The following is a 57,249-nucleotide window of genomic DNA, read 5'->3' as shown; positions in this document are numbered from 1 at the left end:
GGAACCGTTCGGCCGGGTGATGCTGACGCCCGGGCGGATGGTGATCGGCGACGGGCCGGTCGCGTCGAAGGACGCCATCCGGCGGGTCGGGGTGGGGGTTCGGCTGTTGTACAGCGCGGACAGGTCGTTCAGAACGAACTCGGTGGTGTCCGAACCCACGATGACGACGTCATCGGCGTCCGGCGTGAACGGGGCGTCGGCCGAGGCCGACAGGGCGGAGGTAGCGACCATCGCGACCGCGGCAGCGGCGACAGCGGTGGCACGGACGGTACGGGTGAAACGCATCTCGGGAATATCCTTCCTCACCTGCGTTTGCGCGGTCTGTTTGAACCGCGGTCACCGTGTCCGACGGTGACGACTCCAATCCATCGCGTCAAAGCCGACATTTCCCGGCTATTTGGTGAACCAGACATGATGCTGCGGATAGCCAGAAACGCCGGAACCGCCGAGTCCGCCACTTTCTTTCCGATCGAATAGCGGTGAAACGTCACTCAGGCTGGCGCGTGCTTATTCGTTTGACCGATCGAGCACTTCGCGTGCGTATTCCGCCGATTGGTTGTACGTCGTGACCGCGGCCCACCAACCCGGTCCGGTCGTCATCGTGATCAGCACCGCGGTCAGCGCCGCGGCCAGAAACAGCCTGCCTCTCACGATGCCCTTCTGTCAGTTCTCAGTTGCAGGGCTTGCTCAGACCCCAGGCGGCGACATTCAGCGTGTCCTGGGTGCCGGTCAGGCCGGTCGCCGGGGCGTAGCTGTCCTTGCCGAAGTCGACATCGACGTCGTCCGCAGTACCGCCGAAGCCGTCCGCGCCCACGCCGTACAGGCCCGGGAAGTTGCCATCGGCATCCATCAGGTTGGCGACCGGGTTGGTCTGGTCGGTGTCGTAGTTGCCGACCAGGTGGCCGATCTCCCGCGACACCAGGTTGCCGAGCGCCTGGCCGACGAACGCGATCCGGTCGCTGTTCGCGGTCAGGTAGGTGTTGACGCTGATGGCGCCACTTGCCGCGCTGACCCGGTCGAGCTGCACCAGCGCGGTCTCCTCGTGGGCGAAGTTGCCCGGGTCGATCGACTGCGCCGTACCGACGCGGCCGAGGCCGGACTCGGCGGTCCTGCCGCCGACGACCACGCGCGACACGTTCGCCGTACCGAAGCTGTCGGCGTCGTCCCGGCTGTTCCGGAACTTCACGTCGACGTAGGGGTTGAGGCCCTTGGACTTGACGTCGTTCTTGACGTTCTCGGTCACCACCGCGACCACCTTGTTGATCACCGCGGACTCGTCGGCGCTGGTGAGGCCCCAGTTGGGCAGGAAGGCAGAGAGACCGGAGAGCTGGCGAACGCCAGTGCCGCCGAGCGGAGCGGTGTCGATCTGGCCGCCGTCGAAGTCGAGGAAGAAGGTCTGCTCGGTCGCGGCGGTCTCGGTGCTCGAGCGGAACGCCCCGAGAGTCAGGTCGTACGGGCCGAATCCGTCGGTCACCGACACGGCGTACCAGCCGGCCGCCTCCGCGACGTACGCGAAGTCGACGGGTCCGCGCGGAAGCGGCGAGGACGCCGGCAGCTTCGCGGTGACGCTGAGGTCGGAGCTGACGGCCTGCGTGCCGTTCGGCCGAAGTACGGTCAGCCGCTTGCCGGTGGCGGCGAGGCTGCCGCCGAGGACGTCGCCCTTGGCGAGCTGAACCGCGTAGAGGTCCTTGTCCAGCGGGGCCGCCGCGATCAGCACCTGGTACGTGCCGGTGTCCGCCGAACCGTGCCCGCTGCCCGAGTTGTTCGGGTCGGCCGAGAAGTCACCGGCAGGACTCTTGCCGGCGACAACAACGTAGTAGTCGCCGGTCGCCGGAACGGTGTAGACCAGCTTGCTCAGCAGGCCGGCGCCGCTGTCGTCGTCCGAGGCCAGCAACTCGCCGGCCGCGTTGTAGACACCGACCACCGTGTTGGTGCTCGCCAGCGAGCCGTCGGTGTTGACCGTCAGGGTGTGCCCGGCGGTGCCTGTCAGCTTGTAGAAGTCGAAGTCACCGGTCTTGTCGCCGAGGGTGCCGTGCGGGCCGTCACCGAGCTGGCCGGTCGTGCTGATCGCGCCACGATCGTCGGTGCCGATACCTGTCGCGGTCGCCAGCGGGATGGCGCCGTTGTCTTCTTCGCCAGCCGCGATGGCCACCGGGCTCGGGGACAGGGTGCCCTGGACCGTCGCGGCTGGGTTCTTCCAGCTGGCGGTGCCGAAGGCGTACAGGCGCTGAGCGGATGAGGCGCTGTCGTTCTGTCCGGCGGCGGTGGCCGGCTCGGACTCGGTGTAGGACAGGGCAGCGCTCGTCGCCGCCGAGGCACCCGGTACGGAGACCGCGGCAGCGATGGCGAGGGCCGAGCCGGCCAGCACCGCGCGCCTGATCATCGGATTCATGCTGAGTTTCCTCCCAGAAAGCTCAACGGCGGCGAGTGGAATTACCCGCAGCCGGCAACCGCCCCCGAGCGAAAGCAATTCCCCGGCGGTGGGGAACCCGGACGTAATCGTAGGGACGGAATCGGAGGAAACGCCTTTTCGGTACTTTTGTTCAGCCGATGGGAATGACCAGTTAACAGAAATTCAGATGAGGTTCGGCAGCAGCCCGGCGATCTGCTCGAAAACCCGCCAGACCACCGCGAGCACGATCGGCGCGCCGACCAGGTACGACTCCCAGCGGCCGATCCGGCTGCGGAACCAGACCACCCCGGCGATGGCCAGGATCAACAGCTCGAGCCACAACACCAGCGGCAGTACGCCCGACAGGTCGACCCCGAACGCCTGCTGACTGGCCGGCACCCGGGAGATCCGCATCGCCGGGTCCGGCTGCACCTGCCCCTCGACCAGGTCGGCGTCGAGGTAGACCGTTGCGGACGGCAACGGACTGCCCTCGGCCGTGACCAGGGTGAGCCGCGACCCGCCCTGCGCCAGGTTGGCCGGCAGCGGATCGCCGGCCCCGCGGACGCCGATCACCTGGTAGGTGTATTGGCCCTGCCCGGTGGCGATCTCGAACTTGGTGCCGGTGATCAGGTTCGGCACGCTCCGGAACGGCGCGCCGAAGGTCAGGCCGCGCCCGTAGATCACCGACACGCCGGCCTGCCCGGGCAGCGGTGTGTCCGCCCGGTGGCCGGGACCGTCGCGCAGGATCGAGCCGGTGGTTCCTTCCTTGATCACCTGGCGCAGACCGAGACCGGGGATGTCGAGGACCGCGACCGGGTCGCCCGCGACCACACCGGGACCGAGCGGGGCGGTCGCCTCGGCGAGTTGCCCCCGGATCTTGTCGTAGGCGACGTCCTGGGCCCGGTTGAACTGCAGCGCACCGATCATCAGCACGTAGACCATGAACCCGATGATCCCGAGGGCGAAGAGCCGCAGCGCATCGGCGGTCAGCTGCGGCCGCAGGTCCAGCTCAGCCTTGACCTTTGCCTTGACCCGCGCCGGCGCGGTTCGGGTGATGGCGCGGGGTGGCGCCGTATCGACAGCGGTCACTTGCCCGCCCGCTTCTGCTGCAGGTACCGCGAGACGAGGGTCGGGACCAGCAGGACCAGGAGCACCTCGACGGCGGTCAACAGGCCGAGGTTTCGCAGCATGTCGCCGCCACCACGATCGCCGTTCAGCTCGGTGACGCTGCCGGTCGGCTGGTAGGCGTTGTTGTTGCCCGAGGCATTGACCACCTGCCCGGTCTCCGGGTCGATGGAGGTGGACGCGGATGGGATCGGCTGACCGGTCTTCGGATCGATGGTGCCCGTGCCGGTCCCGGTCCCGGTGCCTGTGCCGGTCCCCGTGCCGGTTCCGGTGCCAGTACCTGTGCCGGTTCCTGTCCCGGTGCCGGTGCCGTTGTTCTCGCCGGTCCCGGTGCCGGTCCCCGTACCCGTTCCGGTACCGGTGCCCGTGCCGGTGCCATTCCCGTTGCCGTTGCCGTCACCGGGGTTGCTCGGGTTGTTCGGGCTGTTAGGTCCACCGGGGTTGTTAGGGCTGTTCGGACCACCAGGAGGGCAGACCCCGTTGATCGACGGCCCGGCGCCATCGTGGTCACACGCGAGCGGCTGCGGCGCCACGTCGGCCAGCACGTTGCGGTTCAGGTTCTTGCCGTCGAACGTCGGGTTGCCGCACTTGGTGATGTCGGTCGCCGTCGACGGACTGCCGGGCACCCGGGCGACCTGGCTGAACGCGGCCTGCACCAGGTTGAGCGGCAGCGGCGAGTACCCGAGCGGCGCGGCCTTCTGCTGACCCTTGCAGAGGAAGTACGACGCGAAGTCGGCGAGCGTCTGCCCCTTCGACGTACTGAGGTTCGACGTCGGCAGGATCATGTACGAGTACGACGACAGGGGGTACGTCCGGCGGTCCGTGTGGTTGAAGACCCCGGCGAGCTTCTGGGTCAGGTAGAGCGGCGAGCTCGGGTTGGTCTCGATCTGCGCCTTCGTCAGCGCGACCGCGGTGTTGTACGCCGTGGGCAACGTGTAGTACCCGGAGTTGTTGCGCACCTTCGCCACCGGGTAGTCCTTGCCCAGCGCATACGAGTACTCGACATACCCGATCGCGCCGTCGGCGTAGCTCGCCGAGATGTAGCCGGCCATCTGACTCGACCCACCCTGCGACTTCACGGCCGGGAAGTTCTTGGTCGGGTAGTACGACGTCTGCCCGCAGGCCCGGCCCTGGGTGGACTGGCAGAAGCTCTCCCACACGGCCTTGTGCTGGGTGTTCATCCAGATCGTGAACTGAGCCGTGGTCCCGGAGCCGTCCGACCGCACGACCGGGATGATCTTCTTGTTGGGCAGCTTCTTGCCGTTGTTGTCGCGGGTGATCTGCGCGTCGTTCCAGTTGGTGATCTTGCCGGTGAAGATCTTGGTGATCGTGTCGCCGGACAATCGCAGGTCGCGGTACAACTGGCCACCGACCCTGATCTGGTACATGAACGCCGTACCGCCGGCCACGATCGGCATGTAGGCGTACGGCCGGCCGGCCGAGGTGTCGTCCGCACCGGTCAGCGGATCCTTGCCCTGGTAGGGGATCTCGCTGATCGCGAAGTCCACCAGTTTGTTGGCGAAGTCGAGCCGGCCACGGGACGACCCGCCGCCGCCGTACTCGACCCGCATGCCGAGTGGCTCGACGTCGCGGATCCACTGGTCGAGCGCGTTCTGCGACCAGGTCGAACCGGTGCCGTAGATCGGGGCATAGGCGGTGCTCCCGGCGCCCGCCGAAGGCGCGCCGATCATCGCCACCGCACAGGTGAGCAGCAGCGCGAGCACCAGGTTGCGGAGCCGACGCCCTGGGCGGGAGGTCGGTCGTCGCATGATCAATGTCCTCTCGGAGGGTGGGTTTCAGCGCGTACCGGACCGGCCACGACTGGCCATCCAGCGGGAGAAGGCGAACAGCAACAGCACCAGGACGAGCAACAGCGCGGCCGCGCCGAAGGCCCGGCTGATGTAGTTCTCCTCCGGCGACTGCGACATCTTGAAGGTGAACAGCGGCAACGAGACCATCGGTCCCGAGAACGGATTGAGGTTCAGGTACGTCGTGAATCCGGCGGTCAGCAGGACCGGCGAGGTCTCCCCGATCCCCCGGGCGGTGCCGAGCACCAGCGCGGTCGCGAGACCAGGTCGCGCGGTCGGCAGCACCACCGACCAGACCGTCCGCCATTGCGTCGCCCCGAGCGCGAGCGACGCCTCCCGCAGACCGCTCGGTACCAGCCGCAGCACCACTTCGGCGGACCGCGCGATGATCGGCAGCATCATCACCGAGATCGCCATCGCGGCGACGAATCCGGACAGCCGCATCCCGAGGCCGATCAGCAGTACGACGTACGCGAACAGGCCGGCCACGATCGACGGCAACGCGGTCATCGCCTCGACCACCGACCGGACCAGCTTCGACGCCTGGCCGCCCACCTCGGTCAGATAGACGGCGCACAGTACCCCGAGCGGCAGGGTGACCGCGATCGCCATGGAGATCTGGATCAGCGTGCCGGCCAGGGCATGCAGTGCACCACCTGCCGACAGCGGCTCGAGTGGTCCCGCGGTCCGCAGGTCGCTGGTGAAGAAGTTCCAGTGGCCAAGAGCCCGGAGACCGCGGTACAGCGTGTAGCCGATGACACTGGCCAGCGCGATCCCGATCAGGCCGGCCGCACTGTGCGCGAGCAGTACTGCGAACCGGTCGGCGAGCACCACGCGACCACGCCGTAGTCCGGTGATCAGCAGGTAGAAGGCCGTGAACGACAACCACCAGCAGACGATGAAGCCCAGCGTTCCCTCGGTCGGCAGGATCCGGCTGTAGAGCACCCACGTCAGCGACAGCCCGGCGGCGGCCGAGCCGGCCAGGCAGGCCCGGTCCTCGACATCGACGACCCGAAGGCGGCGTCGCTCGGGTTCCGGCGGTATTGGTGCGGCCTGCTCGATCGGCGTCACGTCGTCGGTGGGCGGCAGGAACGGGTTCTCGGTACCGAGTTCCGGTGGGCGGGTGACGGTCATCGGCTCAGATCTCCGTTCCGGCGCCGCTGCGGCTGCGGGACACGACGAATCCCGCGATCAGGTTGACGATCAGCGTGATGATGAACAGCACCAGACCGGCCGCCATCAGTGCGTTCAACTGCGAGCCCGACGCCTCGCCGTACCGGAGGGCGATCATCGACGAGATGGTGATCGAGCCGGACTGCAGCACGTGCCAGTTGATCTCGAACAGCGGCGACACGATCATCACCACCGCGATCGTCTCGCCGAGCGCGCGACCGAGGCCGAGCATCGTGCCGCCGATGATGCCGCCGCGGCCGAACGGCAGCACGACGGCGCGGACCACACCCCAACTGGTGGATCCCAGCGCCAGCGCGGCCTCACGCTCACCCATCGGCGTCTGGTCGAACACCTCGCGCATCACCGCGCAGGCGATCGGCATCACCATCATCGCGACGACCACGCCGGCGATGAAGGCCGAGGAGGCGTACGTCGCGCCGTCGAAGATCGCGGCGTCCGGATCGGAGTCGACCCGGAAGATCGGGATCCAGCCGAAGAAGTCGGTGATCCAGCGGGACAGGTGAATGATCCAAGGCTGCAGCAGGAAGAAGCCCCACAGGCCGTAGACGATCGACGGTACGGCGACCATCAAGTCGACCAGCGCGACCAGGGTCTTCTTCAGCCCGCGCGGCGCCCACTCGGTGATGAACAGGGCGGTCGCCAGTGCGACCGGGAAGGAAAGCGCGATCGCGATCGTGGCGATCACGACGGTGCCGAACAGCACGGCCGCGACACCGATCTGGTTTGCTTCGGGCTGCCAGGCCTGCTCGGTGAAGAACTTCCAGCCGTACGTCTGCAGGGTCGGTTTCGCCTGGTAGGCAAGGAAGACGCCGATGCCACCGGTGATCAGCAGCACCAGGCCGCCGCCACCACGGGCAACCAGCCGGAAGATCAGGTCGGACGGCGCGAGCGAGGCTCGCAGCCGGCGGGGGGTTTGCTGGACAGTGGATTCGCTCACCGCTCCGGCTCTCGTTGGATCATCAGCTCTCGTTGGATCAGCACAGGGGACAGCTGGGCCGAGGTCACTTCGGCCTGTTCGACCGCTTGGGTGAATCGATGGAACGCCCGACGTGCGTCGACCCGGCGCGCGAACACGCCGGGACACTGGACATCAGGACCGCCGTTCGCCGAGATCTCCCAGCGCCACTTGCCATCGGGATCCCGGCGCAGTTTCGGCTCCGCTTCGCGAACCAGCCGACGGACCGCCGCCAGCTCGTCGCGCGGTGCCCGACTGCCGCCGCGGCCCATGGCCAGGGGGCGATTGTTCCCGGACAGGAGCCGCCAGAGTCGTTCACCTCCTCGCGGATCGTCGAGGAACTGCATCCGCACCCCCACCGGTCTCCTCACCAACCTCTCCCCCAGAGCAGTCGGTATGGAGCGTCACCAGTTGGATACAACACGTGGTGAACCGTGCCGAAGCGGTACATGAACACGCACGCGAACCAGTCGCACAAGAACAAACATCCGCCACTTAAGTCCTGACAAATCCACCCCAGCCAAGACTTTTCACACATCCGCCGCCGAATCCGCTACCTGGACACCCGCACGCCTCAACCGTCCTTCTTCCTTCGGCGCTTCGACTTGCGGAACACGAAGACGGCCAGCACAGTCCCGACCAGGACCGCCGGAATCCAGGCCAGCGCCTCCTGAGAGCCGAGCGCCAGACCCCAGAAGCTCTGGAAAACCGTCACACAGCTGCCGGAATCGTCACACTGCTGCTCGCCGGTCACCGGCGCCAACGCCACGACGACAGCTCCCGCGACCAGCACTGCCCTGGAGAACCGGCTCATCTGCCACCCCCGTCAACGACGGTAGGTGCTGAGCCCGCCTGCTGTCAGGTCGAGAGCACGGGAGATATCCAGTGCCTCAGCCGAGCCTGCGCCTACCTTGCCCACCGAGCGCCTGTACCGTGGCGGCCTCCAGGAACCGATCGAGCCGCTCGCGCACCAGCTCACCGAGCTCGTCAAGCCGCCGGCGATCGCCCCCGACCTCGTCTTCGCCATCGAGCGCAGCCCACATCTCATGGGTTGCCTCGATCGCGGCCAGGGCGAGCTGCTCGATGGCCGGGTCTCCGCAAAGCAGCTTCACTTTGTAGAACGCCGACCACGCCTGTGCCCGCATCCGCTGGCTTTCGGCTCGCAGGGCGTCGTAGTCGTCTGCTGCCTTGCCGTCCTCGATGCGTCTCCTCAGCCGGATCGTCTGGGCTCGCCGCCACTCCATCACCTTCTCGGCGAACTCGCTGTACGCGTCGATCCGCCTGGCCCGGAGCTGCTCGCTGCGGGCGAAACCCTCGGTTCGCCGTAGCGTCAGGCGTTGGAATAAGTAGGAGGTGGAAGCGCCGATGATCGTACCGACGATCGCGATCCATGCGGTCGTCATCGGATCACCCACTGAGGGCGGCGACGTACTCCGTGCCGGTGCAGGTCGTGCCGAACCTCGGGAAGACATAGGAGACGGCGAAATCGTGGGCATGGCCGTCCAGCCCGGTCATCGCGTCGGTGAGGTAGAGCGTGTCGTAGCCGTGCTCGTCGGCAACTCGACCAGTGGACTCGACGCCGAAGTTGGTGGCGATACCGGCCAGGGCCACCGTACTGATGTCGCGAGCACGGAGGGCGTCGTCGAGACCCGTCTGATGGAATGCGCCGACCGTGCGCTTGACGATCTCCAGGTCGCCCGGCTGAGGGTCGAGTTCGGGAGCCAACTCGCTGCCTTCGGGCTGGACGCCGACGCCCGGGCGCTCGACCCGGACGTGCACGACGAGCCCACCGACCGTCCGGGTCGCCTGCGCCAGCGCGACGCAACGCTCCAGCACCTCGCGGCCGGTCAGTGGGGCCGTGTCGAGCGCGATGATCCGCGGCATCAGATCGATCAGGATCAGGGCGGTACGCCGGGGATCCAGGCTGAGAGTGCTCACCCGTCAGACCTTAGTTCAAGCCAGGTCAGCCCAAGCCGTCCGCCAGTTGCTCCGCGAAGGCGACATCTCGCTCGGTTGGCGAGAAGCCGAAGCGATAGATGCCGCCCGGATACGCGCCGGGCGGGAGCGGGCGTCCACCGGGTTGCCAGAGCGGTTGCCAGGCGACGGCGCCGTTCGGTGGGTCGTACCAGTGGTTGTCCGCCGACCACGCCGAACCAGCCTTGTACGCCGTGACCACGCTCAACCCCGGACCGGTCGCCATCGACCACGACGGCAGCCCCGCGACATCTCCGCCCCGACCAAAGCCACCGGGATCACCGAGATCCGCCAACGCGGAGTCGACGTTCAACGCGACCTCCCAGACGACTGCCGTCGTCTGACCATTGACGTTCCACCGCAACGACATGTCGAAGGTCCGCAAACCGAAGGCGAACGACCAGTCCGCGGTCACCGGCTCATCGTTGAACGTGATCCCACTCAACATCAACCGATCCCGCCGCGACTCGACCCGCTCGGTCGGACCGGCCGTGTCCGTCGCTCCAAAGTTCCCCACGGCCAGATAGGGCGCGGTAGATCGCGACGACGAGTCGAGCGCCGGCCGATAGCGCCCCTGACCCGACGGATCCACCTCCAGCCGGGTGAGCGCAGTACGAGGCTGGGTCTCGATCGTCGCGCGGTAGTACTGCGTGCTCACGATCCGGCCCATCGTCACCTGGACCCGGTCGAAGTCGAGCGGCGCGATGTACAGCCCACCCTTGCCCCAGCCCGCACCTGTGACCCACCAGTCGGCCCCGTCCTGAACCACCTCGGCCGCATGCGCCGCGATCGTCCCCGCCACCTGGTCGACGCTGAACTTCAATGGATCCTTGCTCTTGTAGACCTTCGTAACCTCATAACCACCGTCGCAGCACACGAAGAGATACCAATCACTCCCGCGTTGTACGACGAACGGCGACTCCGTCGGCCCGCCGAAGGTCCCGGTCGCCGGATGCTGGAACGCGGTCCTCCGGTCGCTCCAGTGCCGCAGATCCGTACTGGTGCGATAGGCAACGATGTGGTTGCCTCCGGCAGGCGTCGAATTCGCCGTGTAATACATGACCCACTGATCGCCCACCCGTCGCACCATCGGGTCGCGCCCGTCGAAGCCGTCGGTGAAGAGTGGATTCGCCGCATTCCGGGTCCAGTGCACCAGATCCGTCGAGGTCGCCAGATGCATCCGGTACGCCGTGTGGTCGGGCGTCCCGGCCGCGTAGTACATGTAGTAGGTGCCCGCCTCGTACAGCACGTAAGGCGCCCAGATATGGCTCTCCCCCGCGGCCGGATCCGCGACCAGCGCAGGCGGCTGCTTGGTCCACGGGCCGTTCGGCGTCGGCGCGGTCGCGTGGCCGAAGCTCTTCTCGTCGAGCGGGTTCGCCGGCTCGGCGTGCGTGATCGCGTAGACATGCCAGGTGCCGGTCTTCTGGTCCTGAACCAACGTGTGGTCGTTGTAGTACCACTGCTCCGTCTCGCCCACGCTCGGGTCGTAGACCTTGGTGAAGTTGCCTGCGGCCACCACCTTGTCGACCCGGACGAGCGGCGTGTTCCGCACCTCGTCGGAGGTCGCTCCGGCCGGCAGACCCGCTGCCGCGCTCATCATCACCACCACCATTCCGACGACGGACCGCAGCCAGCTCATCAGCTGAGCTCCAAATCGAGCAGGTCCACGCCGACCAGGTAGTTGGTCGCGGCGGGATTCTTGCCGGTCACCGTGATCGCCAGCTGATGTTTGCCAGCGGCAAGAGTCGCGGCGCCCAAATCAACCCGCTGTGTGGTAACACCGGAGGCAACATACCCATCGAAAGTCACCTGGTTGCCTCCGTCAACGCTGACCTCCGCGATCCCGTAGTCGGCCGCCTTGGTCAGCACCGAGGACAACTTGTACGTACCCGACGTCGGCACCGCGAACTCGAGGACGACCTTGTCACCAACCTTGGACCCGTGGATCCACAACTGACTCCCACCGGACCAGCTCACCCCGCAGCAGTTGCCTTGCGGATCCACCGGCACCGTGGCGGACACGGCCGGCAACAGCGACTCAGCCTCGACCCTGATCGTGCTCCCCGAGGTCGCCTCGGCCACCGCGGACTTCGCGCTCTCGTGCCCAGCCAGATCGACGGCCGACACCCGATAGTTCCAGGTCTCCGTCAATCCCAACCCCTTGTGCAGGAAGCCCGGGACCGTACTACTCCCGACCAACCGCTCAGCCCCGCCGCTCTTGCTCGCGTAGACGTTGTAGCGCGCGATCCCAGTCTCGTCCGACGCGTCTGACCAGGCCAATGCGATCGCGTTGTCCGGACGACCAGTTGCGGTGACGTTCTCGACGGTCGACGGCGCGCGCCGGTCGGCGTACGGGATGACCAAGGACTGCACGACGTACGAGGATGCGGTCCACGCAGGTCCGGTCGGCCTCAGCTCGATGCTCAGCTTGGACTTGCCGAAGGTCAGCGCTGACGGGACCTGGAAGTTGTCGTCCAGCCAGCGTTGCCGGTCGTTGCCGAGCGGCTGCAACCACGTCCCAGCATCCTTGCCGTTGACAACCACCTTGGCGGACTGCCACGCGACGTCCTGATCGCTGGTACGACGTAACGTCACGCCCCGGTTGACCGGATCGATCCTCACGTCGAACCGGATCGGCCCGGTCGTCGAGCGGACCTGGTCGGTCAGGACGATATCGTCATGGTCGCCCTCATAGACAGATGAGAGGTCAGCCTGCGCACCACCATCGGCATACGCGTGTTGTGCGCGGCTGGCGGCGGAACCAACGTCGATCCGATCGGTCTCGCGCGCACCGAACGTCGCCGCGGAGTACAGGAAGGCCGTGGAACCGTAGACGGCCGCGTGGTCGTTCTGCTGGCCGTGTTCGATCCCGAACCCGAGCTGGTTCTGGTACTCGATCGAGTCGGTGATGTGCAGCCGCCATGCACTGTCGCACTCGACCGTACAGAAACCGGCCTGCACCTCGTGGCCCGAGTTCCCGTGGAACGGCGTGGAGTACGTGCCCCGGTTGAAGTACCAGCCGGACTCGTAGTAGTCCTCGGTCCCGGTGCCGTGGATCGCGGGCGTGCGCTCGCCGTCGACGTACACGCGCTCGTCACCCTCGAGGTAGCCGCGCGTGTTGCCGTCCGGTTGCAGGCCCTCCATGGTCTGCGAGACGCCGACGAACTTGCCCCGGCCGGTGGTGTTCGCGATCGTCCAGTCCTGGCCCATGACCGGCTCGGCCCGATGCGAGATCGCGGTGAAGTAGCCGGTCTTCCCGGTGATCAGGTCGACCGCCTTCTGTGCGTTCTGGGCCGCCGTCACCTCCGCCGTACCGGTGACCTTGTACTGCGAGGTGTTGGTCAGCGTGACGGTCGCGCGACCGGCGTACGGCATCGGCCACCAGGCGGAGTACCAGCCGTCGGGATCCATCGCGAAGAACAGGCTGCGAACCGGGTTCTCGCCCAGGCCGGAGCCGAAGAACTCGCCGATCGGGGCGTCGACTCGTTTGACCCCGTCGATGTTCACCTGCAGGCGGACGCCGGCCAGCATCGAGTCGGAGGGCCGCACGCGTTCGCCGTCCTCGGGAGTCGCGGCGTACGTCATCGCGTGGGTGCCGGACCAGACCTGCTGGCTGATCGAGTACGCGTGCGCCTGCTCGTCGGCGAGATGTTCGGCGCCTAGGTCGAGAGTGTCGGTGCGCTGGGGGGTGCCGCCGACGATCGAGTCGACCCAGTAGGTGAACTCGTTGAAGTCCAGGTCGGAGGAGATGAACTCGTTCCGGACTGTGATCTGCGATTTGCCCGCGGTCGCGCTCGCCGGGAGCTGGACGACCTGGTCGTGCCACTGCGCACCGGCCGCCTTGAGCGGCGCCCACTCGCCGACCTGGACGCCGTCGACGAGGACCTTGGCCCGCTGGTTACCGATCCGCAGATCCATCCGGCGGGTCAGTTTCACCCCCGTGTTGGCCGGGTCGATCTTGACCGTGAACTGGCTGGCGCCGACGAACGCGCGACCGTCGTCGGCGAACGACTTCAGCTCCAGGCCGACGATCTCCGGGAGCTTCAGCCGGATCGCGCTGACCTCGCCGGGACCGCGCTGATCGGCCAGCGTCAGTTGTTTGCCGGGGGCAAGGTTCACGGTCGTGGTGGACGTCTTGGCCGCGGGATTCGCCGGCTTGGGGTCTTTGAACCCGGCGTCGGCGAGCAGCTTGACGACGTCCTCCGCCTTGTCGGTCGGATCGAAGGTGGTGACGCCGTTCGCGTCGGGGAACTCGCGGTAGCCGACGTGGTAGAAGAACGGGTTGCTCTGCACGGTCACCCGCATCGACTCGCGGTACGGCATCGGGACGCGGAGGTAGACGCCGCCGCTGGTCTCGACCGCGTTGGCGACGAGCGGGTAGACGAACGGCGCGCCGAGTTTGCCGTCGACGACGTCCTGGAGGCTGTGGTCGAGGACCAACTTGCCGTCCAGCTCGATGGTGATCTTGCCGGTATTGGTGACGTCGCCGCCGTCCCGGGTGAACCAGATCGTGCCGAGCTCGCCCGGGCCGGCGTCCTCGGCGATCACGCAGCCGGCGGTGCTGGTGCGCAGGCAGGAGTACTTGCCGTCGAAGCCGTCGTTGTTGGTGCCGTCCCGGCCGAAGCTGGAGAACTGCTTGGTCCGGAAGCCGGTCTGCAACTCGGGCAACCGATCGAGGTGCCGATAGACATCCCACCCGACCGGACCCTTGCCGCCCGCGCCGTACGACGTATTGGTGGCTGAGGCCGGCGCGGAGATGAGCGGTAGGACAACAAGAACAGCTGAGGCGAGGAGCGCGAGGCGGCGCAGCAACCTGGTCATGGGCGGACCTTCCAGGGCGATCTCGGGAAATCGATTTCTCAGATGTCTACCATTGGCGCCGGGTGCTTGAGAAGAGCTCGAAGCCGTTTACTTCGTGCACACGCTCTGCTAGATCGCGCGGGCGTGCGCAGTACGTCCGAGAGCCGGAATGGGACCCGTTGTCCACGGGTTGGCTACCCGATGGACCGTCTTGCCGCCCGGAGCGACAGACTGGTCCGGCAGTCAGACTTTCCAGCCCTCATCAGCAGGAGATTCCATGAGCTCAGCTCCAGCCCAGATCGCCGTCACCGGCCTTGCGGTGATGGGCCGCAACCTGGCCCGGAACCTGGCGCGCAACGGCTTCCGCGTCGCCGTCCACAACCGGTCCCAGGCCCGGACGGACGCCCTGGTCGAGGAGTTCGGCCACGAGGGTGAGTTCGTCCCCGCCGCCGACCTGCCCGCGCTGGTCGCGTCGCTCGAGCAGCCGCGCCGGATCATCATCATGGTCAAGGCCGGCGAACCGACCGACGCGGTGATCGACGAACTGGTGCCGTTGCTCGACCAGGGCGACATCGTCGTGGACGCCGGCAACGCGCACTTCGCCGACACCCGGCGGCGGGAGAACGCGCTGCGGGAGAAGGGCCTGCACTTCGTCGGCGCGGGCGTCTCCGGCGGCGAGGAGGGCGCGTTGAACGGCCCGAGCATCATGCCGGGCGGCTCGCCGGAGTCGTACGCCGCGCTCGAGCCGATGCTGACCAAGATCGCCGCGCACGTCGGCGGCGAGTCCTGCTGCGTGCACGTCGGCCCGGACGGCGCCGGCCACTTCGTGAAGATGCTGCACAACGGCATCGAGTACGCCGACATGCAACTGATCGCCGAGGCGTACGACCTGCTCCGGCACGTGCTCGACCTCAGCCCGGCCGAGCTCGCCGACGTGTTCCGCGAGTGGAACACCGGCGACCTGGAGTCGTTCCTGATCGAGATCACCGCGGAGGTGCTGAGCCAGGTCGACGAGTCCACCGGGCAGCCGTTCGTCGACGTGGTCCTGGACCAGGCCGAGCAGAAGGGCACCGGCCGGTGGACCGTGCAGGTCGCGCTCGACCTGGGCATCCCGGTGAGCGGCATGGCCGAGGCCGTGTTCGCCCGTTCGCTGTCGGGTGACGTCGTACGACGCCGCGCCGCGGCCGGCGTACTGCCTGGGCCTTCGGAGGCGAAGGCGGACGTGGATCGGGCCGCGTTCATCGAGGACGTCCGGCACGCGTTGTACTCGTCGAAGCTGGTCGCGTATGCGCAGGGGTTCGACGCGATCCGGGCCGCCAGTGAGCAGTACAGCTGGAACATCGACCTGGGTGCGATGGCAACGATCTGGCGTGGTGGGTGCATCATCCGGGCGCGCTTCCTGGACCGGATCAAGGAGGCGTACGACCGGGACGCGAACCTGCCCTCGCTGCTCGTTGACGACTACTTCAAGGAGGCCGTGGCGAACGGCCAGGAGGCGTGGCGCCGGGTGGTCGCGACGGCCGCGTCGGTCGGCGTACCGGCACCTGGTTTCGCGGCGGCACTGGCGTACTACGACGGGCTGCGCGCGGAACGGCTGCCGGCGTCGCTGATCCAGGGGCTGCGGGATCTGTTCGGCGCGCACACCTACCACCGGGTGGACCGCGAGGGCGCCTACCACCTTGACTGGTCGGGTGACCGCAAGGAGCACACCGCCTGACAGTCCTTGGGAGTGTCGCGGGCGGCGAGTGGCGGGTTTGGCGCTGGGGTCGAACATGTGTTCTAATACAGTCTCAGCGCCAGCCCGCCGCGGCGGGCGATGTCACCGAAGGGAATCGCCGCAACGATGACTGTAGACACTCTGGCAGTAGAACCGCAGACCGAAGCCAACGACACTCCTGAAGGCGTGCTCGTTTCTTCTCCTGCCGTCCCTGAGGTCGAGGCCAAGACCGGGGCCGAGGAGCCGGCCGTCGAGGACGCTGCCGTCGAGAGCTCCGCGGCCAAGCCGAAGAAGGCGCCGGCCAAGAAGGCCGCGGCGAAGAAGACCAAGACCCTCGAGCTGACCCTCACCGTCACCGGCACGGCCGACGGCGAGTGGCACGCCGAGCTCAAGCAGGGCAGTACCTACCTGGCGCGCAACCTCGCCGTGGCCGCCGCGGCCGTCTCCCGAGCGGCCAAGGAGCTGCACGAGGACATCTCCACGCCGATCGACGAGGTCATCGAGGCCGCCCGCGAGCAGCAGGCCGCGAAGGTCGCCGCCCTGGAGGCCGAGCTGGAGGCAGCCCGCAAGGCGCTGGCCGAGCTCGCCGATTAACCCAGTCCCGCAGCCGGCAGCGGCCTTCCCCCGCCACCGGCCGTGGTCCCCTGAGGTGCCCACCAGGCGTCCGGTGAGCCCTCAGGACATGAGGAGCGTGCTGGGCCCGGCCCACGGACCGGGCCCAGCACGTCAAATCCAGCTGGCGTCTGGGTAACGATGTGACTAACTCGGCACGCCGTGTTCCTGGGCGCGGATGGGCCGGACATCGTACGGTGTTGCCTTCCGGGTACTCCGGGCGGGACTGACCGCTCCTTACCGAAGGGGGTCAGATGGGCACATTCCAAGACCTGGGATCACTGCTGCTGGTACGTGGCGCCGACGAACTCGACCACGCCGGCGGGACCCTCTACGTCCACCTCCACCGCGTCGCCAAGCGGCTGACGTCGCTCGGCGCGAGCGAAACCCTGGTGATCGCCGGCCTCGCGCACGCGGCGTACGGGACGGATGGTTTCCCGACCCATCTGTTCGACTGGCAGCAGGAGCGCCCGGTCCTGGAGGCCGTGATCGGCCCGGAGGCGGAGCTCCTCGTCTATCGCTACGGTTCCTGCGAACGCGAGACCAGCTGGCGTGATCTGGCCGAGCACCGCACCGTCACCGATCGCTTCACGGGCACGTCGGAGGAGCTCAGCACCGAAGAACTCCGCGACCTCATCGACCTCACCATCGTCAACGAGCTCGACGTCCTCGACCATGCGCCCGCCGTAGGCTCCAGACTCCGCGCGTACCTCCAAGAGCTCATCCCCCGCTGGCAATCCCTGGCCTCCCCCGCCGTCTACGCCGATGCAAGCCAGGTGCTCCAGCTCTGACAACTATTCGTGGGCAAGGTCCCGAACAGTGGTGAGCAGCAGGCCGAGCAGCAACGCGGTGAGCGCCGTTGCGGTGCAGAGCCAGAGTGGGAGTTCGGTGAGCAGGATGGCCGCGGCGAAGACCGGCGGCCCGGCGTACGCGCCGTCGAGCCGGCGATGACGGCGGACCCACCGCAACAACGGCGGTAGCGGCATCCCGATCGGCGCCAGCAGGACCAACGTGACCAGGGCGAGCACCCAGCCACGCTCCCGGAGCACCAGCGCCACGACCAGGAGCCAGCAGAGCGGGCCGAACACCAGCAGCCACCATGGTGGTTGCCAGGTCTCGACCTGGGCGACTTCTCGCTGCCCCACGGTGCCTGCGCCTCCTTCGGCCTGCTCGCCGCCTTTACGAGTCTGGCAGGTCCGGCGGGCATTTCTGGAAAACACCGGGCGGACAACGCATGATCGAGACATGGCCCAGTACGAAGTCATCGCCCGCGCCCGGCTCGACCACCGGCTCACCTCCGCCGACTACCTAGACCTGGCCCTCAACTCGCACAGCCTGGACAAGGGCATGCGCTTCCAGCGGGTCGAGGACCTGCCGGACGGCCGCATCGCCATCGTCCTGCAGCACAAACTGAGCCCCCGCAAGTCCGACGAAGCCGCCCTGATGGCGAACCGCAGCCTCGCCCAACTCGGCATCCCGGCCACCAAGGTCCAGCAGATCGACCTGATCCGCCTCACCCGCAAAGGCCGCACCCTGGTCCGCTCCTGGGTCGGCCCCGGCCCCACCGACCCCGGCTCAGCCGGCGACCGCGAACCCCGCAAACCCCTCCCCAACCCACCCCACCTCCAGGCCGAACGAGACCTCCCGCGCGGCTGAACGTGCTCAGGGGGTGAAGACCTCGAAGGGAGCGGCGTATTTGGTGTTGAGGCGGGTGCCGGTGGTGCGCGAGAAGCCTTCGAGGAATTCGCCCGCGTCGAAGTCGGGCCAGTTGAGGCCGGTGATGTAGGCGTCGTGGGCGCGGAGGGACTGGACGCCTAGATCGAAGGTGTCCGTGGTGTCGACGGCGTGGCGGCTGTTGGGGGAACCTGAGGCCCAGACCTGGCGTACGCCGTTCCAGCGGTCGCCGGAGTGGGGGAAGATCCAGCGGTTCGCGGCGTCGCGGACGGCGTCCAGGGTGGCGCGGCCGGTGTTGATGTGATCGGCCTGGTTGAGCGCGACGTCGCCGTCCCAGGTGTCACGGAAGTTGTTGGTGATGACGATCTCTGGCCGGTGCCGGCGGATCACCTCGGCGATCAGTTGGCGGAGCGGGACGCCGTACTCGATGGTGCCGTCGGGCTGGCCGAGGAACTCGACCGTGCTGACGCCGACGATCCGGGCCGACTCGATCTGCTCGGCCTCCCGGAGCGGGCCACATTCGGCTGGCGGGATGCCGTCGATACCGGCTTCCCCTGAGGTGAGGAGGCAGTAGACGACCTCCTTGCCCTGCGCGGTCCAGCGCGCGATCGCGGCGGCGGCGCCGAACTCCAGATCGTCCGGGTGCGCGACGACCGCCAGGGCCTTCTGCCAGTCTTCGGGGAGTGCTTCCAACGGCGATGGATTCATGAAAGGCAGGCTAGGGCACCAGACCGACAGTGGTCAGCTGCCGAAGACCTGGCGGGTGTAGGGGTTGGTGAAGGCGCGCTGGGGGTCGACGCGGTCGCGGACGGCGAGGAAGTCGTCGAAGCGCGGGTACCGCGCTTGGAGTTGGTCGGCGGTGAGCCTGTGCATCTTCCCCCAGTGCGGCCGGCCGTTGACCTGGGCCACGATCTGCTCGAAGGCGGCGAAGTACCTGCTGTGATCGAGGCGGTGGTACTGGTGGATGGCGATGTACGCCGTGTCCCGGCCGTGTGCGGTGGACAACCAGATGTCGTCGGCCGCCGCGACCCGGACCTCGACCGGGAACGGGATCCGCTCACCCGACCGGTCGATCCACGCGCGCAGCTCATTCAGTACGTCGACCACGCGCTCCCGCGGTACGGCGTACTCGGTCTCGCGGAAGATCACGTTCCGCTCCGAGCAGAAGACCTTGTACGACGTGTCGACGTACTCGCGTGCGGACAACGCACGGGACGCGATCCGGTTGATCCGCGGGACCAGTGACGGGCGCCGGACCGCCAACCGGTTCGTCAGCTCGAACACCTTGTTCGACAGCAGTTCGTCGTCCACCCAGCCACGCAACCGGCCGACTGGTGACGGGCCGATCCCGGGCGGCACCCGGTTGTTCCGCTTGGTCAGCGCGAGATCGGTGTGCGGGAACCAGTAGAACTCGAAGTGATCGTTGCCATCGGCAAGTTGGTCGAACCCGCTGAGCACCTCGCCCAGCGGCAACGGCATCTCTTGCGCTCGCAACAGGAAGGCGGGCACGCACTGCAAGGTCAGCGACGTGATAACGCCGAGCGCGCCAACCGAGATCCGGGCCGCCGAGAAGACATCCGCGTTCTCCTCGGCGGAACAGGTCAGCACCGACCCGTCGGCGGTGACCAGCGTGAGGCCGGCGACCTGGGTGGCCAGGCCGCCGAGCTTGGCGCCGGTCCCGTGCGTGCCGGTCGAGATCGCGCCGGCGATCGTCTGCTTGTCGATGTCGCCGAGGTTCGGCATCGCCAGGTCGAACGACGCGAGCCCGGCGTTCAGCTTGCCCAGCCCGGTCCCGGCGCCCACGGTCACGCGTCCGGACGCCTTGTCCGCGGAGACGATCGACGACAGACCGTCCAGCCGGATCATCACCCGCTCCGGTACCGAGCAGCCGGTGAACGAGTGCCCGGCGCCGACCGCCTTCACCCGCTTGCCCTGCTCGGTCGCCGCCTTCACCATCGCCGCGACCTCGTCGGTGGACGACGGCCGCAGCACCTCCACCCCGGTCGCCGACTCGGTACCAGCCCAGTTCCGCCAGGTGCTCATCCGAAGTTCTTCCCTTCGCCGCGGTAGCTGAGCAGCTCGGTCAGCTCGGTGCCAGATACCTTCCCCACGCCACCGCCCAGGTCGCCGTCGATCGCGTACAGCCGATCGAATCTTTCCAGCATCTCGCCCGCTTTGGCATAGCGCATCCAGACCCGGTCGCCGATCTTCAGCCCGCGCGCGTTCTCCCCCTGCACCGGAGTCTGTACTTCGCCCGCGCCTTCCGTCCCGAGCAGCTTCAGCCCGAGCGGCCAGGACGGCAACGGCAGCCGCGACTTCTTGGCCGGCCCCGACGCGACGTACCCACCACCGAAGGTCGTCGCGATCCGCGCCGTCGGCCGCCGTACGACGCCGAGTGCGTAGGCGACCGCGTGCTCCGGCTGGAAGATGTCGTACTTGTCGAAGAGGGTCGGCCCGTAGAGCCCCGAGCCGGCGGTGACCTCGGTGACGGCCCGGTCGGCGCTGCTGATCTCGACGCTGCCGGTCCCGCCACTGTTGACCAACCGCAGCGGCGCCACCTGCTTGACCGCGTCGACCACCGCACCACGCCGCTCCGCCAGCTCGGCGGCAGACCGCCGCTTCACCCAGCGCACCGCGGGCGAGGTGTCCGGCAGCCCGGCGATCTGCGCCTCGTAGAACATCACCCCGACCAGTTCGAACGCATCATCGGCGACCACCGTGCGCGCCAGCTCGACCACTTGGGCCGGGGTGCGCAGCGGCGACCGCCGAACGCCGAGGTGCTGCCCGAAGACCCGCAGCGACGCGTCCACGTCCAGGCAGACCCGGATCCGTTCGCCGCCACCGGCAGCCCGCTTCACATAAGCGAGGTGTTCGACATCGTCGACCATCAACGTGATCCGCGCGGCCGCGTCGGCGTCCCGCGCCAGCTCCCGCAGGGCGGCACGGTGGACGGTCGGATACCCCATCAGAATGTCGTCGACGCCGTTGCGCGCCAACCAGAGTGCCTCAGGCAACGAATAGGCCATCACCCCGTGGAACCCGGGCCGCTCGAGCGCTTCCGCGATCAGCGCACGGCATCGCACCGACTTGGACGCCACCCGGATCGGCGTGCCGGCAGCCCGCCGGACCAGGTCGGCCGCGTTCCGCCGGAAAGCGGCCAGATCGACCACGGCGAACGGCGGGTCCAGCTCGGCCGTCAGCCGCTCATACCGGTCGAAGTCACCCATATTCGGAGTCTAGGTCGAACAAAAACTGAAAGGTAGTACATCTTTACGGCGAATCGATCACAGCTTGGAGCTCCGGTACGACGGTCCGCGTCCACCCCACGTCGGGGTCAGCCGATTCGCCCGACGCAGCCGCCAGCAGCGCGACCGTCGTCCCCCGAACCACTGACACCTCCACGAACGACTCGGCCCCGGCGTACCGGCGTACCGCAGCAGCGGCCGTCTCCTCCGACCACAACCCGCGTACGGCGAGCTGGGCGTCCGCGGTGTTCCCACAAGCAGACATGCGGGCCTGGTAGCCGCGGTAGTACGCAGACGCCTTCCCAGCATCAGAGAACCGCAGGAGCAAAGCAGTCGCAGGTCCGTCCGCACCGGTCCGGTAAGAGGCCTGCAGCGCGTACTGCGGGACTGGGAGCGCCCCCTTCGGCAACTGCCCAGCGCAGCCGACCGGGAGAGCCTCAAAGGCGGCCTGATGCGCATCACGCCGACGGGTGAAGCTCTGGTTGCCCAGGAACCCCTCCTCGGCCCCACCTGGATCCACGTACGACTTCCACCCCTTCCCCAACTTGTCCGCGGCCGGAAGGTTCTCCGACGACACCGGACCAGCAGTAACAGGCGGAGGTGCAGTGGCCTGCTCCGGCAAGTCCGGGGCTTGCGCAGCATCTGTGGGTTTCGCGGTGCTGGGCGTGACCGTCGGAACCGGCACAGTCCCGCCCACAGTGCTCGGGATCGGCGTGCTGGTTGGCGCAGCAGCCTTGTCACCCGCGGCGGGGCTACAGCCGACGAGCAGCCCGGCCGCTGCGACGACACCCAGAACGACTCTCATCTGGGCTGGAAGTGCTGGTAGTCGGGCTTGCTCCAGTTCGCGCCCCAGAAGTAGCCCTGGCCTACCAGGGACTTGGTCGGCGTGCTGTTGGTGAACAGCATCCCCGCGCGGATCCAGGAGCGATTCCGGTAGGACAGGCCGTTGCTCGGGTACCAGACGTTGTTCGCGGCGAGGTACGGGTTCTCCACGGTGTTGATGTCGATCGCGTAGCCGTAAGAGTGCGGCGACAACGCGTATGGGTTGCCGGTGACCTGCCGGCAGTTGAAGGCCGAGGTGTTGTCCGCCTCCATCGCCCGGATGTCACTGCCGCCGAACACGTCGACGCGCTGCATCCGCCGGATCGGGAACTTCGCGTTGAAGCTCGCGGTCCAGACGGTGATCATCTTCTGCACGGCTGCGTCGCGGAGGATCAGCTCGCCCTTGTGCACCAGGCCGTCGAAACCCCAGTAGTTCATCGTGAGCAGCCGCAGCGACGACGGACCGACCGGGCAGCCGGAGCGGTAAGTCTTCGGCACCATGCTCGCGGAGACCGCGTAGACCTTGGGATTCAGGCCGGCCTTGATCACCACCCACGCCGTCGGCGACACCTCGACGGCGGTCGACGGCACCCCGCGGCTGACCACCCGGACCGTCCGGCTGGACGGGAAGTTGTCCGGTACCGGCAGCCGGAAGTTGCCCTTGGCATCAACCTTGACGCTGGTCAGCCAGCGCCACTTGCCGCTGCCGAGCAGGTCCTGCAGAACAACCTCGAGTCCGGGCTCCGCGGGGACCGTGTAGCCGGTGACGGCGACGCCGGTCAGGGTGATGTACGACGCGGCCGGCTTGTTGATCACGATCCGGCGGTCCTGCGCGGTTCCGATGACGGCCGGCGACATCGCGGGTGCGCCGTAGAACTTGGGCCCGATCACGGTCCGGAAGGTGGTCCGGATCGGAGTGGTCGGCGTGTAGCTGATCTTGTACGCGCCACCCGCCGTCGACTTGGTCGCGCCGCGCAGAGTCCAGCCGCTCGGCAACGCCTGCCAGAGCGAGATGTACCAGTCCACCGCACCGTTGCTGAGCTGGCCGGAGAAGACCAACGGCCGGTCCTCCCAGGAAGTCGCGGGCTGAGCCAGCGAAATACCCAACGCTTCAGCAGCGGAAGGTAGAGCAGAAGGCAAAGCAGGAGTCGGCGTTGGAGTAGGAGTGGGCGTTGGAGTAGGCGTAGGCGTAGCCGACTCCGTCGGCGCCGGCGTACTGACAGGAGGGGTCGTTGGATCCTCCGCCGCGGCCGCTGCCGTTGGGATCAGTGCAGCGGCCAGTACCAGCGCCGCGGTCGTCGTGAAGCGTCCCATCGTCTTCCCCTCCCCAGCGGAGCCGATCGGCTCCCCACCTCTATAGAGGTCCCACACCTAGGAAGACGTCACACACGGTCAGGAGGTTCGCTTACTCCTGCAGTCTCTTCACCGCAGCATCCACCCGCTCGTCCGTCCCCGTCAGCGCCACCCGCACGTGCCGTTCCCCCGCCGTGCCGTAGAACGCGCCCGGCGCAACCAGGATGCCCCGATCAGCCAGTTCCGCAACAGACCCGTACGCGTCGTACGACGGATGCTCGGCCCACAAGTACAGCCCGCCCTCCGACAAAGTGATCCGCCAGCCCGCATCGGTGAGCGCGTCCCGCAGTACCGCGCGTCGGCGGATATACCGCTCCCGCTGCACCTCCACGTGCGCGTCGTCCCCGAACGCGACCGCCATCGCGGCCTGGATCGGCGACGGCACCATCAATCCCGCATGCTTGCGAACCGCCAGCAACTCCGCGACGACCCGCTCGTCCCCCGCCACGAATCCCGCGCGGTACCCCGCCAGGTTGGACCGCTTCGACAGCGAGTGCACCGCGAGCAGGTTGTCGAAGCTGCCACCACACACGTCCGGGTGCAGCACCGTCACAGGCCGCTCGTCCCAGCCGAACTCGATGTAGCACTCGTCGCTCACCAGCAGCACGTCGTTCGCCCGGGCCCACTCCACCGCGGCCCGCAGCTCGGCCGCGGACGTGATCTGCCCCGACGGGTTGCGCGGCGAGTTCAGGTATGCGACCCGCACCGGACCGTCGTACTGCGTGACGTCGGCGACCGGGACACTCGTCGCACGGGCCAGTGCGGCGCCGGCCTCGTACGTCGGGTACGCGAGATCGGGAATCAGCACCGTGTCGCCCGCGCCGACACCGAGCAGTGTCGGCAGCAGCATGATCAGTTCCTTGGTGCCGATCACCGGAAGCACACCGGTCTGCGGATCCACCCCTGGTACGTCGATGCGACGGGCCAGCCAGTCGACCACGGCCTGCCGCGCGGTCGACGTACCGATGGTCGTCGGGTACGCCGGTGCGTCGGCCGCATCCGCGAGCGCCTGCTTGATCACGTCCGGCACCGGGTCGACCGGGCTGCCGATCGACAGGTCGACGATGCCGTCGGGATGCGCGGCCGCCTTCTGCTTGAACGGGGCGAGCTTGTCCCAAGGGAAATCCGGCAGGCGACTGGAAGTGGAGAAGATCACCCCCGCATTGTCCCCTGTGCCAACTCCCCCTCGTCACCCGGCGCTCGGTCCACGAGATGCCGGCGAACCGAGGCGACCACCTCGGGGTCGGCCAGCACCCGGCGATGACCGAGGCCCTCGGTTAGCTCGATGCACGCACCCGGCCAGACCGCGGCGATGGCGATCGACCCCTCGTACGCCGTCTCGCGGTCCGACTTGTCGTGGATCAGCAACAACTCGGGGAGGTCGCGCTCGTCGAGCAGCCGGCCGACCGCCGAGATCGCCTCGAAGTCCTCCATCGGCCCGAACCGGCGGGCGAACCGGCGCAGGAATCCCGCCCGGATCCGCGGCCCGAACCCGAGTGCCTGCTGGAACTGGTCCAGCGTCTGAGTGAAGTCCGTCGGGCTGGCGACGAAGACCAGCCGCTCGACGGCCAGCCCTTTGTCCAGGGCGTAGATGACCGCGGGAGCGCCGAGCGAGTGCGCGACGATCCCGTACGCCTCGCCCTGCGCACCGATCACGGCCTGCACCGCGTCACCCAGCTCCGGCATCGTCCCGCGACCGCGCCCCTCCCGCCCCGGCTCGGAGTCGCCATGACTCGGCGCGTCGTACGCGACAACACGGAAACCCTCGGCGACCAACGGCGGAATCAGGGCCGCGAGTTGCAGACCCCAACCACCCCAGCCATGGACGAGGTACACGGTCGGCCCATCCCCGTACGCCGTGCCGCGGATCACGCCGTCCTCGAACGGCACCTCGATCGGCGTACCCGGCGGGAGCTCGACCCGAAGCCGGCGGGCCTTCTCGGAAACCGTCGGCAACCGAAACCAAAGCCGATCCACCCACCAACTGCCGACCCCGGGTGCCACCACCTCGAGGCTCTGGAAGGCTGCCGTCAAGAAGCGAACGTTCGTGCTTTTCTTTGCCGCCACGAGAACTACTCTCCTCAGTCGAGATCTCAGATCCGAGCCGCTCGCACGAGCGCTTCGAAGGACGCCCACGCCCGGTCGTCGGCCTTGGGGTCACCCATCAGCCGGCTGGCATGGTGATGCGCCATCAGGACGCCCTGGATGTCGAAGGCGTATTGCTCCGGGTCCGCATCCGGGCGGAACTCGCCCTCGGTGATCCCGGTCCGGAAGACGGTCGCGATGGTGTCGATGTAGTCCCGGAATGCCTGCAGGAACCGATCCCGGACCGGACCGGGCTCGGCATCGTCCAATTCGGCGGAAACGCCGTAGAAGAAGCAGCCGCCGGGCAGCGCGAGATCGCCGGAACCCCAGCGCAGCTTGCGGTCGAACAGCTCGCGCAGCCGCGCCTCGCCCCGCGGCGCCTTGAGCGCCGGCCGGATCACCCGCTCGGCGAACAGTTCGGCGAACCGGTCGATCACGGCGAGCTGCAGCTGTTCCTTGGACTTGAAGTGGGCGAACAGGCCGCTCTTCGACAGCCGCGCCTGGTCGGCGAGCACCCCGATGGTCAGCGCGTTCAGCCCGCCGACGCTGACCTGCCGCGCGGCCAGGTCGAGCACCGCGGCCCGGGTCTCCTCGCCCTTACTCACCTCTTCATAAGAGCACGACCGTGCTATTCAGTGCAAGAGCATTTACAAGTACAGGCCTGTCTGACCGTCCTCCACCCGCTTGGCGGCGACGGCGTGCAGGTCGCGTTCGCGCAGCAGGATGTAGTCGTCGCCGCGGACCTCGACCTCGGCCCGGTCCTCGGGGTCGAACAGCACCCGGTCGTCCACCTCGACCGTGCGCACGTTGGCGCCGATCGCGACCACCTTCGCCCAGGCCAGCCGGCGGCCCATCTGCGCGGTGGCCGGGATCAGGATGCCGGCCGACGACTTCCGCTCGCCGGACTCCCGGTCGAGCGCGACCAGCACCCGGTCGTGCAGCATCCGGATCGGCAGCTTGTCGTCGGAGAGACGTTTGCGAGAGGTCACCGGCGACCCACCAGCCGCCGGATCAGCAGCAGCACGGCCAGTACGCCGACGGCCGCGCCGCCGATCGCGACCAGCTTCTGGGTGCGCAGCGCGCCGGTCTCGTCGAAGACCTGCGCCCTGGCCTGTTCGACCTGCCGCTTCGCGACGTTCTTCGGGTGCGCGCGGTCGACCAGCTCGTCCACGGTGGAGGCCAGCCGCGCCCGGGTGGCGGCGATGTCCGCCTCGATCTGCTCGGCGGTCCGAGCCTGCGTGTCCGACACTTGCCAGACCTCCTCTCGACGTTCCCCTTCGTACATCCTTGCAGGTCACGCCCGCAGGTCCACGACCACCTTGATGTCGTCGGGTTCCTTGACCAGCCCGGCCGGCCAGTCCGCCAGCGGAACAGTCCGGGTGATCAGCCGGTCGAGCCAGCTCCGGTCCGCCGCCAGCAGGACGTCGACGGCGTCCGCGTAGTGCCGCTTGGCCGCGTTCACCGAGCCGACCAGGGCCGCGTTGCGAATCACCAACTGCCTGGTCAGCGCATCCATCTGTACGTCGATACTGTCCGGGCTGGGCGAGATCCCGGTGAGGCACAAGACACCGGCGGGCGGCAGGAGTTCCGCGCAGGCCACCACGACCTGACCGACGCCGGTCGCCTCGATCACGACATCCGGGGCAGCTTTGAGATCGGCCAGCTCGGTGAGGAACTCACCACCGAGATCCCGTACGAGCGCCGGCTTCGGTCCTTGATCCGACCGGTCGAGCACGTGCACGGCGTACCCGCGTTGTGCGGCGATCAACGCGGCCAGCAGCCCGATCGGACCGGCCCCGGTGACGAGCACGTGCTTCGGCTCGTACCAGGAGCGCGCGCCGACCTGGTCGACCTGGTCCCACGCCTTGGTGAGGATGCTGGCCGGCTCCACCAGGACACCGAGGCGGCCGAGCTCCGGCGGGACCGGTACGGCATAGTACGGGTCGACTCGCCAGCGTTCGGAGCCGTATCCGTCCACGCCGTTGATCCCGCGCTCGGAGTACAAACCGTTGCGGCAGAAGTCAAACTCCCCCCGGGCACACGCAGGACAGGGCACAGGGTCAGGCCGGCGCACGATGCCCGCAACGAGATCCCCGGGATTCAACCCGGAACCGGCCGGCCCCTCGATCACCCGCCCGAGCGACTCGTGCCCAAGCACCATCCGAGTCGCGTCAGCTGAGCGTCCAAAGGCACCGGAAACGATCTCGACATCGGTACCGCAGATCCCCACCAGCACACCCTCGACCAGTACGGACCCGTCGGACTCCGGTGGTTCCGCGACCTCGGTGACGGCCGCCGAGTCGGCCTTGCCCGGCACCACTGTCATAGCCCGCATGAGCCAACTCAATCAGACTCGATCAGGCCAGGCGTGTCATGTTCACGGTGACCTCTATCGCCGTGGCGGCTCCGCCCGAGTAGATGCCCTTCAGCGGAGAGACATCTGCATAGTCGCGACCGGTGGCCACCCAGACATGGCGATGGCCGATCGGGATGTCGTTGGTCGGGTCGAAGCCCCACCAACTGCCGGTCCAGGCCTCGATCCAGGCATGGCTCTCACCGACGACCGTCTCGCCGACGGCGGCATTCGGCTTGGTGTGGAGGTAGCCGGAAACGTAGCGGCTGGGGATGCCGACCGCACGGAGCAGGGTGAGGGTCAGGTGTGCGTAGTCCTGACAGACACCTTCCCGGGCCTGCCAGGCGTCCACTGCCGACGAGTGCACGCCCGTGGTGCCGCGCTGGTACTTCAGCGTGTCGTGGACCCACTTGGACACGGCCAGCACGGTCTCGTCGGGCGTCCGCCCCTTCCGCAGCGATCGGGCGACCGCGGAGAGCTCCCGGTGCTTCGGTACGTACGTGGTCCACTCCAGGAACTCGGCGTGCCGGTCGACCGCTTCGGCCGAACGGACCTCAGCCCAGGTCGCGATCTCGGCCGGCACCGTCTCGGCGGCCGTCTCCACCACGGAGGCGGCGGTGACCTTCAGTTCGGTGTGCGGGGTGTGCAGGTCGAAGGTGTTGACCTCGGTACCCCAGTAGTCCGTGTACCGGTTGACCCGGGCGGTCGGGACGGTCTCCAGCCGCGCGACCATCAGGTTCTGGCGGTCGTCGGACCGCGGGGTCAACCGGGCCTCGTTGTACGACTGGGTGACCGCCGTCGCATAGCGGTAGCCGGTGGTGTGCACCACCCGGAGGCGCCAGTTAAGAGGCTCAGTCACAGGTTCACCTCCGCGTTGTTCCACTCGATCCAGGGCACTGCGTGGAAGTACTGCCGGGACAGAGCCTCACCGACATCTCGCACTGTCGTCTGCAGCCCTTGGAGCCGGCCGGTGAGATCGTCCAGCAGATCGGCGGGCCGGAGGAACTCCAGGTCGCTCCGCGCCTTACCGAGCAACCGGGACGCCTCGGCACTGGCACCGATCCGTGCGGACGGACCCCGTTCGAGCTCCTCCAGACAGGACTCGGCCTTGCTCAGCGCGTGGAACACCGACCGCGGGAACAACCTGTCCATCAACAGGAACTGCACGACCCGGGACGCGTCGAGCGCACCCCGATAGGTCCGCAGATACGTGTCGTGGGCACCGGCTGAGCGCAGTACGGTCACCCAGCCGGGCGAGGTCGGCTTGTCACCCACCCGGGACATCAGCATCCGGACGATCATGTCGACCCGCTCGATGGACCGGCCGAGCACCAGGAAACGCCAGCCGTCGTCCCGGCTCATGGTGGAGTCCGCCAGCCCGGCGAACGTCGCCGCCCGGTCCTCGACGAAGGTGAAGAACTCGTGCGGCCCGACCCGGCGAACGGCGCGCTGGCGTTCGGGGACCGCGTTCCACATCGAGTTGATGCAGTGCCACAGCTCGCTGGACACCACTTCACGGGCGACCCGGGTGTTCTCCCGCGCGCTGTGGATCGAGGAGACGATCGAACCCGTCTCCGGCGACATCGCGACCAGCTCGGTCAGCGTCCACACGTCCAGCGTGATGCCTTCGGGTGGGGTGATGCCGAGTACGGCGAGCAGCGTGCGGCTGGCCGTGTCCGCGTCGACGGTGGCGTCCTCGAGCAGTTGATGAACCGATACGTCGAGGATCCGTGCGGTGTCGTCCGCGCGTTCGACGTACCGGCCGATCCAGTACAGCGATTCGGCGTTGCGTGCGAGCATCGTCAGCACCTCCCCATCACTGTTGCTGCTGCTGTTGGGCGATGTTCAGTTCCGGACCGCGCTCCGGCGTGGTCGCGCCGTCGGATCTCGGCCGCGCGGCCAGTCCGCTGCCGCGGAGTTCCGCGTCCTCGTCGGAGGCGCGGCCGGCCAGCACCCAGGTGTCCTTGGAACCGCCGCCCTGGGACGAGTTCACGATCAGGCTGCCCTCCGGGATCGCGACCCGGGTCAGCCCGCCGGGCAGGACGAACACCGACTCGCCGTCGTTCACCGCGAACGGCCGCAGGTCCACGTGCCTGGGCTGCAACCGCTCCCCGACCTTGGTCGGCACGGTCGACAGCTGTACTACGGGCTGTGCGATCCACCCACGCGGGTTGCTCCGGATCCGGCGGCGCTGGGCGGCCAGCTCCTTGGCCGAGGCGTCCGGCCCGAACACGATGCCGTAGCCGCCCGAACCCTCGACCGGTTTGGTGACCAGCTCGTCCAGCCGGTCGAGCACCTCCGCCTGTTCGGACGGCAGCCAGCAGCGGTAGGTGTCGACGTTCGGCAGCAGTGGCGTCTCGCCGAGGTAGTACTTCAGGATCTCCGGCAGGTAGGTGTAGATGAGCTTGTCGTCGCCGACACCGTTGCCGACCGCGTTGGCGACCACCACGTTGCCGGCCCGCGCCGCGTTCACCAGGCCCGCGACCCCGAGCACCGAGTCCGGCTCGAACTGGACGGGGTCGAGGAACTCGTCGTCGATCCGCCGGTAGATCACGTCGACTCGCTGCTCACCCTCGGTGGTGCGCAGGTAGATCATGTTGTTCCGGGCGAACAGGTCCCGCCCCTCGACCAGCTCCACGCCCATCTGCCGGGCCAGCAGCGAGTGCTCGAAGTAGGCGGAGTTGTAGACGCCCGGGGTGAGCACGACCACGTTCGGATCGGTGGTCCCCGGTGGGGCGGCGGCCCGGAGCGCGCGCAGCAGGTGGACCGCGTAGTTGTCGACCGCGCGGACCCGGTGCTTCATGAACAGGTCGGGGAACACCCGGGCCATCGTCCGGCGGTTCTCCATCACGTACGACACCCCGGACGGGCTGCGCAGGTTGTCCTCGAGCACCCGGAAGTCGCCCTGCTCGTCCCGCACCACGTCGATCCCGGCGACATGGATCCGTACGCCGTTCGGTGGCGCGAGTCCGGCGGCCTGACGGTGGAAGTGCTCGCACGAGGTGATCAGCCGGCGCGGCAGCACCCCGTCGGCGACGATCTGCTGGGGTCCGTAGACATCGGCGAGGAACGCCTCGAGCGCGCGCACCCGCTGCACGATCCCGCGCTCCAGCCGGGACCACTCGCTCGCGGTGATCACCCGCGGGACCAGATCGAGCGGGAACGGCCGCTCCTGTCCCGACAGGCTGAAAGTGATGCCCTGGTCGACCAGGGCCCGGTCGAGTGCGTCCGACCGGGTGGTGAGATCTCCCGGCTGCAGCGGCATGAGCGACTCGTGCAGCCGCCGGTACGCGGGCCGGACCCCTTCGACCGGGTCGAACATCTCGTCGTACGCCTCGGCGTGCGGCCGGCGCGGATCGAGGTACCGGTCGAACAGTCGGTCGCCACCAGGACGTATCGATGAGCGGCTCATCTGCGCATCTTCGCCCACTCCCGGCCGACCTCGCACCCGGAACGCCGATCAGTTTTCCTGCATGTAACAAGCGAATCGCTTCCGCGTAACACACGCCCCAGGAGTCACCTCAGCACCGGGACCCGGCGTACGGCAGAATGTCCGACATCGAGCGATCCCGGAGGGACACAACAATGTCCGAGCGTCTGTCGGCCGGCGACCAGGCCCCCGAGTTCACCCTGCCCGACGCCGACGGCAACGAGGTGTCGCTGAAGGAACTGCGTGGGAAGAACGTGATCGTCTACTTCTACCCGGCCGCGATGACGCCCGGGTGCACCAAGCAGGCATGCGACTTCCGCGACTCGCTCGACTCGCTCGCCGCCCACGGGTACACCGTGCTCGGGATCTCCCCCGACAAGCCGGCCAAGCTGCAGAAGTTCCGCGACCGCGACGGCGTCACCTTCCCGCTGCTGAGCGACCCGGACAAGCAGGTGCTGTTGGCGTACGGCGCGTTCGGGGAGAAGACCATGTACGGCAAGTTGGTGACCGGCGTGATCCGGTCCACCTTCGTCGTCGACCCGGACGGCAAGATCGCGCTCGCGCAGTACAACGTCAAGGCCACCGGCCACGTAGCCAAACTCCGGCGCGACCTGGGTCTCTGACCCAGCCTTCGACCGTTTCACGAGACGCGGTCCATCTAACGGTCGTTTGAGCAAACCGTCAGTGTGATTTGGACCACACTCCGATCTCACCGGATCGGAGTGGCTTTACTACTCTCCGTGAGTTTTTCCAGGTCGCCGGGGATGAGCGGTACTGCATACCCATCCAGCGTTCAATTGCAAGCTGGTCCCAGCACTGTCAAGAGTTCCGGCAACCTTGGCTCTGACCAGTGCAAACCGGGTAATCTGCGCGCGCAGTCTGCCTCTGGGAGGGAGGGACCTGCCGCGATGGGAAAACATTCCTCTGCGGTAACGCGAAGTAACAGCAACCGTCGTCCGGTGTACCTGACGGCGGTCGGCCTCTTGGTGCTCTCGTTGGGCGCCGTGTTCGTGATCCGTTCGATCGGATCGGGAAATGGAGCCGACGGCCTGCTGGGTGGTGGCGGGTCGTGTGACGACCCGACCCAGATCCAGCTCAGCACCGCACCAGAGTTGCAACCGCAGCTGGAGTCGGCGGCGAAGTCGCTGGCCGCGAAGGGCGGCAACGACGGTGTGCCGTGCCTGCAGTTCACCATCACCGGCGCGTCGTCGGCGAAGGTCGCCCAGGACGTCGCCAGTGGCAGCGACACCCGGCCCGACCTGTGGGTGCCGGACTCGTCGATCTGGGTGGCCAAGGCCGACGACGGCCAGTCGATCCCGTCCGTCGCGGTGCCGTCCGTCGCGACCTCACCGCTGGTACTGGTCGGCCGGTCCGAGAACTTCGCGAACACCTCGTCGTGGCTGGCCTCCTTCGCCGGCGCCCAGCCGGCCCTGCTCGACCCGCTGAACCAGTCCGAGGGCGCCCTCGCGCTGCTCGCGATCCAGGCCGAGCGGGCCAAGACGTCCGCCTCGAACACCCAGGTCGCAGGCGTTCTGGTGCCGCTGGCCCAGCGGCTCGGCTCGATGGCCAAGCAGTACACCGAGGCCGACGGCCCGCTCAGCAAGGCGGCCGCGGAGAGCAGCAACGTCGTCGTGCCGGTCTCGGAGCAGAGCTTCGTCAAGTACCAGGACGAGCACCCGGAGGCCCAGCTGAAGGCGATCGTGCCGGACACCGGGACGCTGCTGCTGGACTACCCGATGGTGGTCACCGGCCGGTCGAACACCGAGGCCGTCACCGAGGCCGGCAAGGCGCTCGCGCAAGAGATGCTCGGCGACGCCGGCTCCCAGTCCCGCGAGGACGCCGGGTTCCGGGACCACCTGGTCAGCGCGCTCGGCGGCGGCCGTGGGGTCGGTGACATCACCCAGCTGACCAAGCCGACCGGCAGTGCCGTCGACAAGGGTCTGCAGAGCTGGGCGACGCTGTCGCTGTCGGCGCACTCGCTGGCCGTCCTCGACGTGTCCGGCTCGATGAACGAGAAGGTCCCGGGTAGCACCAAGACCCGGATGCAGCTCACGCTGGAAGCCGCCGAAAACGGTCTCAAGCTGTTCCCGGACACCTCCGCGATCGGTCTGTGGATCTACTCGCAGCAACTGAACGGTACGGCGGACTGGCGGTCGCTGGTCCCGATCCGGAAGCTGAGCACGTCGCAGCGCAAGGATCTGGTCAGCTCGCTGCGCGGAACGCAGGCGAAGATCGGCGGCGGAACCGGTCTGTACGACACGGCCATCGCCGCGGTCCGCACGGTCCGGGACAGCTACGACCCGACCGCTGTGAACACCGTGATGCTGTTCACCGACGGCCAGGGCAACCAGGACGACCCGGGCAGCATGTCGCTCGACCAGGCGGTCCGCGCGCTGGAGGCACTGCGCGATCCGGCCCGTCCGGTCCGCATCATCGCGCTCGGTATCGGCCCGGAGGCAAGCTCCGCGGAACTCGCCCGGCTGGCTCAGGCCACCGGCGGACGCAGCTACGTCGCCCGGAACCCTGCTGATCTCCAGGAGGTCTTCATCAACGCCCTCCAGGGCCGCTGACGTCGCTTGCTCCTAAGATGGAGCGCGGAGTGGCCTGCTCCTGAGCTGGAGCAGGCCACCTGGCCAGAGTGGTGGAATGGCAGACACGCCGGCTTTAGGTGCCGGTGCCTTCGGGTGTGAGGGTTCGAGTCCCTCCTCTGGCACGTGGAGTTCATGGCCCCTGGACGGCTCTGGCTGCTGCTGCTGATACCGGCGATCGCGGCGCTCTACCTGGTGCTGCAGCGACGGCGCGCACAGTACGCGCTGCGGTTCACCAACATCGCCTTGCTGGACCGGGTGGCGCCCCGGCGGCCGCAGTGGCGGCGGCACGTGGCCGTCGTACTGGCCTTGTTCGCGATCGGCTCGTGTGTGCTGGCGTTCGCGCAGCCGAAGGATGAGGTGAAGGTGCCGCGGGAGCGGGCCACGATTGTGGTGACGATCGATGTGTCGTTGTCGATGATGGCCACGGATGTGGATCCGAACCGGTTGGAGGCGGTGAAGGTCGCGGCGAAGCGGTTCGTGACGAGTTTGCCGGCGAAGTTCAACATTTCGTTGGTGTCGTTCGCGGGGACGGCGAGCATTGTGGTGCCGCCGACGATTGATCGGGCGACGGTGTTGCGGTCGATCGATGGGTTGGAGTTGGCGGAGTCGACGGCGACCGGTGAGGCGATCTTCACCTCGCTGCAGGCGTTGACCCAGGTGCCACCGGACCCGGAGCACCCGGACGAGCCCGCGCCGGCTCGGGTCGTACTGATGTCGGACGGTAAGCGCACCGTCGGCCGGACCGCGCAGGAGGGGGCGCAGGCGGCCAAGGAGAAGGAGGTGCCGGTGTACACGGTGGCGTTCGGTACTGATTCGGGGTTCATCGAGATGGATGGGATCCGGCAGCGGGTGCCGCCGGATCGGGCGGATTTGAAGGCGGTCGCGGAGATCACCGGTGGTCAGTCGTATACGGCGGAGTCGGCCGATGAGATCAAAGAGGTGTACGAGAACATCGGTTCCTCGGTCGGCTACGACACCGTCGACAAGGAGATCACCGCCCGCTTCGCCGGTTTCGCCATGGTCCTCAGCCTGGCCGCCGCCGGCGCCGCGGTCGCCCTCGCCTCCCGCTTCCCCTGATCCAGACCTCGGGCTTGTCGACCTAAATTCTGAGAGTTACTCTCAATTCAGAGTAACTCTCAGAAAGGGTTCGTCATGGCCTCCACCACCCTCGATCCGCGCCGCTGGTGGGCGCTCGGCGCGATGTCCGTCAGCCTCATCGTCGTCGGCCTCGACCTCACGGTGCTCAATGTCGCGCTGCCGACCCTGGCCACTGATCTCGGCGCGTCGACCAGTCAGCTGCAGTGGTTCGCGAACGCCTACACGCTGGTACTCGCGGCGCTGCTGCTCCCGGCCGGTCTGCTCGGGGACCGATTCGGGCAAAAGTGGTTGCTGCTCGGCGCTCTCATCACCTTCGGAGCCGCCTCCGCGGCCTGCGCCTTCGCCTCGACGCCCGGTCAGCTGATCGCCGCCCGCGCGGCACTCGGCGTCGGGGCGGCTTTCCTGATCCCACTGTCCATGTCGCTGCTGAACGTGCTGTTCGCCCCTGGCGAGCGGGCCCGTGCGATGACCATCTGGGTGATGGCCAACTCGCTCGGCATCCCGTTGGGGCCGGTGCTCGGCGGCTGGCTGCTCGACCACTACCGGTGGGGCTCGGTCTTCCTGATCAACGTGCCGCTGGTGCTGATCGGGGCCGTCGCGGTGGCCGTACTGATTCCGGCGACCCGGGGACACCGATCCGGGCGGATCGACGGACCGGGGATCGTGATGTCCGGGGCCGGCCTGGTCGCGCTCACCTACGGATTCGTGGCGGCCGGCGAGCGCGACTGGGGTGATGCGCTGACGCTGACCAGCATCTTCGGTGGCGCTGCGGTGCTCGCCTTGTTCGTACTCTGGCAGGCCCGTACGACGGACGCGCTGGTCGACCTCGCACTGTTCCGGTCGGCCAGGTTCACTTGGGGCACCGTAGTCGCGACCCTCGCGTCCTTCGCGTTGATGGGGCTGCTGTTCGTGCTGCCGCAGTTGTTCCAGGCGGTCCAGGGTGCCGACGCGCTGGTCACCGGCCTCCGGTTGCTGCCGATCATCGGTGGCCTGCTGGTCGGGGCGAAGGTGGCCGAACGGCTCGTCCAGGTGGCCGGGGTACGGGTGACGGTGGCGGCCGGATTCGTCCTGATGCTGGCCGGACTCACGATCGGCGCGTTCACCGATGCCGGCGACGGCTACGGGTTCGTGGCGGTGTGGGTCAGCCTGGTCGGGCTCAGCATCGGGTTCACCCTGCCGCCGGTGATGGATCTGGCCATCGGCGCCCTGACCGTGGAGCGCAGCGGCTCCGGTTCGGGCCTGATCCAGGCGTTGCGCCAGGTCGGCGGCACGATCGGCGTCGCGATCCTCGGCACGGTGCTCAACTCGACGTACCGAGGCAATCTGGACGTTTCCGGACTGCCACCGGCCGTCGCGAACGCGGCCAGGGACAGCGCGTCGGGTGCCGTGGCGATCGCGGCCCAGACGAACTCGCCCGCACTGGCCGAGTCCGCCCGCAGCGCCTTCGTCAACGGCATGGCTGCGACCTTGTGGACGTCAGCCGGCGTAGCCCTCCTCGGCCTCACAGTGGCAATCCTCTTCCTCCCCCGCAGGCCAAAGGACGCCACGGTTGCGCCGACCGACAACGGCCGAGAAGAAGTTGCCACAATCGGGTCATGACGACGGAGAAGACACCCGGGCTGCGCGAACGCAAGAAGGCTCAGACCCGGGCGGCCATCCAGGAGCACGCACTGCGGCTGTTCAGCCGGCAGGGCTACACCGAGACGACCGTCCAGCAGATCGCCGCCGCGGCGGACGTGTCGCCGGCCACCTTCTTCCGGTACTTCCCGACCAAGGAAGACACCGTGCTGTTCGACCGGATGGACCCGGTGATGATGGACCTCTTCCGGGCCCAGCCGGCCGAGCTGTCGCCGACCGAGGCCTTGCGCGCGACCCTGACCGACAGCCTCGCCGCCCTGACCGAGGACGAGTGGCGGCTGGAGAGCGAACGTCAGCGGCTGGTGCTCAACGCCCCCGAGCTGCGGGCCAAGATGATGGATCAGCTGTACGCCGGGATCGACCTGCTGGCGATGCTGGCCGCGGAACGCGTCGGCCGATCGCCGGACGACTTCGAGGTCCGCACCTGGGCCGGCGCGGTCGTCGGCGTCGTGATGGCGGCATGGCCGAGGACCGGACCGAACCGGATGCAGGACTACCTCAAGCAGATCGACCGCGCCTTCGCCCATCTACAGGCGGGCCTGCCCCTCTAGCTCTTGCCCCGTTAGCTCACCGAGTGCAGGTACGCCGCTCCGCGCGGGCTGAGCTCGTAGCCGATCTCCAGGCTGTGGGTGAGACCGAGGTTCTTCAGCTTCCGTACGTCGATCTTGAAGCCGGCCGTGTCGCGTTCGAGTTGGGCAGCGAGATCGGCGGCCCTCACACCTGGGTGTGCCTGGATCAACTTCAGGGTCTGGTCGGTCCATGGCCCCTGTCTGCCGAACTCGTCCAGCCGGGCGAGCTTCTCCTGCAGTTCCTCGAGGTCGGCGAGAGTCAGCTCGGCGCTCGACGCGAGCTCCTCGCGCGGATCCGGGCCTTCGACCAGGTGGAAGCGGATCAGGAACGTCGGCAGCGACTCGTCCCCGCGGAGCCGGCGGCGGACGTCCTTGGCGTTGCTCCGGTCCGCGCGGTCCAGGTCGGCGTCGTTGTCGGCGATCAGGTCCGGGTTGACCTCTTTGATGCTCTCGATCTCGATCCGGCCGGCGTTGGTCCGGTAGATCCTCCCGGCCACCACCCGCGGCTCGGCCCAGCGCCGGTAGGCGACCGTGATCTTGCCCTCGGCCACTCCCTGCGTATCACTTCCGGCGAACAACATCAGGCCGCTCCCAACGCCTTCGCGACGATCGGGGCGATCGCCCGCAACGACTTGCCCCGGTGGCTGATCGCGTCCTTCTCCTCGATCGACAGCTCGGCCGTGGTCCGGTCGTAGCCGTCGGCCACGAACAGCACGTCGTACCCGAATCCGCCGGTGCCGCGCAGCTCGCGGATGACCGAGCCGCGCATCTCACCGCGGACCAGCTCGTCCTCGGCATCAGGCCGGCAGAAGGCGACCGCGGCGACGAAGGCAGCACCGCGACGCTCGTCCGGCACGTCCTCCAACTGGCCGAGCAGCAGCAGGTTGTTCGCGTGGTTGTCCTTCGCCGGGCCGGCCCAGCGGGCGGACAGCACACCCGGCATACCGTTCAGCGCGTCGACGCAGATCCCGCTGTCGTCCGCGATCGACGGCAGCCCGGTCGCGGCCACAGCGGCCCTTGCCTTGAGCAACGCATTGCCCTCGAAGGTCGGCTCGGTCTCGGGCGGTTCGTCGTACGGCGCGACGTCGGCCAGGCCGAGCACCTCGATGCCGGGCACGATCGGGGTCAGGATCCGGCGGAGCTCCTCGAGCTTCTTCTTGTTGTTCGAGGCAAGCAGCACCTTGCTCATGCCAGTGCTTCCTGCTGCAGCTTCGACAGTTCCGCGCAGCCGGCGATGCCGAGCTCGAGCAGGCCGTCCAGCTCGGCCCGGTCGAACGGCGCGCCCTCGGCGGTGCCCTGGACCTCGATGAACTTCCCGTCGCCGGTCAGCACCAGGTTCATGTCGGTCTCGGCCCGGACGTCCTCCTCGTAGCAGAGGTCGAGCATCGGGGTGCCGTCAACGATCCCGACCGACACCGCGGAGACCGAACCGGTCAGCGGTTCGCCTTTCAGCGCCTTCTGGCCGCGCAGGTAGGACACGGCGTCCACGAGCGCGACGTACGCGCCGGTGATCGCCGCGGTCCGGGTGCCGCCGTCGGCCTGGAGCACGTCGCAGTCGAGCAGGATGGTGTTCTCGCCGAGCGCCTTGTAGTCGATCACCGCGCGCAGCGAGCGGCCGATCAGCCGGGAGATCTCGTGCGTCCGGCCACCGATCCGGCCCTTCACCGACTCACGGTCCGAGCGCGTGTTGGTGGACCGCGGCAGCATCGCGTACTCCGCGCTCACCCAGCCGAGGCCGGACCCCTTCCGCCAGCGCGGCACGCCTTCGGTGACACTGGCCGCACACAGCACCCGGGTCCGGCCGAACTCGACCAGCACCGACCCTTCCGCATGGTCGAGCCACTTCCGCGTCAGAGTCACCGGCCTGAGCTGATCAGGATTACGTCCATCGATACGTGCCATAGGCACGACCCTAAGCCTCGATGCGCTGTACCCCCGCATTGGCCGGTGGGCGGAACTGGGACACGGCCATCCGGGCGGCCCAGGGAGTCAGGTCGCTGGCGCGCCGACCGAGCCAGGGCACCCCTTCCTTGACCATCCAGACCGCGTCGGCCCACTTGCTCGGCGCCTGCCCCGCGCACTCCAGATCAGGCGGTACGTCGATCCGGAGACCACGGGCCGCCAGCTCGTCGGCGAAGGATCGGGCCAGCTGCCGGTGACCACGTTCGCCCGGATGCAACCGGTCGACACTCCAGAAGTCCCGGCGATACACCTCCGGGTAGTCGGCCATGTCCAGGCGGATGCCACCGAACTTGGTGTGCAGGTCGTCGTACACGGTGTTCACCTGTTCGATCCGCTGCCACAGCGGCCGGCGTAACCACTTCGGCAGGCCGAACACCTGCCCGTGGTCGTGGAAGCGGACGGTCAGCAACAGCGCACCCCGGGCGGTGAGCTGTTCCGCGGTGTACTGCAGGCAGTCGCGGATGTGTCCGGCGTCGAAGGTGGAACGCATGGTGTCGTTGACGCCGACGATGAGCGACGCGATGTCGATCGGGACGTCGCCGGTCTCGGGCAGCTGATCTCTGGCGACCACCGAAACGGTCGCGCCGCTGGTCGCGTGGTTGGAGAACGTCACACGGTGGGTACTGCCCAGGGAGTCCGCGAGCAGCGAGGCCCAGCCTCGCCACCCCTGGCCCGGACGGGCACCGGCACCGGATAGGTCGGTGGTACTGCCGTTCAACGGATCCCCGACACCTACGGTGGTCGAGTCGCCGAGTGCCACATAGTGGAGGCTCACGTTCCGTCATGGTGACGCCGCAGAGCGAGACTTCGGTGATGGTCAGGTGGCCGACACGTCAACTTCACGGGATCAAGAAGGGTGTTGTAGACCGGAAGTGTTCGGACATAGGCTTTTGTAATCATCTACGTGCAGGAGAAGCGAAACTATGTCAGATCTACGGTTCGGTGTGGTCGGACTCGGTGCCCGCAGCAGCCTGGCCCAGCACGCCCACAAACCGAGCGAGGGAAGCTCAATCGTCGCCGTCTGCGACCCAGTCGAAAAGCAGCGGCAGGCCGCCCTCGCGCAGTTCCCGGACGCCGCGGCGCACGCCGATCACCGCGACCTGCTCGACCTCAAGCTGGACGGGGTGTTCCTGACCACCCCCGACGACCTGCACGAGGACCCGGCGATCGACTTCCTCCGGGCCGGTGTCGCCGTCTTCGTGGAGAAGCCGCTGGCCATCACCACCGAGGGCTGCGACCGCGTCCTGCAGGCGGCGTACGAGAGCGGCACTCGGCTGTACGTCGGGCACAACATGCGGCACATGCCGTTGGTGAAGACGATGCGCGAGCTGATCCAGTCGGGCGCGATCGGCGAGGTGAAGGCGATCTGGTGCCGGCACTTCGTCGGGCACGGTGGCGACTTCTACTTCAAGGACTGGCACGCGGACCGGCGCCGGACCACCAGCCTGCTGCTGCAGAAAGGTGCCCACGACATCGACGTGATGCACTGGCTGGCCGGCGGCTACACCACCCGCGCCAACGCGATGGGCGGCCTGGTCCTGTACGGCGGGATCGAGGACCGGCAGGACCGCACCGGTCAGCGGTTCGGGGAGTTCGTCTCGGAGGACAACTGGCCGCCGCTGGAGCAGAAGGGACTCGCACCGGTACTGGACGTCGAGGACCTGTCGATGGTGAATCTCCAACTGGACAACGGGGTTTTCCTCTCCTACGAGCAGTGCCACTTCACCCCGGACTACTGGCGCAACTACACCGTCATCGGCACCCACGGCAGGCTGGAGAACTTCGGCGACACCGAGGGCAGCGTGGTCAAGGTCTGGAACAGCCGCCGCTCCGGTTACCGCGCCGACGCCGACCAGGTGGTCGAGATCAGCTCCGACGGCCGCTGGCACGGTGGCGCGGATCCCTTGCTGGTCGACGAATTCGTCCGCTTCGTCCGCGACGGCGGCACCACCCTCACCTCCCCCGTCGCCGCCCGAGCCGCCGTAGCAGCCGGCCACGCAGCTACCAACTCCATCCGCTCGAACGGAAGCCCAATCGAGATCCCCCCGCTGGACCCGGCCCTCGTCACCTACTTCGACGGCGGCCAGGTTCGTTAAGCACTGGTTCGCTGATCAGATTTCGAAGACCGCGCCCGGCGTCGCTGTGAGGACTTCGCCGGGGAAGGTCCGGCGGGCGTGGGTGGTCTGGGTGTCGCGGTCGTACCACGGGGGCACGTGGGTGATGACGAGGCGCTTGACGCCGGCCCGCTTGGCGTGTTCGCCGGCGTCGGCCGGGGTCAGGTGCAGGTCGGGCGGATTGTGTGGATCGTCGTCCTGCAAGGCGGCCTCGGACAACAGCAGATCGGCGCCGCGGGCAAGCTCCACCAGCGCGTCGTTCGGGCCGGTGTCGCCGGTGTAGACGAGCGACTTGTTGCCGTGCTCAACCCTGATCGCGTACGCCGGGACCGGGTGCACCATCGGCGTCGTCCGCACCGTGAACGGCCCGATCTGCTGGATCTCCTGCCAGGCGTGGAACTCCAGCTCCTCCTCCATCCCCGGATCCATCGGCAGGTCGTAGGCCAGCGCCATCCGCTGCGCGGTCCCGGCCGGGCCGAACACCGGGATCCGCGGAAACGGGGAGGCCGGCGAGTACTTCGCGGCGACGTACAGGCCGCACAGGTCCATGCAGTGGTCGGGATGCAGGTGGGTCAGGCCGATCGCGCCGATCTCGGGCACCCGGAGGTACCCCTGCAACACGCCGAGCGAGCCACTACCGAGATCCAGCACCAGGTTGAACCCGTCGGCGGTGACCAGATAGCTCGAGGCGGGAGAGTCGGGCCCGGGGAGAGACCCGGAACAGCCGATCACTGTGAGCTTCATGAATCGAACATTACCGGCGGGTTGCTGGCTGTGCAGGAACGTGCGAGACCCGTCACATTTCGCCGGCGGCTCAGCGGATCCAGGCGAACTGGTCGACCGCGTTGATGACGGGGCCGAGGAAACGGGAGCCGATGGCGGCGAAATCGGCCGGGTCGCCGGTCGTGACGAAGCGGTGCTGGGGTTCGGGCAGGCTGTCGTCGCGGAGCAGGCCGGCCTTCGTCAGTACGCCGTACACGTCCTTGGCCCCCTCCTCGGCACTGCTCACCAGCGTGACCCCGTCGCCCATCACGTACGAGATCACGCCGGTCAGCAACGGATAGTGAGTGCAGCCGAGGATGAGCGTGTCGACACCGAGCTCGACCAGCGGGTCCAGGTACTCGTGGGCCGCGGCGAGCAACTCAGGCCCGGACGTCACCCCGGCTTCCACGAACGGCACGAACTCCGGGCACGCCTGGGTGGTCAGCTGGACCTGCGGGGCCGCCGCGAACGCGTCGTCGTACGCGAGCGAGGTCGCGGTCGAGCGGGTGCAGATCACGCCGACCCGCTGGTTCCTGGTGGCGGCGACCGCGCGCCGGGCCGCGGGCAGGATCACCTCGACCACCGGTACGTCGTACCGCTCGCGGGCGTCCCGGAGCATGGCGGCGCTGGCCGAGTTGCAGGCGATCACGAGTGCTTTGACGCCTGCCTCGACGAGATGATCCAGGCACTCCAGCGAGTACTCCCGGACCTCGGCGATCGACTTCGGCCCGTACGGCTGGCGGGCGGTGTCGCCCAGATACAGGATCGGTTCGTGCGGCAACTGATCGAGCACGGCCCGCGCCACCGTGAGCCCGCCGAAGCCTGAGTCGAAGATCCCGATCGGTGCGTCCGCCACGGATCGAACCCTAACCCGGGCCGCTGGCAACCTTGTCAGCGGCCTGGAATCAGGCCCGGACGCGGGCAGATCTGAAGTGAGCCTTACCTGAGCCCGGAGGACGACACGCCGGAGTTATCCACATCTTTACTCTCCGGAATTGCATTATCACGTGACGCGGGCCACTCTGGTGCGATGTGTTTCCAACCGCCCCTCACGATGCAGGTTCTGGAAACGAGCACCAACAGCACCGTCGCCGACATCGTCCGGGCCCTCGGGCCGATGGGCATGCTGGTTGTGTTTGGGCTCGCCGCCTTCGCACTGTACGTCGTCTCCCTGTCACTGCACCCGTACGCGAAATGCGGGCGCTGCAAGGGGATGGGCAGGCACAAAGGCTCAATGTTCAGCTACGCCACCCGCCCTTGCAACAGCTGCAAGGGCCGTGGCACCCATCCCCGGCTAGGAAGAAAAGTGCTCTTCAAGCAACCATGACCTGGTAGTCAGTTGATCTCAGGCCCAGAGCTGGCCTTCGAGGCGGTCTTCGGCTTCGTCGATGGTGCCTTCGTAGGCGCCGGTCGAAAGGTACTTCCAGCCGCCGTCGGCGACGACGAAGGCGATGTCGGCCGACTCGCCGTCGCGGACGCACTTGGCCGCCTGACCGAGGGCCGCGTGCAGGATCGCGCCGGTCGAGATGCCCGCGAAAATCCCCTCGTTGTCGAGCAGTTCGCGGACCCGGCGTACGGCGTCCCGGGGGCCGACCGAGAACCGGGCGTCGATCAGGGTCGCGTCGTACAACTCCGGCACGAATCCCTCGTCCAGGTTGCGCAGGCCGTACACGAGTTCGCCGTACCGGGGCTCGGCCGCGACGATCCGGACCTCCGGCTTGTGCTCACGGAAGAACCGGCCGGCGCCCATCAGCGTGCCGGTGGTGCCGAGTCCGGCGACGAAATGCGTCACCGACGGCAGGTCGGCGAGGATCTCCCGGGCGGTGCCGTCGTAGTGCGCGGCCGCGTTCGAGGGGTTGCCGTACTGGTAGAGCATCACCCAGTCCGGGTGCTCCTCGGCGACCTGCTTCGCCACCCGGACGGCCTCGTTCGAACCACCCGCGGCCGGCGAGGAGATGATCTCGACGCCCCACATCCTGAGGATCTGGCGGCGCTCCTCGGAGGTGTTCTCCGGCATCACGCAGACCATCCGGTAGCCGCGCAGTTTGGCCGCCATCGCCAGCGAGATCCCGGTGTTGCCCGAGGTCGGTTCCAGGATCGTGTTGCCGGGCCGGAGCCGGCCGTCCTTCTCAGCGTCCAGCAACATCCGCAGCGCCGCCCGGTCCTTGATCGACCCGGTCGGGTTGTGGTCCTCGAGCTTGGCCCACAACCGGACATCGGGTGACGGGGAGAGTCGCGGCAACCCGACCAGCGGCGTACCGCCGACCGAATCCAGCAGGCTGTCGAAACGCATGGTCAGCCGCCGGCCACCGCCGGGAGTACGACGACGACGTCGCCGTCCTTCACCCCGGTCTTCAGCCCGCCGGTGAACCGCACGTCCTCGTCGTTCACGTACACGTTGACGAACCGGCGCAGCTCCTCCGGCTCACCCTCGACGATCCGCTCCTTCAGCCCCGGGTTGCGGGCCTCGAGGTCGTCGAACAGCTCGGCCAGCGTGCCACCCGCGCCGCTGACGGCCTTCTCGCCCTTGGTGTAGGTGCGCAAGATGGTCGGGACGCGCAGCTCGATCGCCATATCAGTTGTCTCCTAGGTTGCTGTAGTCCGGCACGATCTTGACATCCTCTTCGGTGACCGCACCGTCGATGATCCGGTACGACCTGAACTCCACCGGCCCGTCGTACGACGGCGAGTCCGCGCCGTCCCGGGTGGAGACCAGCACGTAGTGCGCGCCTGGTTCCTGAGCGAGGTTGATGTCGGTGCGGGACGGATACGCCTCGGTCGCGGTGTGCGAGTGGTAGATCACCACCGGCTCCTCGTCCCGGTCGTCCATCTCCTTGTACAACCGCAGCAGATCGCCGGAGTCGAACTCGTAGAACGTCGGCGACATGGCCGCGTTCAGCATCGGGATGAACCGCTCCGGCCGATCCGACCCGGCCGGCCCGGCCACCACCCCGCACGCCTCGTCCGGATGATCCCGCCGAGCATGCGCCACGATCGCGTCATACCCCGCCGAGTCGATGATGAGCACAAATCAAAGGTAGTGCGCTCTTTGCGGCACCCCTGACGAGCGACAGGTGTGTCCGGATGCTGGACGACTACCAGCGGTTGTGGATTTGGGGGCGGATCAGCTCGTCGTAGGTTTCCTGTACTGCGCTGAGCTGGTCGGGCGTGAGTGGGGTGAGCGAGGCGGCGGCGAGGTTGCCGGCGACCTGGGCGGGGTTGCGGGCGCCGGGGATGACGACCGTGACGCCGGGCTGGTCGAGGATCCAGCGGAGGGCGAACTGGGCCATCGTGGCGCCGGCGGGGATCCACGGCAGCAGCCGGCGGACCGCTTCCAGGCCGGTCCCGAAGTCGACGCCGGAGAAGGTCTCGCCGACGTCGAAGGCCTCGCCGTGCCGGTTGTAGGTGCGATGATCGTCGGCGCCGAAGACGGTGTTCTCGTCGTACTTGCCGGACAGAAGACCGCTCGCCAGTGGGACCCGGGCGATGATGCCGACCCCGGCCGCGTGCGCCGCCGGGAGCACCTCGTCGAGCGGCTTCAACCGGAGCGCGTTCAGGATGATCTGCACCGACGCCACGTTCGGCCGGGCGATCGCGGTGAGCGCCTCGGCACACGTCTCCACACTCACCCCGTACGCCGCGATCCGGCCCTCGTCCACCATCGTGTCGAGCGCGTCGAACACCGCGTCGGTCGAGTACACCGGAGTCGGCGGGCAGTGCAGTTGGACCAGGTCGATCGTGTCCACCCCGAGGTTCTTGCGGGACCGGTCGTTCCAGGCGCGAAAGTTCTCCGGCGAGTAGTTCTCCGGTTTCTGCTCGACCCGGCGGCCCATCTTGGTCGCCACCGTCAGGCCGTCGTACTCACGGAGCACCTGGCCGACCAGTCGCTCGCTCCGGCCGTCGCCGTACACGTCGGCGGTGTCGATGAACGTGACCCCGCCATCCACCGCGGCCCGCAGTACGCCGAGCGCCTCGTCCTCGCCGACCTCACCCCAGTCGGCCCCCAGCTGCCAGGCCCCCAACCCGACCACACCGATGTCCCGACCCGTACGCCCCAACGTCCGCTTCTCCATGCGGGCAACCATATTGCCAACCGCTCAACGATCGGGCTCAGCGCATGTTGTGCAGCAATGCGGACTGGAGGTAGCCCAGCCAGTCGTACAGGTCGTAGGTGAGGCGCCGGGGGTCGTCGTCGGGCAGCTTCTCCCAGGTGCTGTAGTCGTCCTCGTCCTTGATCCCGAGCCGGGTGCCGATCGCCAGCCGGAGGTCGTTCATCGCGCGCAGCCAGGACAGTTGCTCGTCCGGTTCGAGCACGATCTCGTCCACGTGGGAGTCTTCCAGCGCGGCCAGCACCCGCTTGGCGTCCGACGCCTTCCCGTCCCGCAGGCCGCGTTCGGTGAACCGGCGGAACTCGGACGACGCCTGGTCGTCACCGGAGTACGCGTCCGGCAGCAGCCGTTGCAGTACGACGTCCTCGGGCGGCGCGGTCGGCCCGTCCGAGTCCAGCAACGCGGCCAGCGGGTCCGACGAGGCGGTCGCGCGCGGTGGCATCCCGTCGTACAGGAGCTCGACCAGGTTGCGGAGCAGGTTCGCCAGGATGTCGGCCTCGTGCTCGGCGAAACTGACGACGACCGTCTTACGGCGCTTGCGGAACCTCGTCACGACTTCTCGCAGGTGGCCCACAGGCCGTAGGAGTGCATGGCCTCGACGTCTCGTTCCATCGCCTCGCGGTTGCCGTTCGAAACGGCCGACTTGCCTTCCTGGTGGACCTGCAGCATCAGCTTCTCGGCCTTCTGTTTGGAGTAGCCGAAGTAGGTCTGGAAGACGAAGGTGACGTAGTCCATCAGGTTGACCGGGTCGTTCCAGACGATCGTCACCCACGGCGGGCTCAGCTCGATCGCCTCGTCGATCTCGGGGCTCTCGAGCTCGCTTGGTGCGGTGGTCACCTGTCCATTCTCTCCATCATCGGTTCCGGGTTCGCAATAGGCTGCCCTTGTGAACACAGCCGACCAGTCGACCGCATTGCTGACTGACCACTACGAGCTCACCATGCTGCAGGCCAGTCTGGCCGACGGCACGGCGCACCGCCGGTCGGTCTTCGAGCTGTTCGCCCGCAGACTGCCGGACGGCCGCCGGTACGGCGTGGTGGCGGGCGTCAACCGGCTCCTCGACGCGCTCGAGCGGTTCCGGTTCGACGAAGGCACCCTCGCGTTCCTGGCCGAGCGGGGAGTCGTCGACCAAGCGACCTGCGAGTGGCTGGCGGCGTACCGGTTCAGCGGCGACATCTCCGGGTACGCCGACGGCGAAATCTTCTTCCCGGGGTCGCCGATCCTGGTGGTGGAGTCGAGCTTCGCCGAGGCGGTGCTGCTGGAAACCGTGTTCCTGTCGATCCTGAACCACGACTCGGCGGTCGCCTCGGCGGCGTCCCGGATGACCTGGTGGGCCGGCGGCCGGCCGTGTATCGAGATGGGCTCGCGCCGCACCCACGAGGAGGCCGGGGTCGCGTCCGCGCTGGCGGCGTACATCGCGGGCTTCGCCACCACCTCGAACCTGGAGGCGGCGCGCCGGTTCGGCATCCCGAGCGCGGGCACCGCGGCGCACGCGTTCACCCTGCTGCACGACACCGAACGGGACGCGTTCCGCTCCCAGATCGATGCCCTCGGCAAGGGGACCACGCTGCTGGTGGACACCTACGACCTGACCGAGGCGGTGAAGACCGCGATCGACCTGACCGGACCCGAACTCGGCGCGGTGCGGCTCGACTCCGGCGACCTCCCGTCGCTGGCCGGCCAGGTCCGAGACCAACTCGACGCGCTCGGCGCGAAGAAGACCCGCATCATCGTGACCAGCGACCTGGACGAGTACCAGATCGCCGCCCTCGCCCCGGCCCCGGTCGACGGGTACGGCGTGGGCACGTCGCTGGTGACCGGCAGCGGATACCCGACCTGCGGTTTCGTCTACAAACTGGTGGCGCGCGAAGACGCCGACGGCGCGATGTACCCGGTCGCGAAGAAGAGCCCCGACAAGATCAGCATCGGCGGCCGCAAATACGCCCTCCGCCGGCGCAACTCCGCCGGCGTCGCCGAGGTCGAGCTGATCGGCGTCGGCGAACCCCCGGTAGACGACGGCGATGACCGCGTCCTGCTCAAGCCCCTGGTCGAGGCCGGCAAGATCATCGGCCGCACCACCCCCGCCGAGTCCCAGGCCCACCACCTCAAGGTCCGCGACGAACTCCCCCGCAGCGCCAGCCAGCTAAGCCGCGGCGAAGCAGCCATCCCCACCGAATACATAGGCGACCTGACCGCCCGCAACCCCTACGCTCCCCGGAGCGCGATGTGAACCCTCCCGACCCAGCCGGTACCACGCCCGCCGGGACCGGCACGACGGATCCCACAGCAGCGCGCAGTACGGGGGACGCCGCGGCGCGGAGTACCGGGCCGGAAAAGCTGCAATGGGACCCCGAGGCGCCCGCGAGCGGCGGTGATGTCCTCATCGCACTCCGCTTCGCCGACCGGGCCGGCCGCAAGGCGATCGCCGATGAACTGACCGGAACCGGCGTCCACACCGGCCAGGAGATCGTCCTCGCCAAACTCCTCCACCTCGGCTCCCTCCCAGTCGCCAAGCTGGCCAAGGTCCTCGACGTAGAAGTCCCGACCGCCACCAAAACCACCCAGCGAATGGAAGCCGCCGGCCTTGTCCGCCGAGTGAAGAACGACCGCGACGCCCGCCAGGTAGCCATCGAACTCACCGACCACGGCAGAGAGCTGGCCCAAACCGTCCAACAACTCCACACCCGCGCCGGCGACCGCGCCCTCCAAGGCATCTCCCCCGAACACCGCCGCCTCCTCCGCAACCTCCTCTGGACCATCACCACCAACATCGAAGACCTACCGTCCTAGAACCGAACTCCCCGCTCGGCCGAACTCCCCGCGCCACGCGTTCTCCACGTTCTCGCCACTCCGGGAACTGCAGCGCAGCGGCTAAGTCCGGCAGCAGCGTGGCTCCGGAGTGAACGGCGGCTGATGGCCGATGACTCGGCGGCCATCCGGGTGTTGTGCAGGCGGCCGGGCTCGGCACTCGTGCAGTCAGAAGGGTGGTGATTCGTCGGCTGGGGGTTGGGGCTGGGTGGGTGGTTGGGTGATGGGTCCGCGGGCGGGTGGGACGGTGGTGTGGCGGTGCCCGGTGGGGGTGGTCAGGGTGATCGAGCCGTCGGGGTGGTTGGTGGTGGTCCAGCCCCAGGCGGGGGTGTCTTTGATGACGTGATGGTACTCGCAGTACGGCGCCATCCCAGCCAGGCTCGTCGTCCCCGTGCGGGCGAACGGGGTGCCATGGTCGCGGTCGCATTCCCGCGACGTCCGGTTGCAACCAGGCCAGGCGCAGACCGGATGCCGGGCCAGCAGGGTTTCGGTGACCAGGGCGCCGGGGTCGTGGCGGGTGGTCGAGGCCTCGAGCACGGCGCCGTTGATGGGATCGGTGAGGAGCCGGCGCCAGGTGCCGTCCTCCGCGATCCGTCGGGCCATGTCGGCCGGGATCGGCCCGTAGCCGGTCAGTTCGGCGGGGTCGTCGTCGAGACCGAGCAGGGTCGAGAACGGGACGACGACCTCGATGTGCGGGCGGCGTTTGTGCTGGTCGGGCAGGCGCCGGTCGAGCCAGTCCAGCCCGTTGCGCAGCACGTGCTCGAACAGGTCGGCCACCGCATCAGCCCGCCGCTGATCCACATTCCGCCGATCCTTGGCCCGTTCTGGGTGCGGGTCGTGGTCTGGAGGTGAGCCGGTCGCCCGTGGATCCGGATGGCTGCCCGGGTCGGTGAACGGTCCGGCAGCGCCGCCGGCGGTGGAGGCAGCACCCGCGGCACCGGTGTCTGCGGTGCCGGTGCCCGCGACGGAGGTAGCATCCGCGGCGTTGGTGGTGCCCGCGGCGGCGTTGTCTGCGGAGGCGGAGCCTGTGCCCGCAGATGCCGCAGATGCCGCAGATCCCGCGGAGGCGGCGGTGGAGCCGGTGCCCGTCGAGCCGGTGCCTCGGGCGGAGGTGGAGGAGGTGGTATCTGCGGAGCCCGTGCCCGTCGAGCCGGAGCCCGTGGCGGAGCCGGAGCCGTTGCCGGGGATACCGGTATCCCCGGCGGACGCGGTGCCGGTGCTGGTGGTCGCTCCGCCAGGGGTGGGGGTGTGGTGTTTGGCGAGGGTGGCCAGGGCCTGGATGACGACCCAGATCTGCTGGATCTTGTCGGCGGTGTTGACGATCCACAGGCCGGCCATCCCGTCCGGCAAAGGCACGATCTTGCAGCACCGCTCGTCAACCGCCTTGCGGTGCCGGTCGGCCTGGTCCTTGGCCCGGTATTTGGCGACCTGGCGGCTCAGCGACTTCTGCAGGTTCGCGTGGGTCTGACCGGGCGCGCGCTTCAGCACATGCGCCTCGACCGCGCGAGCCTGAGCCTCGGTCAGCTCCCGGGTCTTGGTGGAGATCGCGATCGCCTTCGACAGGCTGATCGCGCCGCACCGCAACGCCGAATGGGTCGCGGTCAGGGTGGAGGTCAGGTGTAGCGCGGTGTCGATGTGGTTGCCGACGGTCTCCGGCGACACCTTCAATGCGAGCGCGATCTCGGCCGCCCAGCTGCGTTCGGGGTCGATCGGACGGCCGGCCTTGTCGATCTGGTTGGGGCGCGGGATGTCGCTGGACTGGGCCTGGCGCTGCCGCCAGAACGACGCGATCGCCTCCAGCCGGATCGACTCCGACCAGGCCGTCTGCCGGGCGGTGGCCTTCATCAACTCGACCAACGCCATCGGCGACAGGGTCGTCGCCCGGACCTGCTCCAACGCCGCGGCCAGCTCCGCGCCAGGAGGCAGGAACACCCACGGCGCATCCAGCTCCAGCAGAAAGCGTTCGGCCTCGTTCTGGTCGGCGAGGGCCCACTCCTGCCACTCGAACGCCTCCACCCGCGACATCCGATAGGAGTCGACGGTGTCGTAGTAGTCGGTCTCGTCGATCAGCACCGGACCACCCACCGCCTCCGGGTCGTCGGGTGGGATCAGCAGCCCGGCAGCGTCCAGGGCGTCCAGTTCTGCGGCGAGGTCGTGTTCGCCGTAGCCCGAGTTGACCGTGATCGCGTTCATGTGTCTAGATTAGAACGCATGTTCGATCCAGCCAAATCGGAGGCGGCTCGCGAGAAGGGAGGAATCGCTTGTCCAGCTTGAGGTTTCTTGGCTATTGGTTGCTTCTAGCAATTTTCGACCTGGTCGCGGAGTACGGCCCACGCGCCTGCGGCCAGGGGCACCTCGTCAGCAAGCGTCTGCCCGGTCACCAGGTCCAGACCGCCTCCGGGAATGACGGTCGAGTGGTCGGTGTGGTTGAGGAGGAAGCGCCAGCGGGTGTTGCCGGAGTGGCGGGTGATGAGTTCCACGCCGCGGGGCAGGTCGGGTGGGACGATCTCCGCAGCCCGCAGCACCTGCGCGATCAGCCGCTCGTACGACTGGTCGTCCAACCAGGTGGAGATGTACCACGCGTTCTCGCGCCGCGTGATCGCCGGCCAACCGTCCAATGGCCCGCCCTGGTACGACGAAACGGCCTCGGCGCCGGCCAGGTGGACGCGTTCGGACCACCCAGAACCACGATCGCCGCCGGACAGCGAGACAACCCCGTCGACAGGACAGAACTCCTCGACCCGGATCCCGAGTACGTCTCGGAACGCCCCCGGATAGCCACCCAACCGAATCTGCCCGGCGCCGTCCGCGATCCCGCTCAGCGGAGTGATCACCAGCTGCCCGGTGTACGAACTGATGGTCGCGGCGGCCTCATCCGATACGAGGTACAGACTCGGCACGACGACGACCCGATAAGCCGACAGATCCGCCGAAGGATGCGCGAAGTCCACGCCGATCCCCAAAGACCAGAACTGCCGATGAGCGGCGCGGACCGCGGCGAGGTAGTCGATCTCGGGCGACGGCAGCCCTGGTCCCTGCAGCGCCCACCAGGACTCGGCGTCCCACAGGATCGCCACCTCGGCCTCGACAGCGCCGTCGTCGGCCTCGGCCAGCCGCGGCAGGAGCGCGCCCAGCGAGGCCACCTCGTCGAACAGCCTGCTGTCCGGACCGGCATGCGGGACCATCGCCGTGTGGTAAAGCTCGGCCCCACCCTGCGACGCGCGCCACTGGAAGAACATCGCGCCGCGCGACCCGCGGGCCACGTGCGCGAGGCTGTTCCGCGTCATCCGCCCGGGTTCCTTGGCGTGCATCCGGCCCCGGTCGTTCAGCGACCCGGCCGCCTGCTCCATCAGCAGCCACGAACCACCGCCGGCCCACGACCGGGCCAGATCCGCGCCGAACGCGGTTTGCTGTTCGGCCTCGATCCCGGCACCGTCGGGATAGTGGTCAATGGCAACCACATCGACCTCCCGAGCCCAGCGCTGGTGATCTACCGGCACCCAACCGCCGAAGACGAAGTTCGTCGTGATCGGAACACCGGGGCTCAGCGAGCGCAGTACCGCCTTCTGCTCCAGGTACGCGGCCAGCAGTTCGTCGGAGAGGAAGCGCCGGAAGTCCAGCAGCTGCGCGGGGTTCGACAAGTACTGCGTCCGCCGCGGCGGAAAGACCTGCTCCCACGCGGAGTACCCCTGACTCCAGAACGCCGTCGTCCAGGCCTCGTTCAGCTCCCGCAGATCGCCGTACCGGTCCTGCAACCACCGGCGAAACCCAGCAGCCGCGTGATCGCAGTAGCACCCCGTCCCGTACTCGTTGTGCACGTGCCACATCGCCAGCGCCGGGTGATCGCCGTACCGCTCACCCAGCACCCGCGCGATCCCGGCCGCAGCCTCCCTGTACGCCGGGGCGGACACGCAGTACGTGTCCCGGCTGCCGTGCAGGAGCTGTACTCCGTCCGCGGTGACCGGCAGCGCGTCAGGGTGCGCGAGGCTGAACCATGGCGGTGGGGACGCCGTCGGCGTGGCCAGGTTGACCCGGATCCCATTGTGATGAAGGAGCTCCAGTACCTGGTCGAGCCAGGCGAACTCGTACCGACCGGGCTCCGGCTCCAGACTCGACCAGGAGAACACGCCAACGCTCACCAGGTTGACCCCGGCCCGGCGCATCAGTTCGACGTCCTCGGCCCAGACGTCCGGCGACCACTGCTCCGGGTTGTAGTCGCCACCGAAATACAGGTCAGCCACGGATATCTCCACCTTCCTCCACGGCCATCAGGACTCCGCAGTTCAGGACAAGGGAAGGTACGTGTTCAGATAGTCGTTGCGGAATTTGCCGGCAGGGTCGTACTTCGCCGCCAAGCCGATGAAATCGGGCACAAGCGGATAGCACTCGCGCAGCGTCGCGGCGTCGGCGGCGAACACCTTCCCCCAGTGAGGCCGCGCTCCGAGCCTGAGCAGGGCGTCCTCGATCGACTCGACCACCGGCCGGACGGCAGCCTCGTCCTGCACCCAGGTGAAGTGGAAGGCGACCGTGTCGCGCCCCTGGCTAGGGCTCAACCAGAGCTCGTCGGCCGCAATCGTCCGAACCTCCGAGACCTGTATCACCGAAGACATCTTGTTGCCGAGGGCCCGCATCGCCTCGATCCCGGCAGCGGCCGCCGCCCGGGGCAGGAAGTACTCGGACTGCAGCTCCTCACCGTTGCTCGGGGTGAACTCCAACCGGAAATGCGGCAACCGCGCGTTCCACGGACCCGGCACCCCGCCTTGTTCGGTGGCGAAGTCCGCCGGCATCCCCTTGATCGGATGCCGCGCCCCATCGGCCAGCCGCGCCCCGAACCACTCCGGCTCGGCCGCGATCCCCTTGCCCTTCCGCCACACCATCACGTCCGGATCCACCCAGTCCGTGAACGCGCTCACGCTGTACGCACTCCCGACGATCGCGGTGAAATCCGACGAAAGCCGATCCACCGGCAGACCGTCGTACACGATCTGGCTGATCTCGTACGACGGTTCGGTGGCGAGGGTCAGATGCGTCGTCACCCCGAGTGCGCCGAGGGCGATCACGGATCCGAGGAAGTCCGGGTGATCACGGTCGAGCGCCACGAGCGATCCGTCCGCGCCGATGAACTCGATCCGCCGGACGGCCGACGCGAGCGTCCCATTGGTGTCACCCGAGCCGTGGGTCCCGGTGGAACACGCGCCCGCGACCGAGATATGCGGCAGCGAACCGAGGTTGTGCAGGGCCAGGCCGTTCTCCTCCAGCGCCGCGGTCACCTCGCCGTACCGGAGTCCGGACGAGACGCGCACGGACCGCCGGTCGGCCGCGATCTCCACCACCCGCGGCAGGTTCGCCACCGAGACCAGCGTGCCGGTCGTGTCCGCGATCCGGTTGAACGAATGCCCGCTGCCGAGCACCCGAACCCGCTCGCTCCGCCCGACCAGATCCTGCAGCTCCGCCACACTGCCCGGCCGCTCCAATTCCGCCGAGAAGGTGATGTTGCCTGCCCAGTTCCTCATCCGCGCCTCCATCGATGTACACCCATGCAGAGCCTTCCACAGCACTCCGGCAGACGTCTGACAGTCTCAAAGCATGGCGACCGCGGCGATGATGCCGGCCAGGACGACCAGGATGCGGAGCAGGGTGGGCGGGAGGACGCGACCGACGTGGGCGCCGGCGTACCCGCCGACGATGGAACCGGCCGCCAGCAGGCCGATGGCGGTGAAGTCCAGATCGGCGACGAAGAGGAAGATCAGGCCGGCGACGACGTTGGCGGCCAGCACGGCCAGGGTCTTGAGGGCGTTGACGACCCGGAGTTCCAGGTCCAGGCCGAGACCCAGGACGGCCATCATCATCACGCCGGAACCGGCCCCGAAGTAGCCGCCGTACACACCGGTGACCCCGGCGAAGAGCGTGGTGATCGGCGACATCGTCAAGCGGGGCTCGATGTCGTGTGGTTTGCGGGAGCGCAGCCACTTCGAGATCCACGGTTGCGCGCCGACGGTCAGGCAGGTGAACAGAATCAGCCACGGCACGATCGATTCGAACACCCCGGGCGGCAGCGCGAGCAGCAACACGGCTCCGCCGATGGAACCGATCGCGCAGGTGAGGACGACATACCAGGTGACCTGCGGTTGTTCGCGGAGTTCGCGGCGATAGCCGAGCGAGCCGCCCAGACCGGCCGGGATCAGGCCAACGGTGTTCGACGCGTTCGCGACCACCGGCGGGATCCCGAGCGCGACCAGCACCGGGAAGCTCACCAGCGACGCCACTCCGACGGTCGACGTCAGCAACCCGGCGACGAGACCCGTTCCGACGATCGCCAGGTGTTCGAGGCCCGTCACGACTGCTCGCGCAGTAGGGCGACGTCGCTGACCAACAGCACGTGGTCGTGCATGGCCTGGGCCGCGGCGTCCGGATCACCGGCAGCGATCGCGTCAGCGACCTTGCGATGCCCGGCCAACGAGTCCCGCGGCCGCCCCGGTTGGGACAGCGACTCGATCCGCGTCTCCCGGATCAGGTCGTGGATGGCGGCCATCATCTGCGCGAGCAACTCCGACCGGGCCGCCGTGGTGACCGCGCCGTGGAACCGCTCATCCCCCTCGACCCCGCGACCGCCCGCCTCGATGTCGCGCTCCATCTCGGTCAGTGCCGCCCGGATCGCGACCAGATCATCCTCGGTACGCCGGGCCGCCGCGAGCGCCGCCAACTTGGTCTCCAACGCGTCCCGCGCCTCGATGATCTCCGGCAACCGGTCGGCGTGCGCACGGATCGCCTCGATCACCGGTGCGGTCCGGGCGCGCTCGGTCAGCACCGTCCCATCGCCATGCCGGACCACGACGACGCCGATCACCTCGAGCGCCACCAAAGCCTGGCTCAGTGTCGCCCGGCTCACACCGAGCCGCCCGGCCAGCTCCCGCTCGGGCGGCAAACGGTCCCCGGCCCGCAGACCGTTGTCCGCGATCCACGCGCTGATCTGTTCGGCGACCTGCTCGTACAGGCGGGTCCGCAGTACCGGTCTGGGGAAGCGCGGGGTGGCATCGCTCATACGACCCATCCTATTGACAACTGGCTGATTGGGCTATTGGCTAGGCCACTGAGCCAGAGGCTGTATCCCTTCGGCTCATCCCACCACTCTCACCGAAAGGCATGGTCATGGGACCTGAGTGGGTAGCGATCCTGGCGCTGGTGGCGCTGTTCGTGATGGGGACCCTGCTGCCGATCAACATGGGCGCGCTCGCGTACGTCGCGGCGTGGCTGGTCGGCATGTTCTCGCTCGACCTGAGCGAGCGGGAGATCCTCGGCGGCGTCAGCGGCGACCTCATCCTGACGCTGATCGGCGTCACCTATCTGTTCGCGATAGCCAAGAACAACGGCACGGTCGACCTGATCGTCAGATCCGCGGTCCGCGCGGTCGGCGGCCGGGTCGCGCTGATCCCCTGGGTGATGTTCGCGGTCACCGCCCTGCTGACCGCGATCGGCGCGGCAAGTCCGGCGGCCTGCGCGATCATCGGGCCGATCGCGCTCGGGTTCGCCGGGCGGTACAAGATCAACCCGCTGATGATGGGCATGTTCGTCGTGCACGGCGCCCAGGGCGGCGGGTTCTCGCCGATCAGCATCTACGGCACCATCACCAACTCGGTGATGGAGGAGAACAACCTGCCGTCCAGCGAGCTGACCGTGTTCCTGGCCAGCCTGGTCGTCAACCTGGTGATGGCGGCCATCCTGTTCGTCCTGCTCGGCGGCCGGCGCTTGATGGAGCAGCGGATCGACCCGGACGACCCAGCCGACGACCATTTGACCGAGGACCTGCATCGGGGTGGCGCGACGGTACCGGCGCGCGGCTACGGTACGTCCGTGCCGACCGGCACCACGCAGGCTCTCGGCGTACGCCGGGACCAGGTGCTCACGTTGGTCGCCTTCGTCGGCGTGGCCCTGGTCTCGCTGATCTTCGACAAGAACATCGGGTTCGTATCCATCACGGCGGCGGTGGTCCTCGCGACACTCGCGCCGAAGGAGCACAAGGACGCGGTCAGGCAGATCGCCTGGCCGACGGTTCTGCTGG

58 protein-coding genes and 1 tRNA gene (2 of these 59 running past the window's edge) are annotated in these 57,249 nt (G+C 68.1%); 14 read left to right on the top strand and 45 right to left on the bottom strand.

Annotation, left to right across the window (positions count from 1 at the left end; translation table 11 throughout):
* From EV643_RS23075 to EV643_RS23020, 13 genes are all read right to left on the bottom strand, one after another.
* A protein-coding gene (locus EV643_RS23075) for a substrate-binding domain-containing protein (protein WP_133802193.1) crosses the window boundary here: on the bottom strand, positions 1–285 show its 5' end (the start). Its footprint begins 726 nt before the window's first position; the window shows 285 of its 1,011 coding nt (coding positions 1–285); the start codon lies at positions 283–285; its stop codon lies off the left edge, out of view.
* A 222-nt stretch (positions 286–507) separates the two neighbouring features.
* Complete coding sequence (locus tag EV643_RS44240) at positions 508–651, bottom strand: hypothetical protein (RefSeq protein WP_166665540.1); 144 nt, start codon at positions 649–651, stop codon at positions 508–510.
* Between the two features lie 19 nt (positions 652–670).
* Complete coding sequence (locus EV643_RS23070; RefSeq protein ID WP_133802192.1) at positions 671–2,392, bottom strand: PPC domain-containing protein; 1,722 nt, start codon at positions 2,390–2,392, stop codon at positions 671–673.
* A gap of 183 nt (positions 2,393–2,575) precedes the next feature.
* Complete coding sequence (locus tag EV643_RS23065; protein ID WP_133802191.1) at positions 2,576–3,481, bottom strand: sortase domain-containing protein; 906 nt, start codon at positions 3,479–3,481, stop codon at positions 2,576–2,578.
* Complete coding sequence (locus tag EV643_RS23060; protein WP_133802190.1) at positions 3,478–5,286, bottom strand: phosphate ABC transporter substrate-binding protein PstS; 1,809 nt, start codon at positions 5,284–5,286, stop codon at positions 3,478–3,480. Before EV643_RS23060 ends, EV643_RS23065 begins: the two co-directional genes overlap by 4 nt.
* A 27-nt stretch (positions 5,287–5,313) precedes the next feature.
* Complete coding sequence (pstA, locus tag EV643_RS23055) at positions 5,314–6,459, bottom strand: phosphate ABC transporter permease PstA (protein ID WP_133802189.1); 1,146 nt, start codon at positions 6,457–6,459, stop codon at positions 5,314–5,316.
* Between the two features lie 4 nt (positions 6,460–6,463).
* Positions 6,464–7,456, bottom strand: coding sequence for a phosphate ABC transporter permease subunit PstC (gene pstC, locus EV643_RS23050; RefSeq protein ID WP_202869713.1), 993 nt, complete (start codon positions 7,454–7,456; stop codon positions 6,464–6,466).
* Complete coding sequence (locus EV643_RS23045) at positions 7,453–7,845, bottom strand: hypothetical protein (RefSeq protein WP_133802188.1); 393 nt, start codon at positions 7,843–7,845, stop codon at positions 7,453–7,455. The genes pstC and EV643_RS23045 overlap by 4 nt, the downstream gene beginning before the upstream one ends.
* Before the next feature lie 203 nt (positions 7,846–8,048).
* Positions 8,049–8,288: a hypothetical protein gene (locus tag EV643_RS23040; protein ID WP_133802187.1), complete on the bottom strand. Its 240-nt coding sequence runs from the start codon at positions 8,286–8,288 to the stop codon at positions 8,049–8,051.
* Positions 8,289–8,364: 76 nt separating this feature from the next.
* Entirely contained in the window at positions 8,365–8,877 is a 513-nt protein-coding gene (gene kilB, locus EV643_RS23035; RefSeq protein ID WP_133802186.1) for a plasmid transfer protein KilB, read from the bottom strand.
* A gap of 4 nt (positions 8,878–8,881) precedes the next feature.
* Entirely contained in the window at positions 8,882–9,412 is a 531-nt protein-coding gene (locus EV643_RS23030; RefSeq protein ID WP_238165734.1) for an isochorismatase family protein, read from the bottom strand.
* 25 nt (positions 9,413–9,437) lie between these two features.
* Complete coding sequence (locus EV643_RS23025) at positions 9,438–11,087, bottom strand: glycoside hydrolase family protein (RefSeq protein WP_133802185.1); 1,650 nt, start codon at positions 11,085–11,087, stop codon at positions 9,438–9,440.
* The gene (locus EV643_RS23020) at positions 11,087–14,269 is read right to left on the bottom strand and encodes a DUF2961 domain-containing protein (protein ID WP_133802184.1); all 3,183 of its coding nucleotides are present in this window, start codon (positions 14,267–14,269) and stop codon (positions 11,087–11,089) included. Before EV643_RS23020 ends, EV643_RS23025 begins: the two co-directional genes overlap by 1 nt.
* A 256-nt stretch (positions 14,270–14,525) precedes the next feature.
* Here EV643_RS23020 and gnd point away from each other — a divergent pair, with 256 nt between their 5' ends.
* The 3 genes from gnd to EV643_RS23005 all read left to right on the top strand — a co-directional run bounded on the left by gnd (position 14,526) and on the right by EV643_RS23005 (position 17,368).
* On the top strand, positions 14,526–15,965 hold the full coding sequence (gene gnd / locus EV643_RS23015; RefSeq protein ID WP_133802183.1) for an NADP-dependent phosphogluconate dehydrogenase: 1,440 nt from the start codon (positions 14,526–14,528) through the stop codon (positions 15,963–15,965).
* 126 nt (positions 15,966–16,091) lie between these two features.
* Positions 16,092–16,559: a DUF6319 family protein gene (locus tag EV643_RS23010; protein ID WP_133802182.1), complete on the top strand. Its 468-nt coding sequence runs from the start codon at positions 16,092–16,094 to the stop codon at positions 16,557–16,559.
* Positions 16,560–16,831: 272 nt separating this feature from the next.
* On the top strand, positions 16,832–17,368 hold the full coding sequence (locus tag EV643_RS23005; protein WP_133802181.1) for a DUF6817 domain-containing protein: 537 nt from the start codon (positions 16,832–16,834) through the stop codon (positions 17,366–17,368).
* 3 nt (positions 17,369–17,371) lie between these two features.
* Here EV643_RS23005 and EV643_RS23000 read toward each other — a convergent pair whose 3' ends face one another.
* Positions 17,372–17,722 carry a hypothetical protein gene (locus EV643_RS23000; RefSeq protein WP_133802180.1) on the bottom strand — a complete coding sequence of 117 codons (351 nt, stop codon included), beginning with the start codon at positions 17,720–17,722 and terminating at the stop codon, positions 17,372–17,374.
* A 100-nt stretch (positions 17,723–17,822) separates the two neighbouring features.
* Here EV643_RS23000 and EV643_RS22995 point away from each other — a divergent pair, with 100 nt between their 5' ends.
* Complete coding sequence (locus EV643_RS22995; RefSeq protein ID WP_133802179.1) at positions 17,823–18,233, top strand: hypothetical protein; 411 nt, start codon at positions 17,823–17,825, stop codon at positions 18,231–18,233.
* Positions 18,234–18,239: 6 nt separating this feature from the next.
* Here EV643_RS22995 and EV643_RS22990 read toward each other — a convergent pair whose 3' ends face one another.
* From EV643_RS22990 to EV643_RS22925, 14 genes are all read right to left on the bottom strand, one after another.
* Positions 18,240–18,959, bottom strand: coding sequence for a PIG-L deacetylase family protein (locus EV643_RS22990; RefSeq protein WP_133802178.1), 720 nt, complete (start codon positions 18,957–18,959; stop codon positions 18,240–18,242).
* Positions 18,960–18,992: 33 nt separating this feature from the next.
* Complete coding sequence (locus EV643_RS22985; RefSeq protein WP_133802177.1) at positions 18,993–20,294, bottom strand: D-arabinono-1,4-lactone oxidase; 1,302 nt, start codon at positions 20,292–20,294, stop codon at positions 18,993–18,995.
* Positions 20,291–21,478 carry an amino acid deaminase/aldolase gene (locus EV643_RS22980; RefSeq protein ID WP_133802176.1) on the bottom strand — a complete coding sequence of 396 codons (1,188 nt, stop codon included), beginning with the start codon at positions 21,476–21,478 and terminating at the stop codon, positions 20,291–20,293. Before EV643_RS22980 ends, EV643_RS22985 begins: the two co-directional genes overlap by 4 nt.
* Positions 21,479–21,521: 43 nt before the next feature.
* Positions 21,522–22,073 (bottom strand): hypothetical protein, encoded by a 552-nt coding sequence (locus tag EV643_RS22975; protein WP_133802175.1) that lies wholly within the window; start codon positions 22,071–22,073, stop codon positions 21,522–21,524.
* A gap of 224 nt (positions 22,074–22,297) precedes the next feature.
* A complete protein-coding gene (locus EV643_RS22970) occupies positions 22,298–23,425 on the bottom strand; it encodes a M15 family metallopeptidase (RefSeq protein ID WP_238165733.1) in 1,128 nt (375 codons plus the stop codon).
* A 298-nt stretch (positions 23,426–23,723) separates the two neighbouring features.
* Positions 23,724–24,824, bottom strand: a complete 1,101-nt coding sequence (gene dapC / locus EV643_RS22965; RefSeq protein WP_238165749.1) for a succinyldiaminopimelate transaminase — start codon at positions 24,822–24,824, stop codon at positions 23,724–23,726.
* Positions 24,824–25,738, bottom strand: a complete 915-nt coding sequence (locus EV643_RS22960; RefSeq protein ID WP_133802173.1) for an alpha/beta fold hydrolase — start codon at positions 25,736–25,738, stop codon at positions 24,824–24,826. The genes dapC and EV643_RS22960 overlap by 1 nt, the downstream gene beginning before the upstream one ends.
* A gap of 26 nt (positions 25,739–25,764) precedes the next feature.
* Positions 25,765–26,361 (bottom strand): TetR/AcrR family transcriptional regulator, encoded by a 597-nt coding sequence (locus EV643_RS22955; RefSeq protein WP_133802172.1) that lies wholly within the window; start codon positions 26,359–26,361, stop codon positions 25,765–25,767.
* 42 nt (positions 26,362–26,403) lie between these two features.
* Entirely contained in the window at positions 26,404–26,745 is a 342-nt protein-coding gene (locus tag EV643_RS22950) for a GroES family chaperonin (RefSeq protein WP_255513032.1), read from the bottom strand.
* Positions 26,742–27,005, bottom strand: coding sequence for a DUF3618 domain-containing protein (locus EV643_RS22945; protein ID WP_238165732.1), 264 nt, complete (start codon positions 27,003–27,005; stop codon positions 26,742–26,744). The genes EV643_RS22950 and EV643_RS22945 overlap by 4 nt, the downstream gene beginning before the upstream one ends.
* Positions 27,006–27,050: 45 nt before the next feature.
* Entirely contained in the window at positions 27,051–28,091 is a 1,041-nt protein-coding gene (locus EV643_RS22940; protein WP_133802170.1) for a glucose 1-dehydrogenase, read from the bottom strand.
* 22 nt (positions 28,092–28,113) lie between these two features.
* Positions 28,114–28,968: a transglutaminase family protein gene (locus EV643_RS22935; RefSeq protein ID WP_202869711.1), complete on the bottom strand. Its 855-nt coding sequence runs from the start codon at positions 28,966–28,968 to the stop codon at positions 28,114–28,116.
* Positions 28,965–29,909, bottom strand: coding sequence for an alpha-E domain-containing protein (locus tag EV643_RS22930; RefSeq protein WP_133802169.1), 945 nt, complete (start codon positions 29,907–29,909; stop codon positions 28,965–28,967). The genes EV643_RS22935 and EV643_RS22930 overlap by 4 nt, the downstream gene beginning before the upstream one ends.
* A 16-nt stretch (positions 29,910–29,925) precedes the next feature.
* Entirely contained in the window at positions 29,926–31,521 is a 1,596-nt protein-coding gene (locus EV643_RS22925; protein WP_133802168.1) for a circularly permuted type 2 ATP-grasp protein, read from the bottom strand.
* A gap of 173 nt (positions 31,522–31,694) precedes the next feature.
* Here EV643_RS22925 and bcp point away from each other — a divergent pair, with 173 nt between their 5' ends.
* The 6 genes from bcp (at position 31,695) to EV643_RS22895 (ending at position 37,417) form a co-directional block, all read left to right on the top strand.
* Positions 31,695–32,162 (top strand): thioredoxin-dependent thiol peroxidase, encoded by a 468-nt coding sequence (bcp, locus tag EV643_RS22920; protein ID WP_133802167.1) that lies wholly within the window; start codon positions 31,695–31,697, stop codon positions 32,160–32,162.
* Between the two features lie 336 nt (positions 32,163–32,498).
* Positions 32,499–34,109: a substrate-binding domain-containing protein gene (locus EV643_RS22915; RefSeq protein WP_238165731.1), complete on the top strand. Its 1,611-nt coding sequence runs from the start codon at positions 32,499–32,501 to the stop codon at positions 34,107–34,109.
* Between the two features lie 62 nt (positions 34,110–34,171).
* Positions 34,172–34,252, top strand: a tRNA-Leu gene (locus tag EV643_RS22910).
* A gap of 10 nt (positions 34,253–34,262) precedes the next feature.
* Positions 34,263–35,207 carry a VWA domain-containing protein gene (locus tag EV643_RS22905; protein WP_133802165.1) on the top strand — a complete coding sequence of 315 codons (945 nt, stop codon included), beginning with the start codon at positions 34,263–34,265 and terminating at the stop codon, positions 35,205–35,207.
* Between the two features lie 75 nt (positions 35,208–35,282).
* Positions 35,283–36,827: a DHA2 family efflux MFS transporter permease subunit gene (locus tag EV643_RS22900; RefSeq protein WP_166665539.1), complete on the top strand. Its 1,545-nt coding sequence runs from the start codon at positions 35,283–35,285 to the stop codon at positions 36,825–36,827.
* On the top strand, positions 36,824–37,417 hold the full coding sequence (locus EV643_RS22895) for an acyl-CoA-like ligand-binding transcription factor (protein ID WP_133802164.1): 594 nt from the start codon (positions 36,824–36,826) through the stop codon (positions 37,415–37,417). The genes EV643_RS22900 and EV643_RS22895 overlap by 4 nt, the downstream gene beginning before the upstream one ends.
* A gap of 11 nt (positions 37,418–37,428) precedes the next feature.
* Here the strand turns inward: EV643_RS22895 and EV643_RS22890 are convergent, their stop codons facing one another.
* From EV643_RS22890 to EV643_RS22875, 4 genes are read right to left on the bottom strand one after another with little or no spacing between them, the layout of a single operon-like run.
* Complete coding sequence (locus EV643_RS22890; protein ID WP_133802163.1) at positions 37,429–38,016, bottom strand: hypothetical protein; 588 nt, start codon at positions 38,014–38,016, stop codon at positions 37,429–37,431.
* Positions 38,016–38,624 carry an RdgB/HAM1 family non-canonical purine NTP pyrophosphatase gene (gene rdgB / locus EV643_RS22885; protein WP_133802162.1) on the bottom strand — a complete coding sequence of 203 codons (609 nt, stop codon included), beginning with the start codon at positions 38,622–38,624 and terminating at the stop codon, positions 38,016–38,018. Before rdgB ends, EV643_RS22890 begins: the two co-directional genes overlap by 1 nt.
* Positions 38,621–39,337, bottom strand: a complete 717-nt coding sequence (gene rph / locus EV643_RS22880; RefSeq protein ID WP_133802161.1) for a ribonuclease PH — start codon at positions 39,335–39,337, stop codon at positions 38,621–38,623. Before rph ends, rdgB begins: the two co-directional genes overlap by 4 nt.
* Positions 39,338–39,347: 10 nt before the next feature.
* A complete protein-coding gene (locus EV643_RS22875) occupies positions 39,348–40,172 on the bottom strand; it encodes an SGNH/GDSL hydrolase family protein (protein ID WP_133802160.1) in 825 nt (274 codons plus the stop codon).
* Between the two features lie 148 nt (positions 40,173–40,320).
* On the opposite strand from EV643_RS22875, the gene EV643_RS22870 reads away from it, so the two are divergent.
* Positions 40,321–41,493 carry a Gfo/Idh/MocA family protein gene (locus EV643_RS22870; protein WP_133802159.1) on the top strand — a complete coding sequence of 391 codons (1,173 nt, stop codon included), beginning with the start codon at positions 40,321–40,323 and terminating at the stop codon, positions 41,491–41,493.
* Positions 41,494–41,508: 15 nt separating this feature from the next.
* Here EV643_RS22870 and EV643_RS22865 read toward each other — a convergent pair whose 3' ends face one another.
* The 8 genes from EV643_RS22865 to clpS form a co-directional block, all read right to left on the bottom strand.
* Positions 41,509–42,255, bottom strand: a complete 747-nt coding sequence (locus EV643_RS22865) for an MBL fold metallo-hydrolase (protein ID WP_133802158.1) — start codon at positions 42,253–42,255, stop codon at positions 41,509–41,511.
* Positions 42,256–42,325: 70 nt separating this feature from the next.
* Positions 42,326–43,129 (bottom strand): glutamate racemase, encoded by an 804-nt coding sequence (murI, locus tag EV643_RS22860; RefSeq protein ID WP_133802157.1) that lies wholly within the window; start codon positions 43,127–43,129, stop codon positions 42,326–42,328.
* A gap of 489 nt (positions 43,130–43,618) precedes the next feature.
* Entirely contained in the window at positions 43,619–44,566 is a 948-nt protein-coding gene (locus EV643_RS22850) for a PLP-dependent cysteine synthase family protein (RefSeq protein ID WP_133802156.1), read from the bottom strand.
* Between the two features lie 2 nt (positions 44,567–44,568).
* On the bottom strand, positions 44,569–44,847 hold the full coding sequence (locus EV643_RS22845; RefSeq protein WP_133802155.1) for a MoaD/ThiS family protein: 279 nt from the start codon (positions 44,845–44,847) through the stop codon (positions 44,569–44,571).
* Position 44,848: 1 nt separating this feature from the next.
* Complete coding sequence (locus tag EV643_RS22840) at positions 44,849–45,301, bottom strand: M67 family metallopeptidase (protein ID WP_133802154.1); 453 nt, start codon at positions 45,299–45,301, stop codon at positions 44,849–44,851.
* Between the two features lie 67 nt (positions 45,302–45,368).
* Entirely contained in the window at positions 45,369–46,346 is a 978-nt protein-coding gene (locus tag EV643_RS22835) for an aldo/keto reductase (RefSeq protein ID WP_133802153.1), read from the bottom strand.
* A gap of 37 nt (positions 46,347–46,383) precedes the next feature.
* Positions 46,384–46,935, bottom strand: coding sequence for a DUF2017 domain-containing protein (locus EV643_RS22830; RefSeq protein WP_133802152.1), 552 nt, complete (start codon positions 46,933–46,935; stop codon positions 46,384–46,386).
* Positions 46,932–47,219 carry an ATP-dependent Clp protease adapter ClpS gene (gene clpS, locus EV643_RS22825; protein WP_133802151.1) on the bottom strand — a complete coding sequence of 96 codons (288 nt, stop codon included), beginning with the start codon at positions 47,217–47,219 and terminating at the stop codon, positions 46,932–46,934. Before clpS ends, EV643_RS22830 begins: the two co-directional genes overlap by 4 nt.
* Before the next feature lie 103 nt (positions 47,220–47,322).
* On the opposite strand from clpS, the gene EV643_RS22820 reads away from it, so the two are divergent.
* Together EV643_RS22820 and EV643_RS22815 are read left to right on the top strand one after the other, a co-directional pair.
* Positions 47,323–48,612, top strand: coding sequence for a nicotinate phosphoribosyltransferase (locus EV643_RS22820; protein ID WP_238165748.1), 1,290 nt, complete (start codon positions 47,323–47,325; stop codon positions 48,610–48,612).
* Positions 48,609–49,172 (top strand): MarR family winged helix-turn-helix transcriptional regulator, encoded by a 564-nt coding sequence (locus EV643_RS22815; protein WP_133802149.1) that lies wholly within the window; start codon positions 48,609–48,611, stop codon positions 49,170–49,172. The genes EV643_RS22820 and EV643_RS22815 overlap by 4 nt, the downstream gene beginning before the upstream one ends.
* Positions 49,173–49,358: 186 nt before the next feature.
* Here the strand turns inward: EV643_RS22815 and EV643_RS22810 are convergent, their stop codons facing one another.
* The 5 genes from EV643_RS22810 to EV643_RS22790 form a co-directional block, all read right to left on the bottom strand.
* The gene (locus EV643_RS22810; RefSeq protein ID WP_133802148.1) at positions 49,359–51,383 is read right to left on the bottom strand and encodes an HNH endonuclease signature motif containing protein; all 2,025 of its coding nucleotides are present in this window, start codon (positions 51,381–51,383) and stop codon (positions 49,359–49,361) included.
* A gap of 104 nt (positions 51,384–51,487) precedes the next feature.
* A complete protein-coding gene (locus EV643_RS22805) occupies positions 51,488–53,431 on the bottom strand; it encodes a beta-galactosidase (protein WP_133802147.1) in 1,944 nt (647 codons plus the stop codon).
* Between the two features lie 42 nt (positions 53,432–53,473).
* Positions 53,474–54,703 carry a D-arabinono-1,4-lactone oxidase gene (locus EV643_RS22800; RefSeq protein WP_133802146.1) on the bottom strand — a complete coding sequence of 410 codons (1,230 nt, stop codon included), beginning with the start codon at positions 54,701–54,703 and terminating at the stop codon, positions 53,474–53,476.
* Between the two features lie 66 nt (positions 54,704–54,769).
* Positions 54,770–55,528, bottom strand: a complete 759-nt coding sequence (locus EV643_RS22795) for a sulfite exporter TauE/SafE family protein (RefSeq protein WP_133802145.1) — start codon at positions 55,526–55,528, stop codon at positions 54,770–54,772.
* Positions 55,525–56,232: a FadR/GntR family transcriptional regulator gene (locus EV643_RS22790; protein ID WP_133802144.1), complete on the bottom strand. Its 708-nt coding sequence runs from the start codon at positions 56,230–56,232 to the stop codon at positions 55,525–55,527. The genes EV643_RS22795 and EV643_RS22790 overlap by 4 nt, the downstream gene beginning before the upstream one ends.
* Positions 56,233–56,339: 107 nt before the next feature.
* Between EV643_RS22790 and EV643_RS22785 the strand changes: the two genes are divergently transcribed.
* Positions 56,340–57,249, top strand: partial view of an SLC13 family permease gene (locus tag EV643_RS22785; protein WP_133802143.1) — the 5' portion only. Its footprint extends 419 nt past the window's final position; only the first 910 of its 1,329 coding nucleotides appear in the window; it begins with the start codon at positions 56,340–56,342; its stop codon lies off the right edge, out of view.

The organism is Kribbella caucasensis, assembly GCF_004361855.1.
GTDB lineage: Bacteria > Actinomycetota > Actinomycetes > Propionibacteriales > Kribbellaceae > Kribbella > Kribbella caucasensis.
This window is presented reverse-complemented; position numbering and strand designations above follow the sequence as displayed.

Coding starts and splice junctions, on each gene's coding strand:
- EV643_RS23070 (WP_133802192.1), bottom strand. CDS start 2,392: ATGAATCCGATGATCAGGCGCGCGGTGCTGGCCGGCTCGGCCCTCGCC.
- EV643_RS23060 (WP_133802190.1), bottom strand. CDS start 5,286: ATGCGACGACCGACCTCCCGCCCAGGGCGTCGGCTCCGCAACCTGGTG.
- pstA (WP_133802189.1), bottom strand. CDS start 6,459: ATGACCGTCACCCGCCCACCGGAACTCGGTACCGAGAACCCGTTCCTG.
- EV643_RS23040 (WP_133802187.1), bottom strand. CDS start 8,288: ATGAGCCGGTTCTCCAGGGCAGTGCTGGTCGCGGGAGCTGTCGTCGTG.
- kilB (WP_133802186.1), bottom strand. CDS start 8,877: ATGACGACCGCATGGATCGCGATCGTCGGTACGATCATCGGCGCTTCC.
- EV643_RS23025 (WP_133802185.1), bottom strand. CDS start 11,087: ATGAGCTGGCTGCGGTCCGTCGTCGGAATGGTGGTGGTGATGATGAGC.
- EV643_RS23020 (WP_133802184.1), bottom strand. CDS start 14,269: ATGACCAGGTTGCTGCGCCGCCTCGCGCTCCTCGCCTCAGCTGTTCTT.
- gnd (WP_133802183.1), top strand. CDS start 14,526: ATGAGCTCAGCTCCAGCCCAGATCGCCGTCACCGGCCTTGCGGTGATG.
- EV643_RS23010 (WP_133802182.1), top strand. CDS start 16,092: ATGACTGTAGACACTCTGGCAGTAGAACCGCAGACCGAAGCCAACGAC.
- EV643_RS23005 (WP_133802181.1), top strand. CDS start 16,832: ATGGGCACATTCCAAGACCTGGGATCACTGCTGCTGGTACGTGGCGCC.
- EV643_RS22995 (WP_133802179.1), top strand. CDS start 17,823: ATGGCCCAGTACGAAGTCATCGCCCGCGCCCGGCTCGACCACCGGCTC.
- EV643_RS22990 (WP_133802178.1), bottom strand. CDS start 18,959: ATGAATCCATCGCCGTTGGAAGCACTCCCCGAAGACTGGCAGAAGGCC.
- EV643_RS22985 (WP_133802177.1), bottom strand. CDS start 20,294: ATGAGCACCTGGCGGAACTGGGCTGGTACCGAGTCGGCGACCGGGGTG.
- EV643_RS22980 (WP_133802176.1), bottom strand. CDS start 21,478: ATGGGTGACTTCGACCGGTATGAGCGGCTGACGGCCGAGCTGGACCCG.
- EV643_RS22940 (WP_133802170.1), bottom strand. CDS start 28,091: ATGCGGGCTATGACAGTGGTGCCGGGCAAGGCCGACTCGGCGGCCGTC.
- EV643_RS22930 (WP_133802169.1), bottom strand. CDS start 29,909: ATGCTCGCACGCAACGCCGAATCGCTGTACTGGATCGGCCGGTACGTC.
- EV643_RS22925 (WP_133802168.1), bottom strand. CDS start 31,521: ATGAGCCGCTCATCGATACGTCCTGGTGGCGACCGACTGTTCGACCGG.
- bcp (WP_133802167.1), top strand. CDS start 31,695: ATGTCCGAGCGTCTGTCGGCCGGCGACCAGGCCCCCGAGTTCACCCTG.
- EV643_RS22905 (WP_133802165.1), top strand. CDS start 34,263: ATGGCCCCTGGACGGCTCTGGCTGCTGCTGCTGATACCGGCGATCGCG.
- EV643_RS22900 (WP_166665539.1), top strand. CDS start 35,283: ATGGCCTCCACCACCCTCGATCCGCGCCGCTGGTGGGCGCTCGGCGCG.
- EV643_RS22895 (WP_133802164.1), top strand. CDS start 36,824: ATGACGACGGAGAAGACACCCGGGCTGCGCGAACGCAAGAAGGCTCAG.
- EV643_RS22890 (WP_133802163.1), bottom strand. CDS start 38,016: ATGTTGTTCGCCGGAAGTGATACGCAGGGAGTGGCCGAGGGCAAGATC.
- rdgB (WP_133802162.1), bottom strand. CDS start 38,624: ATGAGCAAGGTGCTGCTTGCCTCGAACAACAAGAAGAAGCTCGAGGAG.
- rph (WP_133802161.1), bottom strand. CDS start 39,337: ATGGCACGTATCGATGGACGTAATCCTGATCAGCTCAGGCCGGTGACT.
- EV643_RS22870 (WP_133802159.1), top strand. CDS start 40,321: ATGTCAGATCTACGGTTCGGTGTGGTCGGACTCGGTGCCCGCAGCAGC.
- EV643_RS22865 (WP_133802158.1), bottom strand. CDS start 42,255: ATGAAGCTCACAGTGATCGGCTGTTCCGGGTCTCTCCCCGGGCCCGAC.
- EV643_RS22850 (WP_133802156.1), bottom strand. CDS start 44,566: ATGCGTTTCGACAGCCTGCTGGATTCGGTCGGCGGTACGCCGCTGGTC.
- EV643_RS22845 (WP_133802155.1), bottom strand. CDS start 44,847: ATGGCGATCGAGCTGCGCGTCCCGACCATCTTGCGCACCTACACCAAG.
- EV643_RS22835 (WP_133802153.1), bottom strand. CDS start 46,346: ATGGAGAAGCGGACGTTGGGGCGTACGGGTCGGGACATCGGTGTGGTC.
- EV643_RS22820 (WP_238165748.1), top strand. CDS start 47,323: ATGCTGCAGGCCAGTCTGGCCGACGGCACGGCGCACCGCCGGTCGGTC.
- EV643_RS22810 (WP_133802148.1), bottom strand. CDS start 51,383: ATGAACGCGATCACGGTCAACTCGGGCTACGGCGAACACGACCTCGCC.
- EV643_RS22800 (WP_133802146.1), bottom strand. CDS start 54,703: ATGAGGAACTGGGCAGGCAACATCACCTTCTCGGCGGAATTGGAGCGG.
- EV643_RS22790 (WP_133802144.1), bottom strand. CDS start 56,232: ATGAGCGATGCCACCCCGCGCTTCCCCAGACCGGTACTGCGGACCCGC.